The organism is Micromonospora sp. NPDC048947 (assembly GCF_040649495.1).
GTDB classification, from domain to species: domain Bacteria; phylum Actinomycetota; class Actinomycetes; order Mycobacteriales; family Micromonosporaceae; genus Micromonospora; species Micromonospora alfalfae.
In genome coordinates this window covers 52214-108547 of the sequence record NZ_JBEZFO010000023.1, presented here as the reverse complement: position 1 = coordinate 108547, position 56334 = coordinate 52214, and the positions used below count along the sequence as shown (strand labels likewise).

The window sequence follows — 56334 nt, the reverse complement described above, 5'->3', positions numbered from 1 at the left end:
GAGCCGCCGCCGCGACGCAGGAGCACCGGCGGCGACGAGCGCGACGGCGAGCGGGGGCTGCGCGGGTTGGTCGGCTCCGGCTCGTCCCAGGTGGGACTGAGTGCCGCGCTACGGGCCCGGGACGCGGCCCGCCCCACCGACGACGACCTGGCCGAGGCGGAAGCCCGGGTGGTGGTCGTCCGGCGAAACTGGGTGCCCCGCGAGGAGCTGCCCCGCTCGCCGCGCTGAACGCCGCACTGTCAGGGCAGGTCGGGCAGCTTCCGGGTCCGCTCGTACTCGGCGACCTGGGTGATCCGACGAGCGTGCCGCTCGTTGCCGGAGAACGGCGTGTTCAGGAACGCCTCGACGATGCCGGTCGCCTCGTCCAGCGTGTGCTGGCGGGCACCGATGGCGACGACGTTCGCGTCGTTGTGCTGGCGGGCCAGCTGAGCGGTCTCGACGCTCCAGGCCAGCGCGGCGCGTACGCCGGCGACCTTGTTCGCGGCGATCTGCTCACCGTTGCCGGAGCCACCGATGACCACTCCGAGGCCCGTCTCGTCGGCCACCACCTGGTCGCCTGTGTGCAGGCAGAACGTGGGGTAGTCGTCGTCCGGGTCGTAGCTGTGCGGGCCGACGTCGACCACGTCGTAGCCCTGCATGGCCAGGTGGTTGGCCAGGTGCACCTTCAACTCGAAACCGGCGTGATCGGATCCCAGGTAGACGCGCATACCGGGCAGTCTGTCAGGCCGCGCTCGGGGACGTCACAGGGGCGTCCCCGAGCCGGGTTCGTCACACGGTCGTGGGGATGATGCTCAACGCGGCAGCTCGGCGACGACCAGCCCGCCGCGCGCCTTCGGGGTGAACCAGGTGCTCTTGCGGGGCATCTTTTCCCTGGCCAGGTTGACCGCGACGAAATCCGCCACTGTCACCGGCGCGATCAGGATGGCCAGCTCGGCCCGGCCGGCGTCGACCTCACCGGTGAGCCAGCTCGCCGGGTAGTCACCGCCGACGTAGGTGATTCGCTTGTCGCCCGGGTCCAGACCGAGCGCGTCGCGCAGCACCAGCCGCTCGACCAGAGCGTGGTCCAGGTTTTCCAGGCGGGCGGAGGCGGTGGCGGGCAGGCGCACCGCGTACCCCTGGCCGTCGAGGCGGAGGTGCACGGTGCCGCCGGCCGCCGGGACCTCGACCGGGCCGTTGATCGGCTCGACCTCGGCGCCCGCGGCCCGCAGCCGGTCGAGCAGCTCGGCCGGGGTGGTGGTCAGCTCGCTGACCAGCCGGTTGTACGGCTGGATGGCCACCGACGCGGGGGTGGTGACAACGGCCAGGAAGCGCGGCAGCCCTCCGGTCTGGGCGGCCAGGCTGCGGTGGTTGCCGTCCGCGACGACCAGGTCCCCACCACCGGCGAGAGCCGTCAGCGTGGCCTGCTCCGGGCCCGGGCCGAGCAGCCAGATGGCGTGCGTGCGCCCCGCCTGGTCGGTGTCCGTCGCGGCGGGCGCACCTGCCGTGTCGGTCGCCGCCGCGAGCGCGGCGTGCAGCTCGTCGCCACGCCCCGTCTGGAGCAGGAGTACGGGTGAGAGCAGGTGGCCCAGCGCGTCGGCCAGTGCCACCCGCTCGCGCACCTTGGCGATGAAGACGTCCTCGTTGCGGATGACCAGGCCCGGCTCGTCCGCCCGGGTGGAGATCTGGTCGGTGTCCACCATCGCGAACAGCCCGTACGCCGGCTCCTCGCCGGGCGCGCTGATCCGGTAGAGGACCACCACCTGCTCGGCGGGGGTGTAGCTGCCGTCGGCCTTGGCCTCGGCGAGGCGGGCCACCGCGTCCGGCAGCGCGTCGAGGAACGACTTGCCCAGGCTCTGCGGGGCGCGATGCGGCATCTCGATGCCGAGAGCGCTGTGCGGGTTCGACCCGATGATCGCGGTGATCTCCGCGTCGTCGGCGAACTCGTCGTAGTTTTGCGCGCCGGTGCCGCCAGTGGTGACCCAGGCCCGGGTGATCGGATGCACGACCGTCATGCCCACTGACGCTACCGGCGACGGTGTCGCCGCCGACGGGGACCCGCGGGGCGTCCACCAGATGAAAGCGACAGGTGGGGCCCGGCCGGTCAGCCGGCGCGGTCGGAGGCGCCCCGGCGATGCTTACCCGCGCTCACCGGCCCACCGTTGCCACGCCGACCGGTCCCGACAGGCCCGGTGTTCAGGGCGCGGCGGGGCGACGCGGGCGGCCCCGGCACGGGACGGTCGGGAGGAGGCGTCGGCACGGGCCGCGGACTCAGCGGCGGGGTCGGCACCGGCCGCGGAGGAGCCGGTGCCGGCGGCGGAGGCGCCGGTTCGGCCGGCGCCGCCCCCGACGGCACCAGCGTCGACACGTTGGTCGGCACCGCGTCGACGGACGACGGCAGTGGGTCGACCGCCCTGGGCGGGGTGAGCCGGGAGGTCACCGGGACCCGGGCCACGCCCACCACGATGGGCGGCGCGAGTAGATCCACCAGGTGGGCGGGCAGGTCCGGGCGGACCGTCGGCCAGCGGGAGTCGTCAACGGACCAGTAGTCAGCGCCGGGAGTCTCGATCACCCCCTGCCGGGTCAACTGATCGTCACCGGACGCACGGTGCTTGGCCATCGGGATTTGCCTCCACGAACTGCGGCGTGCGGCCCTTCGGGTCGCTGCGGCGGACACCGAGGGAAACGACGCCGCCCGCCTCCCGGTGACGCCACGAGCCTGCGCCGACCTCGGCATCGGACGAGAAACGCCCCCGTCCGCGCCACTGAGGCAGGCACGGACGGGGGCGCGGTGGTCGTCGCTCAGTCGAAGATCGGGCTCTGCTCGCGGGTGCGCTTGAGCTCGTAGAAGCCCGGCGTGCCGGCGACCAGCAGCACGCCGTCCCAGAGCCGGCCGGCGGCCTCCCCCTTCGGAGCCGGAGTGATCACCGGGCCGAAGAACGCGACCGGGGTGCCGTCCGGGCCGGGCGCGTGCACCACCGGAGTGCCGACGTCCTGCCCGACCGGGCGCATGCCCGCCTCGTGGCTGGCCCGCAGCGCCTCGTCGTAGTCGGTGCTGTCGGCAGCCGCGGCCAGTGCCGGGTCGAGGCCGGTCTCGGTGAGCGCGGCCACGTACAGCTCCGGACCCCGCTCCTGCTTCTGGAGGTGGATCCGGGTGCCGAGCGCGGTGTAGAGCGGGCGCAGCACATCATTGCCGTGCAGCTGCTCGGCGGCGATGCAGACCCGCACCGGGCCCCACGCGGTCTTCAGGAACTCCTTGTAGTCCTCGGGCAGCTCGTCCCGGCCGTCGTTGAGCACGGCCAGGCTCATCACGTGGAAGCGGATGTCCACATCCCGGATCTGCTCGACCTCGAGCAGCCAGCGGGAGGTGATCCACGCCCACGGGCAGGCCGGGTCGAACCACATGTCGGCGGTGACACGTTCGGTCACTGTGAGATCCCTTCGCGACGGGTGGCGCCGACAGGTCGGCGTCTCAGGTGAATCTTCACCCCGCAGCGCATTGACCGGCACCCGAATGAGAGCGTGACCTCGGCCACCGCGGGCTGCCCGTACATGGAAGACTCGATTCGGGCCAGCCGTCACGAGCGGTAGGCGAACGGGCGCCGCCGGGCGTACGGCGACATGTGGGATGGAGACGAACAGTGCCGGGAGTGCGCAACCTGACGCAGGTCGAGGCGACCGAGCGGGCACGCCTACTCAACGTGACGGGGTATGACATCAGTCTGGACCTGTCCAGTGCCGTGCTGGCGGCCGACGGCCGCACGTTCAGGTCGACGACCGAGGTCCGGTTCCGCTGCTCCGAACCGGGCGCGAGCACCTTCGTGGAGGTGGCCGCCGAGTCGGTGCGGTCCGCGACGCTGAACGGCACGCCCGTCGACCTCTCCGACTGGTCCGCGGAGAAGGGCCTGACCCTGTCCGGGTTGGACAGCGACAACGTCCTGGTGGTCGACGCCGACTTCGGTTACTCCAGCAGCGGGCAGGGTCTGCACCGGACGGTCGACCCGGTGGACGGCGAGACGTACCTCTACAGCCAGTTCGAGACGGCCGACGCGCAGCGGGTGTACGCCTGCTTCGACCAGCCCGACCTGAAGAGCGTCTACACCTGGCACGTCACAGTGCCGGCGCACTGGCGGGCGGTCTCCAACATGCCGGTGCAGCGGGAGGAGCCGGCGGGTGAGGCGCTCAAGACGCTGCACTTCACCGAGTCGCCCCGGATGAGCACCTACATCACGGCGATGTGCGCCGGGCCGTACCACGAGGTGCGCGACGCGCACGACGGCATCGACCTGGGGGTGTTCTGCCGGGCGTCGATGGCCCAGTACCTGGACTCCGACGAGCTGTTCCTGATCACCAAGCAGGGCTTCGACTTCTTCCACGAGAAGTTCGACGTGCGCTACCCGCTGCCGAAGTACGACCAGCTCTGGGTGCCCGACTTCAACGCCGGCGCGATGGAGAACTTCGGCTGCGTGACGCACGCCGAGTCGCACTACCTGTTCCGCTCGCAGGTCACCGACTTCGAGTACGAGCAGCGGGCCAACACGATCCTGCACGAACTGGCCCACATGTGGTTCGGTGACCTGGTCACCATGCGCTGGTGGAACGACCTGTGGCTGAACGAGTCGTTCGCCGAGTGGGCCAGCCACTGGTGCAACACCAACGCGACCCGGTTCACCGAGGCGTGGACGACCTTCCTGTCCATCCGGAAGAACTGGGGCTACCGGCAGGACCAGCTCTCCTCCACCCACCCGGTCTACACGGAGATGCCGGACATGGAGGCCGTGGAGGTCAACTTCGACGGCATCACCTACGCCAAGGGCGCGAGCGTGCTCAAGCAGCTCGTCGCGTACGTGGGTGAGGAGCCGTTCGTGGCCGGGCTGCGGGCCTACTTCGGCAAGCACGCCTGGGGCAACGCCACCTTCGACGACCTGCTCACCGAGCTGGAGGCCGCATCCGGTCGGGAACTGCGCAAGTTCGCCGCGCAGTGGCTGGAGACCGCGCAGGTCAACACGCTGCGTCCGGAGGTGACCATCGGGGCCGACGGCACGTACGAGCAGGTGCTGGTGCGGCAGGAGGCCCCGGCGGCGTACCCGACGCTGCGGACCCACCGGATCGGCGTGGGCCTGTACGACCTGACCGACGGGCGGCTGGTCCGACGGGAGCGGTACGAGGTGGACGTGACCGGCGAGCACACGGATCTCGCCCCGCTGCGTGGCGTCCGGGCGGCCGACGTGCTGCTGCTCAACGACGACGACCTCAGCTACACCAAGCTGCGCCTCGACGAGCGCTCGATGGCGACGGTGGTGCAGCACATCGGGGGCTTCGACTCGTCGCTGGCCCGCGCGCTCTGCTGGACCGCCGCGTGGGACATGACCCGCGACGCCGAACTGTCCGCCCGCGACTACGTGGCGCTGACGCTGAGCGGGCTGCCCGCGGAGACCGACATCAACCTGGTCACCGCCACCCTGCGGCAGGCGACCACCACGCTCACCCTGTACGCCGACTCGGCGTGGGCGCCGACCGGCTGGGCTGACCTGGCCCGTACCGCCCGCGACGCACTCGCTGCCGCCGAGCCCGGCAGCGGGTTCCAGTTGGCCTGGGCCCGTGCGTTCACCTCGGCGGTCCGCTCCGAGGAGGACCTGGCCACGCTGCGCGGTTGGCTGGACGGCACCGGGATGCCGGCCGGGCTGACCGTCGACACCGAGCTGCGCTGGTCGGTCCTGGCCGCGCTGGTGGCCAACGGCGCCGCCGGGGCCGCCGAGATCGAGGCGGAGCTGAGCAGCGACCGCACCGCCAGCGGCGAGCGGGAAGCCGCGTACGCGCACGCGTTGGTGCCGACGGCCGAGAACAAGGCCGCCGTGTGGGCCCTGCTCACCGGGCCGGACGCGCTGCCCAACTGGCGGCACCGGGCGCTGTTGCAGGGCTTCGCCCACCCGGCGCAGGTGGAGCTGGTCACGCCGTACCGGGAGCGGTACTTCGCGGCGATCGGGCAGGTGTGGGCCACCCGGGACAGCGAGCCGGCGCAGGAGTTCGCCCAGCTGGCGTACCCGACCTACCTGGTGGATGACGACACTGTCGCGGCCACCGACGCGTGGCTGGCCGGTGACGGGCACCCCGCCCCGCTGCGTCGGCTGGTGGCCGAGGGCCGCGACGGTGTGATGCGGGCGCTGAAGGCCCGCGCGAAGGACGCCCAGAGCGCCTGAGCAGCGTTGTCCGGCCCGGGGCCGGCGTGGGTGTGAGCCCGCGCCGGCCCCGGACCGTCGGTGGCGAAGATCGTGCTCGAACATGGAAAGAGGGGCCTCAGCCGCAGCCGAGGCCCCTCTTTCCTGGATCGGGCACGATCTGCATGCCCGTGCGTCGTGTGTCGGTCAGCCCTTGCCGGCGTGACTGGCGAGCTGGTCGAGGCCGTTGATGATGCCACCGGCCAGGTCACCGCCGCTGAACGCGCCGACCATGGAGAGCGCGGCCAGCTTGGCGTACGTGTCAGGGATGCGCTTGCGGGCGTACCGCCCGGTGATGATCTCCAGCTGACGCTGGTTGGGTGACACGGCGATCAGCACCGACTTGTCGGGCTCGGCGAGCTGACGGTGCAGCCGCTGGGCGTGCTCACGGATCGGCTCGTCGAGACCACCGACGAAGACCGAGAAGACCAGACCCGTGCCCTTGTCGGCCAGGCGCAACGCCTCGTCGATGCGCAGCAGCTGGCGGGTCGAGAACGGCCCGTCGAGCACCTCGGGCGGATTTTCCGACCCGGCCTGCTTCTCACCAACGGTCACTTGCGCCTCCGGTTCCACCGGCCGGCGCCTCGACGCTGGCCTGCTCAAGCTTGTGGCTGGTCAGCGCGGGCGCCTGCGCCCCCGCCGTCAGCGCGGTGCCGGCCGAGTCGGCCAGCTGCTCCGGACGGCCCAGGAACCAGACCGGAGTGAAGTCGAAGGGCCGGCCCGGCCGGTAGCGCTTCGCGCCACCGCCGCCACCGGTGGCACCCCCACGGCTACCGGCGTACGACAGGCCGGCGATGACCAGCACCGCGGCCAACGGGATGCCGACGAAGACCAGCAACGTCTCGGTAACAGACAATCCCAACGCCCCCAGGCGGAAGAAGGACGACAGTGAACAACCGGGTCGGATGGACGATCACGCTGCCGACCGCCCGACTCCGTCACCATTCACGTTAGCGGAGTCGACGGCCCGCCAGATTGCGGGGTGCCGATCCCATCCGTCACTGGAGTTCTCCAGTTGCGCAGCGGTAGCGATAAGCCGCGCGTCATCGCCGTACCGACCGGTGAGCAGCACCCCGACGGGCAGGCCGTCGGTGGTGGTACCCAGTGGCAGGGAGACGGAGGGATCGCCGGTGACGTTGAAGATGGCGCAGTAGGGCGAGAACCGGCGTTGCCTGTCGAAGTCGGCGGCCGGGTCCGCGTCGGCGGTGAACCAGCCGACGGGTGCCTGCGGGGTGGCCAGGGTGGGACAGAGGAGCAGGTCGCAGCCGGCGGTGCGGCGGGCACCGAGGCGCACCTGCGCCTGCAACTCCCCGAGCGTGGCGGACAGGGTGCCGGCGGAGAGTTCGGCGCCCCGGGCCCGGAGCAGCCGGGTCAACGGCAGCAGCTCCGCCTCCCGCTGCGGTGGCACCGGGGCGAGCGCCAGCACGTACCAGAGAATCTCGAACAGCGGCCACGCCGCCGGCCCGAGCGGCGGCGGCACCTCGACCACCTCGTGGCCGGCCGCCGTGAGCAGCGCGGCGGCCCGGTCCACGGCGGCCACGCAGTCGGGATGCACCGGTTCGTCGGCGAGCATCGGGGTGGTGAACCGGCCGATCCGCAGCGGGCCGGGCTCGGCCCGGCGCGCGACGGCCAGGTAGCCGCCGGACGGCGCGGGCGGCGGCAGGTAGGGCTCGCCGGGGACCGGAACGGCAATGACGTCCAGCAGTGCGGCGACGTCGGTGACCGTCCGCCCGAGCGGGCCGCTGATGGGCAGGCCGAACGCGCCGGAGCCGACCGGCCCGCCGGAGACGAGGCCCCGACTGGGCTTGTAGCCGACCAGGCCGCAGAGTGACGCCGGGATGCGCAGCGACCCACCGCCGTCGGACCCCTGGGCGACCGGAACCAGCCCGGCCGCGACCGCCGCCGCCGCGCCGCCGCTGGACCCGCCCGCCGTGTACGCCAACTGCCACGGGTTACGGGCCGGCGGCGCGACCCGGCCCTCCGAGTAGAGCGAACAGCCCAGCTCGGAGGTGGTCGTCTTGCCCAGGCTGACCAGACCGGCGGCCTTGATGAACCGGACCACGTCGGCGTCGACCGGCGGGACGAAGTCGAAGAAGGCTGCCGAACCGAAGGTGGTGCGAATCCCGGCGGTGAGCGTCAGGTCCTTGATCGCGGTTGGCACGCCGTGCAGCGGGCCGCGCTCCTCGTTCGGCACCGCGTCGGCGGCGCGCGCGGCCTGCCGGGCGAGATCCGGGGTGACGGTGACGAACGCGCCCACCGTGTCGCCGAGCGCCGCCACCCGGCTCAGGGAATGCTCGACCAGGTCGACGCTGGACAGCTCGCCGCGGGTCATCGCGGCGGCCTGCTCCAACGCGGTCAGGTCGTGCGGCTCGGCCATGCCGTCATCCTGCCGGCAGTCGGCCCTTCGCGCAGCCGACACGCGCTGGCGATCAGAAACGGACCAAGCGGACACCCGCTGCCCGCTTGCCGGGTCGAACGCTGCCCGCTTGCCGGGTCGCGCCGCAGATCTTGGACAGTTTCCGTTCACCGCTGACGGAAACTGTCCAAGATCTCCTCGCGCCGGGGGCGCGGCGCCGCGATCAGCCGTGCAGGAAGCGCAGGGCGTTTGTGGACAGGAGTTTGGTGCGCTGGGCCTCGCTGAGGAAGTCGGCCGCGTGGACCACAGCGCCGGCCGGCCGTTCACCCAGCGGGTACGGGTAGTCGCTGCCGACCAGCACCCGATCCTCCCCCAGGGTGTCGACCAACAGCCGCAGGGCGGGCGGCGCGAAGACCACCGAGTCGACGCTGAACCGGTCGAGGTAGCCGCTGGGCGGGCCGGCGGACGCGCCCCGGACCAGGTCACCACGGCGGTGCCAGGCGTTGTCGGCGCGGCCGAGCCAGAACGGGAAACTGCCGCCGCCGTGCGCGAAACAGATCCGCAGCGTCTCGGGCACCCGGTCGAAGACACCACCGAGAATCATCGCCAGCACCGACAGGTGCGTCTCGGCGGGCATCCCGGTGAGCCAACGGGCCATCCAACGGTCCAGTCGTGGCCCGCCCGGCATGTCCCACGGGTGGACGAAGACGGGTGCGCCCACCTCGGCACAGTGCTGAAGGAAGGTGACCACGCCGGCGTCGTCCAGGTCCCGGTCGCCGACGTGGTTGCCGATCTCCACGCCCACGTGCCCGGCGGCGAGGCTGCGGTCCAGCTCGGCACACGCGGCGTCCGGGTCCTGGAGCGGCACCTGGCAGAAGGGCACCAGTCGGTCACCCCCGGCCGCTGTGACCTCCAGGGTCAGGTCGTTGAAGATCCGGGCGACCTTCACCGCCTGGTCGGCCGGGCGGTCGTAGCTGAAGAAGACCGGGGTGGGCGAGACCACCTGCACTGCCACGCCGTCGGCGTCCATGTCGGCCAGTCGGCGCGACGCGTCCCAGCACTCGGCGCCGACCGGGCGGAACTCCGTCTCCCCCACCATGATCATGGCAGCGCGCTCGGAGTCGACCCGCAACCACGGCCAACCGGACCCACCGCACGCCGCGCCGAGGTCCGGCCAACCCTTCGGTACGACGTGCGTGTGCACGTCGACCACGCCTGCGGGCATCAGCCCTTGCCCGGGTGCAGGGTGCCGCAGTTGGCGCAGGTGCGTGCCGCCTCGTCGGCGTAGAACGCCTGGAACACCGGGGGCAGGTCGGCGGCGATGTCGCGGACCTGCAACTCGACCTCGTGCACCTTGCCGCCGCACTCCGGGCAGTACCACTGGAACGTCTCCAGCGTGCCCTCCTCGCGGACCCGCTCGACGACCACACCGATCGAGCCGGCCTCCGGCCGCTGCGGCGAGTGCGGAGTGTTGCGCGGCAGCATCCACATCTGCCCCTCGCGCACGTGCACAGTGCGCGGCCCCTCCGGGGTGACCAGGTTGATGTGCATGTTGCCCTTGACCTGGTAGAAGAACTCCTCGTACGGGTCCACGTGGAAGTCGGTGCGCTGGTTGGGCCCACCCACCACCATCACGATGAAGTCGTCCCCGCCGGGGAACATCTCCTTGTTGCCCACCGGGGGCTTCAACAGGTGCTGGTTGTCGGCGATCCAGCCCGGAAAGCTGAACGGCTCGGCGATCTCACTCACGACTGACCTCCCGAGGGAAGAAGGGCCACGGCCTGGATTTCGATCAGCAGGTGCGGGTGCGGCAGCTGGTGTACCGCCACCGTCGTACGGGTCGGCCCGGAGGCGTCGAAGAACTCGGCCCACACCTCGTTGTAACCACCGAAGTCGTTCATGTTGACCAGATACGCGGTCACCTGCACCAGGTCGGTGAGGTCCGCGCCGACCGAACGCAGCAGATCCCGCACGTTCTCGATGACGGCCCGTGTCTGCACACGGATGTCGAGGTTGGTGGTGCCGAACACGTCCACCTCGACACCGGCGAAGGTGTTGTCCGGGCGCCGCGACGACGTACCGGAGACGAAGACGAACCCACCGGCGACCTTGACGTGCGGAAAAGCCCCCCGCGGGACGGCCTTCCCGGCCACGACCCGGGCGGTCATGACGACGCCCGCAGCGAGGCGGTGCCGAGCTTCTCGACCACGGCGCGCACGTGCGCGCCGGGACGCAGCGGCACAGCGGCGGTGGCGGCACCGGCCAGGAAGACCCAGCCGGACTCCAGCCGCACACCGTGCCGGCCCGCCAGCCGGATGCCCTCGTCGAGCGCCCGGCGCGGATCACCGAGGATCGCCGCCGTCGAGCCGACCTGCGCCACCCGCCCGTCGACCTCCAGCAGCACGCCCAGGTTGTCCAGCCCCGCCGGCACCGGCGACCACGGCCCGATCACGAAGGCGGCGGCCGAGGTGTTGTCCGCGACCACGTCCGGCAACGAGAACCGGAAGTCCGCGTACCGGGAGTCGATCAACTCGATGGCCGGGGCGACAGCGCGGACCGCAGTGGCGAAGTCGCCGACCGGCTCGCCCGGCTCGGGCAGCCGGTCCAGCAGGAACGCCACCTCCGGCTCGACCCGGGGATGGATGTAAGCGGCCGGATCCACGGTGCCGCCGTCGGGCACCCGCATCGCGTTGGTGAGCCGCCCCCAGATCACCTCGTCCACGCCGACCTGGGCCATCTTCGCCCTGCTGGTCAGCCCCATCTTCAGCCCGACCAACCGCTCACCGGCGTTGAGCCGGCGTTGCAGCAGCGCGGCCTGCACGGCGTACGCGGTGTCCACGTCGAGGCCCGTCTCGGCGGCGAGTTGCGGGATCGCGGTGGCCGTGTCGGCCGCCGTGCCCAACTTCTCGGCGATCCCAACGATGTCCACGCCGATCATGACTGCTGCTCCTTGTCGGCCAGGTCGAGTGCCACGTCCACGATCATGTCCTCCTGGCCGCCGACCATCCGGCGACGGCCCAGCTCGACCAGGATCGACCGGACGTCCACGCCGTACTTCGCCGACGCCCGCTCGGCGTGCCGCAGGAAGCTGGAGTAGACCCCGGCGTACCCGAGGGAGAGCGTCTCCCGGTCCACCTGGACCGGCCGGTCCTGCAACGGGCGGACGATGTCGTCGGCGGCGTCCATCAGCGCGAACACGTCGCAGCCGTGCTTCCAGCCGTGCAACTCGGCCACCGCGACGAAGACCTCGAGCGGGGCGTTGCCGGCGCCCGCGCCCATGCCGGCAAGGGAGGCGTCGACGCGGACCGTCCGGCCGTGCACCACGTCGGGGCCGACCGGCGCGGACCCGGTGACCCGGCCGTGCTCGACGGCGAGCACGCTGTTGGCCACCCCGAGCGACAGGTTGTGGTGCGCGTGGATGCCGATCTGCGTCTCCGGGGCGAGGACCTGCCGGTACGCGTCGACCCGCTGCGCCACGTCGGACATCAGCAGCCGACCGCCGGAGTCGGTGACGTAGACGCAGTGCGCCCCGTACGACTCCATGAGCTTGGCCTGCCCGGCCAGCCCGGCCGCATCGTTCATGTGCGACATCATCAGGAACCCGGCCACGTCCATGCCGTTCTCCCGGGCCCAGGAGATGTGCTGGGCGGAGATGTCCGCCTCCGTGCAGTGGGTGGCGATCCGGACGCTTGTCACCCCGAGCGCCTTGGCGGCCTTCAGGTCGGCGATCGTGCCGATGCCCGGAAGCAGCAGGGTGGTCAGCTTCGCCGTGGTCAGCACCTCGGCCGCCGCGGAGATCCACTCCGCGTCGCTGGCCGCGCCGTGGCCGTAGTTGACGCTGGAGCCGGCGAGGCCGTCGCCGTGCGCCACCTCGATGGCGGCCACCCCGGCGGCGTCCAGGGCGGCGGCGATGGTGCGTACCTGGTCGACTGTGTACTGGTGGGCGATGGCGTGCATGCCGTCGCGCAGCGTCACGTCCTGGATATACAGGTCGGTCATGGCGCGGCCACCTCCGAAGAACGCAGGGCGACCAGCCGCTCCGCGGTGCGCAGCGCGGCGGAGGTCATGATGTCCAGGTTCCCGGCGTACGCGGGCAGGTAGTGCCCGGCGCCGGAGACCTCCAGGAAGACCGACACCTGAAGGGCGACGAGCCGCCGCCCGAGCGTCGGCAGGTACGCCTCGACCCGGTCGAACTGCACGTCCTGCTTGAGCCGGTAGCCGGGGACGTACTCCTGCACCGCCGCCACCATCTCGGCTACCGAGGCGGCGATGGCGTCGGTGTCGGCGTCGGCGTCCGGGCAGAGGCAGTAGACGGTGTCCCGCATCAGCAGCGGCGGGTCCGCCGGGTTCAACACGATGATCGCCTTGCCCCGTTCGGCCCCGCCCACCACCTCGATGGCGCGGGCCGTGGTCTCGGTGAACTCGTCGATGTTGGCCCGGGTGCCCGGCCCGGCGGACTTCGACGCGATCGAGGCGACGATCTCCCCGTACGCCACCGGGGTCACCCGGCGAACTGCGGCGACGATCGGCACTGTCGCCTGCCCGCCACAGGTCACCATGTTGACGTTGGGCTGGTGCAGGTGCTCGTCGAGGTTGACCGGCGGCACCACGTACGGGCCGAGCGCGGCAGGGGTCAGGTCGACCACAGTGCGGCCGAGGGCGCGCAGCACCTCGTCGTGGCGTCGGTGCGCGCCGGCGGAGGTGGCGTCGAACACCAGCTCGACGTCGGCGAACTCGGGCATCGCGACGAGCCCGTCCACTCCTTCGGCGGTGGTGGCGACGCCGAGCCGGCGAGCGCGCGCCAGGCCGTCGGAGGCCGGGTCGATGCCGGCCATCGCCACCATGCGCAGGCTGTCACTGAGTCGCAACACCTTGATCATCAGGTCGGTGCCGATGTTGCCGGAACCGAGCACCGCCACGTTAGTGGTCACTGACCGCCCCTGTCGCTGAAGGATGTCCGTACCGAACCAAGACCGGAGATCCGGGCCTCGTACGCGGCACCCGGGGTGACCGGCACCATCGGACCGAGCGCCCCGGAGAGCACCACGTCCCCGGCGCGCAGCGGGTCACCGGCACGGGCGAGGGTGCCGGCCAACCACTGCAGGGCGTGCAGCGGGTTGCCCAGGCAGGCGGCGCCCGCGCCCACCGAGACCGGCTCGCCGGCGTGCTCCAGCACCATCCCGCACAGCCGCAGGTCCACGTCGGCGAGCCGGCGCGGCGTGGTGCCGAGCACGAAGAGCCCGCTGGAGGCGTTGTCGGCGACGGTGTCCACTATGGAAATGTCCCAGGCGGCGATCCGAGAGTCGACGATCTCGATCGCCGGCAGCACGTGGTCGACAGCGCGGATCAGGTCGACGGTGGTGAGCTGCGGGTTCGGGAGATCCTTGTCGAGCACGAAGGCGATCTCCGCCTCCACGCGGGGCTGGAGCAGCCGGTCGATGGGCACCTCGACCCCGTCACCCACCGCCATGGCGTCGGTCAGCATGCCGAAGTCCGGTTGGAACACCCCGAAGGTCTCCTGCACGGCCCGGGAGGTCAACCCGATCTTTGCGCCGACCCGGCGTTCGCCGCGGCCCTGCCAGGCCCGCGCCTGGAGTTGCTGCACCCGGTACGCGGCCTCGACATCGCCCTCCGGCAACAGCCGGCCCCGAAGCGGCGCGCACGGCTTACCGGTGCTGCGGGCATCGGCCAACTCCCGGTTGGCTGCCTCGATGTCAGCTTCCATGCCCGCTCCCTCGCTACGGCTCACGACAGGTCCACGCAGACGTTAGTGAGTTCGGAGTAGAAGTTCAGCGAGTGCACGCCGCCCTCGCGACCGATCCCGGACGCCTTCACCCCGCCGAACGGGGTCCGCAGGTCACGCAGGAACCACGTGTTGACCCAGACGATGCCGGCGTCGAGCCGAGCGCCGGCCCGGTGCGCGACGCCCACGTCCCGGGTCCACACGGTCGCCGCCAAGCCGTACTCGGTGCCGTTGGCGAGGGCGTACGCCTCGTCCTCGGTGTCGAAGGGCGCGATGTGCACCACCGGGCCGAAGATCTCCTCCCGATTGGTGCGCGCGTCCGGGCCGAGCCCGGTGAGGACCGTCGGCTGCACGTACGACCCGCCGTCGCGGGTGTCGCCGAAGGTGGGCGTGCCGCCGCCGGTGAGCACCTCGGCGCCCTCCGAGCGGGCCAGCTCGTACGCGCCGAGCACCTTCGCCCGGTGCTGGTGGGAGATCAGCGGCATGGTGGCGGTGGCCTCGTCGGTCGGCCAGCCGTACGCCAGCTCGCCGGCCCGCTTCGCCAGCCGGGCGGTGAACTCCTCGAAGACCGGACGCTGCACGTAGATGCGCTCGGTGCAGAGGCACACCTGCCCGCCGTTTGTGAAGCTGGACCGCACCGAGCCGGCCACCGCGGCGTCCAAGTCGGCGTCGGCGAAGACCAGGCCGGCGTTCTTGCCGCCGAGTTCGAAGCTCACCGCCTTCACCCCGTCGGCGGCGGCCCGCATGATCGCGCCGCCGGTGGCCGACTCGCCGGTGAAGGTGATCGCGTCGACGCCCGGGTGACGGGTGAGGAACTCGCCCGCCGAGTCCGGCCCGAAGCCGTGCACCAGGTTGAACACCCCGGCCGGCACGCCAGCGGCGGCCATCACCTCGGCGAGCACCGTCGCCGAGGCGGGAGTCTCCTCGCTGGGCTTGACCACGACGGTGTTGCCGCAGGCCAGCGCCGGAGCCACCTTCCAGGTGAGCAGCAGCAGCGGCAGGTTCCACGGCACGATGACCGCGACCACGCCGACCGGCTTGCGCAGCGCGTAGTTGAGTGCCCGGCCGCCGGTCGGGGTGACAGTCGTGAACGACTCGGTGGGGGCGGTCGCCACGATCTCCGCGAACGCGCGGAAGTTCGCCGCGCCGCGCGGGATGTCCAGGGTGCGGGCCTGGGCGATGGACTTGCCGGTGTCGGCGACCTCGGCGGTGACCAGGTCGTCGAAGCGGCGCTCCAGCTCGTCGGCGACGCGGCGCAGCACCTCGGCGCGCTCGCGCTCCCCCATCCGGCCCCACGGCCCCCGCAGCGCCGCCCGGGCGGCGGCCACCGCGTCATCCACAGTGGACTGCGATGCCTCGTCCACCTCGAAGACCTGCTCCCCGGTGACCGGGCTGGCCTTGGCGAACGTGTCCCCGCCGTCGACGAACTCGCCGCCGACGAAGTTACGCAACCGCTGCGGGCCACTCGGCGCGTGGCCGGCCATCAGTCGCGGATCCCAGTTGCCGGTCATGCCCGCCCCCCTCGGCTCAGTGCCGCACCGACCGCGCCGACCAGCAGCAGCACGGCCCCGCCGACGACAGCCCCGAGCACGCGGTGCTGTCGGCGCACCCGGCGGCGCACCTCCGCGTACGGGGTGGTGGAGAACGACACCAGCTCGTACTGGGAAACGTACCGGCCGGGCAGTGCCCGTTCCAGTGCGTGCTCCACCCGCCGCCGGGTCTGGAAGACCGGGGAGGCGACCTTGTCCCGCATCTCCACGAAGTTCGTCAGCGCCATCGTCGCGATGGCCTCCGCGTTCTCCTGTCGACGCCGCTGGAACAGCGGCAGCGCCGCCAACCAGTCGTCGGCGCTCTCGTCCAGGCAGCGGTCCAGCTCGACCACGTCCTCGAAGGCGCAGTTGGCGCCCTGGCCGTAGAACGGCACTATCGCGTGCGCCGCGTCGCCGAGCAGGCCGACCTTCCCGTTGACCTGCCACGGGGTGCAGCGCACAGTGCCGAGCACGCCCACCGGGTTGTGCTGGTAGTCGTCGACAAGGTTCGGGGCCAGCGGGACCACGTCCGGGTAGTGCTCGGTGAAGTGCCGTTCGATCTCCGCCGGGCTGGTCAGCGAGGCGAAGCTGCCCGCACCGTCGTTGGGCCAGAACAGCGTGCAGGTGAAGGAACGGTCCGGGTTCGGCAGGGCGATCATCATCGAAGTGCCGCGCGGCCAGATGTGCAGCGCGTCCGGGTCCAGCGCGAAGTCCCCGCCCAGCGGTGGAATCGTCAGCTCCTTGTAGCCGTAGTCGAGGAAGTCCACGCTCTCGTCCAGCAGCCCGTACGCCAGCAGTTGCCCGCGCACCGCGGAGCCCGCGCCGTCGGCACCGAGCACTACCGACGCCTTCGCCGCGACCGGGCCCTGCGGGGTCTCGAAGCTCAGGGCGCCGTCGGTCGGGTCGAGCCCGACCAGCCGGTGGTCGAAGACGACCCGCACGCCCGGCAGCGCTGCGGCCTCGTCCAGCAGGGCGTTGTTCAGCGCACCCCGGCTGATCGAGTTGATCGCCCGGTCGCCGGCCGCGCTGTACGACTGGAACTGCTGCTCGCCCTCGACCGGGTGGATCATCCGGCCGCGCATCGGCAGCGCGTCGGTCATCACCTGCTCGGCCAGCCCGATGCGGCGCAACGCGTCCAGGCCGCGCTCGGAGAGCGCCAGGTTGATCGAGCGACCGCGTTCGGCGGTGCCGACGCGCGGGTCGGAGCGGCGCTCGTAGAGGGCCACCGGGTAGCCACGCCGGGCCAGGAAGCAGGCGGCCAGACAGCCGGCCAGCCCGGCACCGATGATCGCGATCTCGTCGCGCCGCGCGGTCATGAGGTCGCCCCCACCGTCGCGGCGAGCGCGGCAGCCGCACGCCAACAGTCGAGGTACGTGGAGTAGAGCGGCACCGGAGCGAACCGCACGACGTCGGGTTCGCGGGCGTCGGCGATGACCCCGTGTTCGTACCGTAGGCGTTTGGTCAGCTCGGCGGCGCTGCCCGAACCGATGCGCACGGAGAGTTGGCAGCCTCGGCGGGCCGGGTCGCGCGGGGTGACCACCCGCAGCGGCCGGCCGACTGTCACCTCGTCGAGCAGTGACTCCAGCCAGCCGGTGAGGCGCTGACTGCGCGCGCGCAGCGCCGTCATCCCCACCGCGTCGAACAGCTCCAGCGAGGTACGCACCGGGCCCATCGCGAAGATCGGCGGGTTGGAGATCTGCCAGGCCTCCACAGTGGCCGGTGGCCGGGACACCGGCGTCATCTCGAACCGGGTCGCCGCCGCGGTGCTCCACCACCCCTCGAACCGGGGCAGGTTCTCGTCGCCGAGGTGCCGCTCGTGCACGAAGACGCCAGCGAGGGCACCAGGGCCGGAGTTCAGGTACTTGTAGGAGCACCACGCGGCGAAATCGACGTCCCAGTCGTGCAGGGCCAGCGGCACGTTGCCCACCGCGTGGGCCAGGTCCCAACCGACCACCGCGCCGGCGGCCCGGCCGGCAGCCGTGATCGCCGGGATGTCCAGCAGCTCACCGGTGAGGTAGTTGACCCCGCCGAGCAGCAGCAACGCCACCCGGTCCCCCTCAGCGGCCAGGTAGTCGGTCACGTCCTCGGTACGCAGGGCGTCCTCACCCGCGCGCGGACGCAACCGGACCACTGCGTCGTCCGGGTCCAGGCCGTGGAACCGGGCCTGGCTGCGCACGGCGTAACTGTCCGAGGGGAACGCGGCGTCCTCGATGACGATGCGGGTGCGCGCGCCGGCCGGTCGGTAGAAACTCACCATCAGCAGGTGCAGGTTGACGGTGAGCGAGTTCATCACCACGGCCTCCGCGGGCCGGGCGCCGACCAGTCGCGCCGCCGGCCCGGTCAACAACTCGTGGTACGGCAGCCAGGGGCGCTCCGCCTCCAGGTGACCCTCCACGCCGAGCCGCCCCCACGCGTCCAGGTCGGCCAGGAGTTCGTCGCGGGTGGCCCGAGGTTGCAGGCCGAGCGAGTTGCCGGCCAGGTACGCCGACTCGCTGTGGTCGCCGCCGTCGGCCGGCGGAACGTGGAACAGGTGCCGGTGACCGGGGTCGGCCTCGTCACGGCGGTGCGCTTCTTGTTCTGGGGTTTGCATGTCTCGCTCTCCGGTCACATCGCGGTGCGGGCCGACCACAGCTCCGGGAAGACCACCCGGGCCATGCTGCGCTGCAACCACGCCAGGCCCGCGGAGCCTCCGCTGCCGACCTTGGCGCCCATCGTCCGCTGCACCGCCTTGACGTGGTTCCAGCGCCAGTCGCCGAACTCCTCGGCGACAGCGCTCAGCGCCTCGCCGAGCAGCCGCAGGTGATTGTCCGGGCTGGCGTCGTCGTAGATCCGTACCCAGGCCGCCTCGACCAACGGATGCGGGTCGTGTTCGACGGCCACGTCCCGGTCGAGCAGGTCGGCGGGGAGGTCGAAGCCGCGCCGGGCGAGCAGCGCGAGCACGTCGTCCCAGAGGCTCGGGGTGGACAGCGCGGCGCTCAGCTCGGCATGCACCTCGGCCTGCCGGCGGAACGGACGGATCAACGTCGGGTCACGCAGGCCGAGCAGGAACTCCAACTGCCGGTACATCGCCGACTGGAAGCCGGAGGCTTCACCGAGCAGGTTGCGGAACCGGTTGAAGTCGGCCGGGCTCATCCAGCGCAGGCCCTGCCAGGCGGCGTTGAGCCCCTCCAGGTGCAGCTTGGCTCGGCCCAGCGGGGCCAACGCCTCCCAGATCTGATCGGCGCGGATCAGCCGCTGGGTCTCCCGCAGCTCGTGGCAGGTCAACCCGAAGTACAGCTCCATGATCTGGCTGACCATCAGGAAGGACATCTCGCCCGGGTCGCTGCTGAGCGGGTGCTGCATCTTGTGCAGGGCGCTGGCCTGCACGTACGCGTCGTACGGCACCATGTCGGCGAACTCCAGGGTCGGCTCACCGCCGGTGCGCTCCGCCTGCGCGACGCGCTGTCCGGGGGTCACCGGCTGCACCGTGGCACGGCGGTTCGGCGCCCGCCGCTCCGTCTGATCCACCATCTCGTCTCCCTCCCCCGGACTAGCCGACGTCATGATCTCGCGGTCGGATCGGCCTGCGGAATGCCGAATCAACGGCTCTCGCCGCCTTCTCCTGGCAAACCAAAGGCAACTAGGCGAAGTCGGTTCACGAAAGTAAGGTCTGAGCGTGGACGACATGGACTGGGCGCTGCTGCGCGAGTTGCAGGCCGACGCGCGGCTCTCCTTCAGCGAGTTGTCCCGCCGGGTGCACCTGTCGCCACCGTCCGTCGCGGAGCGGGTCCGCCGGCTGGAGGAGGCCGGAATCATCACCGGCTACCACGCCCACGTCGACCTGGCCCGCGCCGGCCGTACCGTTGTCGCGCTGATCCGAATGTCCTGCTACGGCGCGCGGTGCATCCTGCACGACCCGGCGGTGGCCGACTGGCCGGAGATCCTGGAGATCCACCGGATCACCGGGGACGCATGCAGCGTGCTGAAGGTGGCGGCCGGCTCGATCGGCGCGTTCGAGGGAGTCATCGACCGCCTGGCCCCGTACGGCCAACCGTCGAGCACGATGGTCCTCTCCTCCCCACTGAACTGGCATCCCGTCACCCCCCTGCCCACCACCGGACCAATCCCCCGCCCCCGCTAACCCCCACCCCGCCCACGCCCCCGCGATCTTGCAGTTTCTGTTGGCGAAATGTCGTCTAAGAGACGATTTGTCGGCGCAGAAAGTGCAAGATCGCGAGGGTGGTTGGGGCGAGGGGCGAGGGGTGGGGCGGGTTTGCCTCCGGGCCAGCGGGAAAGCAGCGCGCGTGCCCAGGGGAGGGTTCCGGCGGTCGTCGCCGGTTGGGGGGAAATCATGCAGGCAATCCGCACGATCAACCGCGCGCTCTCGTCCGCACTGACACTGGTGGGGCTGGTCGGGGCGTTCGTCCTGTTGTCGGTCGCGCCGGCGCGAGCCGGCGAGAACGTCTTCGTCGAGGTGACACCGAACAGCGCCCAGGCCGGCAGCCGGGTCAACATCAAGGCGAGCTGCGACAACGACAACAACAACCGGCAGTCCAACGTGCACTCCGACGCGTTCGGGCACGTGATGCTCAAACCCGACAAGGGCTTCCTGACCGGGCAGGTAACAATTCCGAGGGACAAGGCGGCCGGTGACTACCCGGTCGACCTGCAATGCGAGAACGGCCAGACGGCCTCGACCACGTTGACAGTGTTGAACATGGCCTCACCCAGCAAGGGCCCGGCGACCGGCGGCGGTGGGATGGCCGGCGGGCGTGGCACCGGCTCGCTGCTGGTGCTCGGTGGCGTGGCGTTGGTGGCCACCGCGATAGTGCTCGGGATGGCCGGCGGCCGACGTCGACCGGGAGCCGGCTCCTGAGCCGGATCACCAATGACCCGCAGATCCGCGCGTGCGCGGCGGGACCGCCGCGCACGCCTCCGGGCCGGGCCGGCGCTACGCGCGTCCGGCCGGCTGGTGGCCCGCGTCTCCGGGCGGCTGCGCCGGGTCGCCGGGCAGGCCGTGTCGGCCAGCGTCACCACCACCGATCCGGCCGCCGGCCCGCTGCCGCCGCGGCGTCCGGCCGGGCCGTCGTCGGCCCGACACCGGTTCGGTACGAGCCCTGGTTTCCCGGTGCTAGCCATCGCCGCGCTGATGGTGCTGATCGTGGCGATGCTCGGCGTCGAGCAGGTGACCGGAATGAGCCTGCTGCCGGACCGGCTCAGCGCCGGCCTGCGACCGCCTCCGAAGAAGTTCCCGGTACTGCCGGCCAGCCATCCCACCAGCCTCACCATCGAGAAGATCGACGTGCGGGCGCCCGTACACGACGTGGGCATCGCCCCGGACGGCACGATCGCCGTGCCGGACGCGGCCCGCGCCCAGGAGGCCGGCTGGTACGACCAGGGGCCCACCCCGGGCCAGTACGGCCCAGCCGTGATCGTCGGGCACGTCGACACCACCAGCGGGCCGGCGGTCTTCCACAAACTCCGCGAGCTGCGCTCCGGTGACGAGATCGAGGTCACCCGCACCGATCAGCGCGTGGCGGTCTTCGAGGTCAACTCGGTGGAGAAGTTCGACAAGGGCGGGCTGCCGGTGGACGAGGTGTACGGCGACTTCAGCCGCCCGAGCCTCCGACTGATCACCTGCGGCGGCCAGTGGGTAGGCGGCGAGACCGGCTACGCGGACAACGTGGTGGTCTTCGCCTCGCTGGTCAAGGCGCGTGGTGGTTGAGGCAGTCAGATCGGGACTGCGAGTCAGTTCTGGCCAGGACTGGCCACAGGCAACCCGACGGCCTTGGCACAGTCGAGCAGTCGCCGGTCGTAGCTGACGAAGGCGACAAGTGCCACCCCGGACTCGTTTGTCAGGACCTGGGCAGTGGCAAGGTGGATGGCGTCGAGGCTGCGTAGCGTCGGCTCGGCGAACGCGGCGGCGGTCGCGCGGATAGTGCCGTCGATCTCCAGCCGGAAGAGGCGCCCGACAGCTGCCGGCACTCCGATCAACGCTTGCGGGGCTGGTCGGCGCAACGCTCTGGGCACCTCAACCTCGACGAGAGCTGAGGAGACCAGCGGAACGTCGCCCTGAGCGTTGATCCAGGAAACAAGGTCAGCGCTGCACGCCTCCTGCCGAACCAACTTCACGACGGCGGCGGAGTCGAGGTAGATCACCAGCGCTCCTCGTCCCGCATCTCGGCGAGCGCGGCAGCCACGTCCACGTCCTCGGCACCGAGTGTTGGCGGAAGCGGGACCGGACCGCTCCCGGTTGGCGGAACGGCCCGCCCTGCCACTACGAGCTTGGCCAGCATCGACCTGTCGTCACTGACCGGAACCAGTCGGGCGATGGGACGCCCACGATCGGTGATCTCGACGGTCTCGCCACCACTCACCCGAGCCAGGACCTGACTCGTGTTCTGGTTCAGCTCCCGGACCCCGATACGCTCCATGAGACAGAGTGTAGAACTAAATGTTCTACAGTGCGATCCAGCTCGGCATGTATCGAAAAGACGGCGGCGAGACCGGCTACGCGGACAACGTGGTGGTCTTCGCCTCGCTGGTCAAGGCGCGTTCAGGCGGCTGACCGGCGTCGACGTACTCGGCGAGCCGGGCGGCCCCGGTGAGCATGGCTCGGCCTCGCTCGGTGAGCCGTTGCCGCCACTGGCGCAGCGACGCGGCGAGCGGTTCGGCACCGCCAGCCTCGCGCACTCGACGCAGCACACCGGCGATGTGGTCGAGCCGGTACCCACCGCGGCGCAACAGGTGCGCCAGTTCGGCGTCCCGGACGTCGTCGGGACGGTAGAGCCGGTAGTGGGTCATCGGATCACGTACCGGTCGCAGCACCCCGGCCCGCTCCCATTTGCGCAGCGTGGCCGGCTGGAGACCGAGCCGGTGGGCCAGCACGCTGATCGGCACGGCTTTCTGGCTCTGCGGCTGCGGTCTCGTTCCGGTGAGCGTCGCCACCGCCGTCTCGACCGCGTCCAGGGTTTCCCGATCGCGCTGGAGCAGGGCATGGCCCTCGTCGATGACGCGCAACGCCGTGTCGATCTCACCCCGGTTGACGGCCCGCATGATCTCGCCACTGGCCGCGTAGCCGTGGCCCGTGATCAACGCGAGGTAGGCACGCAACGCCTTGGCGTGCGGCTCGGTGAAGCGACGGTAGCCGTTCGGGGTGCGCTGGGCCGGCGGCAGGACGCCGTCTCGTTCGTAGTTGCGTACTGCCTGCGCGGAGAGACCGTGGGTGCGCGCGAGGTCGACCGGTCGGCGTACCCCCGTGTTTGAAGGTTTTGTGGCTGTCACCGCGCTCCAAGGCTCGTGAGTTTCAACCGCTGGTTCAACGATACGGTTCATGGAATGCCACAATTTCTCGACCTGCTGGCGGTATCCCCGGACCTGCTCGCGCTCGGCGAACCGACGCACGGTGAGTCCGCCTTCCTCCAGCTCCGCAACGAGGCCTTTCTGTCACTGGCGGAGCACGGTTACCGCTCGATCGCCGTGGAGAGCGACCGGGCGGCCGGGCTGATCGCCGACGACTTCGTGCAGGGCGTCGCCGCCGTGACGCTCGACCGGGCGCTCGCCGAAGGGTTCAGCCACGGATTCGGTGCGGCCCCGGCCAACCGCGACCTCCTGCTGCGGATGCGGGGGTGGAACGCCGGACGGCCGGTCGCCGAGCGCCTGACGTTCCACGGCTTCGACGCCCCGGTGGAGTTGGAGAGCGCCCCGAGCCCGCGCCGCCTCCTCTCCCAGGTCTGCCAGTTCCTGGACCTGGACCGGGCTGCCGAGATCGACGACCTGATCGGGGACGACGCGCGGTGGAGCGACCCGGCCGCGATCTGGGAACCGGGCCGATCGGTCGGGCGCTCGACCGACGCCCAGCGACTGCGGGTGCTCGCCGACGACCTGCTGACCGAGCTGTACCTGCGGGCGCCGTGGAGGTCAGCGGGCTGGCCGGCGGCGTTCGTGCACGCCACGGCCGCTGTCGCGTTGCTGCGTTACCACGCCGCAGCCGCCGCACCACTGGCCCAGGAGGAACGCTTCGCCCGCCTGGCCGCGGTCCGGGACGCGCTGATGGCCGAGAACCTGCTCGCGATCCGATCGGCCGAGGCACACCGCGGGCCCACGCTTGTCTTCGCGCACAACACGCACCTGCAGCGACACCCGACCACGATGACGCTCGCCGACACCCAGGTGTCCTGGGCCGGCGCCGGCGCGATCGTCGCGTCGCTGCTGGGCGACCGGTACGCGGTGATCGCCGGCAGCCTCGGCGCGAGCCCGGCACTCGGCATCGGACCACCCGCCGCCTCGACCTACGAGGGCCAACTTCAGCAGGAGACCAATTTTCCCCGGTACCTGCCGACATCCGACATCGCAGCGGCCGAGCAGCGGACGCACGACTACCGCTACTTCCCGCTGGACCAGGCCGCCATCGAGCACGCCGACGTGGTCCTGCACGTGCCGACCGGTGTCGACCCGGCAGTGCTCGCCGATCGGATCGTCGCGCTGCCCGGCGTCGAGCAGTTGGTGGCGAGCGAGGAGAACGGATCACCCGAGCCGGCCTGGGGCGACCGGTTCTTCTTCGTCGGCCCGGACCGCCGCCAGCCGTTCGCCACGATCGTCGAGCATGACGTGCCCGGCTTCGACGAGGCCGCACAGCTTGACCGCCCCGGCGTCTTCCGCCTCAACCTGGACGTGGGCCGGGCCGAGTTCGAGCGGCTGTTCGGCTTCCCGCCCAAGGCATTCGATGAGCACCGGCACGAGTTCGACTTCGCCCGACTGGACACCCTCGTACCGCACCCGGGCTACGCACAGTACGGCTTCGCCAGCATCGTCATGCCCGGTCCGCAACTGCTCCCCGAGATCGACCGGCTACTCGCTATCGCGTACCGCCGAGCGGTCGACCGCCACGAACGCGCAGCGCGCCGGGCGATCCGCCCCCAATCCGGAACCTGACGAAGCAGTGCGGGGTCAGGCGGCTGCCTCGGGCTCCCGCAGGTCCAGCCAGTCGGCCCAGCGGGGGTCGGGGGCCCGGTGGCCCAGCACCCGCCAGGCGGTGCCCTTCGGAGCGGTCGGCAAGGCGTGTAACCGCCACCCCATCTCGGCAGGGGTCTTGTCGCCCTTCGTGTGGTTGCACCTGGCACACGCAGCGACCACGTTCTCCCAGGCGTGCCGGCCACCCCGGCTGCGCGGAAAGACGTGGTCGATGGTCTCGGCCGGGCCTCGGCAGTAGGCGCACCGCCACCCGTCCCGCGCGAAGATCGCCCGGCGGGACAGCCCGACATGCGTTCGGTACGGCACCCGGACAAAGCGCGTCAGCCGGACCACCGATGGCACCGGGAGCGCGTCCCGGGCGCTGTGCAGGATGCCGTCACCGTCGGCGACGCAGACCGCCTTGGCGGAGAGGACGAGAATCGCGGCGCGACGCACCGACACGACACACAGCGGCTCGTAGGTGGCGTTGAGGACCAACGCGCCGGAGCCCACAGTGGGTCGTATGTCAGGCATCGCGCTCACCCTCCCGGTTCAGCGGCTGCTGGGGACCGCCGCCGACCGGGGCCGGGCACAAGGGCCCACACGGTCGACGCCGGGCCGATCACCGACGTCCGTTGCGCCAATAGTCCCTGATCGGACCCCGGATTGCACGTACTAATCTCTCTTCTGGTAAGCGGATCACCCACGCCGGGACGGGCAACTGCTCCAGCCTGGGCGGACGCTGACGTGTGACACCCCCGCCGCCGGTCCCACCGGTGCCGGGCCTGCGCCGGCCGCCTGATCGCCACCGGTCTCACCAGCCACCTCGGTACGACGCTCCAGCGCTCAGCCTCGACCGATCGGCCGACAGGTCCAGCAGCCATCCACCCCTATGGTCAGCGGCATGATCGACAAGCTTGCCGACGCGATCGTGCGCCACCGGCACGTCGTCCTGGCACTTGGGCTTCTCCTGGTCGGCGTGAACGCCGTAGCCCCGGGGGCCGCCTCCGTCGTGGGGCAGCGCTTGTTGATCCTCATCTCCCTGGCGGCGCTGATCCTGGCGATCGTCATCATGGGGGTCCGTCCGGCCTACTTCGTGGTGTGGCCGCAGATCCCGGCCTTCGCCACACCCGGGCCCGCCTGGACGGTGCTCTTCGCCCTGGGTTACCTCGGGCCCGCGTCCACCCGCGTCGACGCGATGCTGCGCTCGTCCAGACAGGGCACCCTGTCGACGTTCGACGTGGTTCTCGATGTTCTCTGGATCGTCCTGGCCGCGCTGCTGGTGACGTGGGCGTGGCGGGGTCACGGGGTGCGGCTGCATCCGTCCGGGGTACGGCAGACCTGGCCGCTGGGCTCGCTCACCGTGCCGTGGGAGGCCCTCCTGGCCCCGCAGATCCCCCCGGCTGCTGACCGCCGCCAGTGGCTCCCGATGAGGATCACAGAACCCCGGCTGGTTCGGCGACGCGGCATTCCGCGGAGCCGGGGGGCGTTGCGGACGGACATCGTCGACGCGGGGTTCCTCGCCGCGGTCATCGGGCACTACGTCGCGCACCCCGAACACCGGGCGGCGATCGGTAGTCAGGCCGAGTACGAACGGCTGCGCGCCGCGTTGCCCGGGAGAGGGTGAGCAACAGTCGGCGGACATCCTGCCCTCGGCGGTAGGTCTCACCCGGCCGGTGGGTCGGCGGCGGGCGCTCGGGCCCCTTGCGGTACGAAGACAGGGTGAGTGCCCCCAGCGTGACGCCCCTAGCCCTGTCCGACGCCGTCTCGGTGAGCTGCCAGGGCAGCACCTCCTGCGAGTGGATCTACCGGATCACCGGGTCGGCCTGGTTCGCCGAGGGAAGCTACTGGATCCTGCTCAAACCGCTTCGGGTGCTGCTGATCCTGGCACTCGCGATGGTGGCCCGCTGGGCGCTGCACCGGACGATCGACCGGTTGGTTCGAACGACCACCGACGGTGCGGTGCCGACGATGCTGCGGCCGCTGCGCGAGCGGGTACCCACCGCCGCTGTCGACCCGGCCGAGTTCGTGCCCGAGCGACGGAGGCAGCGGGCCGAGGCGATCGGGTCGGTGCTGCGCAGCCTGACCACCGCGTTCGTCTTCGGCATCGCGCTGCTGATGATCCTGCGGGAGTTCAGCTTCGACCTGGCTCCGCTGCTGGCCAGCGCGGGGATCGCCGGCGTCGCGCTGGGCTTCGGCGCGCAGAGCCTGGTGAAGGACCTGATCGCCGGCCTGTTCATGCTGATCGAGGACCAGTACGGCGTAGGTGACAACGTCGACCTGGGTGAGGCGATGGGCGTGGTCGAGTCGGTCGGCCTGCGGGTCACCACTGTGCGCGACGGCCGCGGCGTGCTCTGGTACATCCGCAACGGCGAGATCATCCGGGTGGGTAACAAGAGCCAGGGTTGGGCCCTCGTGGTGGTGGACCTGCCCATCGGTTTCAACAGCACCGAGGAGGCCACGGCGGTACTACGGACAGCGGCCGCCTCGGTCGCAATGGACCCGGAGCTGTCACCGGAGATCGTGGAGGCGCCCGAGGTGCTGGGTGTCGAGCAGGTGACGGTGGACGGCGCGGTCATCCGCACGGTGGTGAAGACGACAGCGGACGGGCAGTTCGCGGTGGGCCGGGAACTGCGTCGGCGTCTCGCCGAGGCGCTGGAAAATTCGGGGATCACCGCGCAGATCGCTGCGGCCCGCATCTATCCCGGTCTGTCGACCCGGCCGTTGTCCGAGGGCGAGACCGGTCAGGGCGGCGCCACCTGACACCGTCGACATTGTCCGGCAATTCAGGGGTCGCGGGCCGGCCGGCCCCTCGGGTATCGTCCGTTCGTTCAGTCGGGGAGGCGACGAACGGCCCGTTCGACCTAGCTAGTTGTCAGACGATCGGGCAGAATCCGGAGCACGCGTTCCCACCAAAGCGTGATCACATCCTCGCTGATCCGTAGATCTGACGAGCGCTTCCGGCCGGGCTGCCACGAGCGGCTGAGCCGGGGCCGATGGAGGCGACGGTGCCTGACGAGCGACCTTCTGCGGAAGGCCCCGCCACATTCCGCGAAGTCTTCGCCCAGCACGAGTTTCGTGCTGTGTTCGTGGCTGGCGCTCTCTCCTGGATCGGCGACTATGTCGCGAAGGCCGCCGTCACCCTGCTCGTCTATCAGCAGACCCGGTCCGTCGCGCTGTCCGCGGCTGCCTTCGCGGTCAGCTTCCTGCCCTGGCTGCTCGGCGGTCCCGTGCTCGCCGCACTCGCGGAGCGGTACCCGTTCCGACGGGTGATGGTGGCGTGCGATCTCATCCGGATGGCGCTGATGCTGCTCATCGCCATTCCGGGCCTGCCGTACCAGGCGGTGCTGGTGCTCATCTTCGCCGCCACGCTCGCGAACCCGCCAAGCCAGGCGGCGAAGTCCGCGCTGATCCCGCAGCTGCTCACCGGGGACCGACTGGTGCTGGGGCTGTCGCTGAACAGCAGCGTCGGGCAGGCCGCCCAGGTCGTGGGGTACGTCTTCGGCGCCGCTGTCGCCGCTGTCGACCCGGAGGCGGCGCTGCTGTTCAACGCGGTCACGTTCGGTCTCTCGGCTCTGCTGGTTCGCCTCGGTGTGCGCCACCGCCCGCCGGTGATGCACCCGGAGCACCGCAGCCACCTGCTGCAGGAGACTCGGCAGGGGTTCGGCATCGTGTTCCGCACACCGGTGCTGCGGGCCATCGCGGTGCTGGTGTTCAGTTCGATGCTCTTCTCGATCGTTCCCGAGGGCCTGGCCGCAGCCTGGGCCAACGAGGAGGGCCGTGGCGCGGTGAGCGCGGGCACCGCACAAGCGGCGATCATGGTGGCCAATCCGATCGGCTTCATCCTCGGTGGGTTGCTGGTGAGTCGGCTGTTCGGGCCGGCTCGCCGACTGAAGCTGATGCGGCCGCTCGCGGTGCTCGCCCCGCTGGTGCTCGTGCCGGTGCTACTCGACCCCCCGCCGCTGGTGGTCGCGCTGCTCGCCGCGCTCTGCGGGTTCGCGGTCGCCGGCATGATGCCGATGGCCAACGGATTGTTCGTCCAGGCGCTGCCCAACGGCTTCCGCGCTCGCGCCTTCGGGGTGATGGCCACTGGCATACAGGTCATCCAGGGCCTCTCGGTGCTGGTCACCGGGCTGCTCGCCGAACGGTTCCCCATTCCGATCGTGGTGGGGGTCTGGAGCGCAGCCGGGGTGGTGCTGATGGCGGTGGCCACGCTGCGTTGGCCGGATCGGCAGACGGTGGACGACGCGATCACTGCCGCCGCGTTGGCCAACGCCGACCCGCCGCCTTCCGGGCTCGGCGACCCGGCCGGCGACCGCCCGGTGGCGGGCGCGTCCGATCCGCGTGCCGGTGACGGCCACCGCCGGCACGCTGTCACCTGAGCGTCGAACCGACCGCCAGCCGTACGGGCCGGGTGACCGATATTCGGGGTCGTCGACGCGGCGTGATCCGACGCACGTCGTGCGGGTCGGGTCGGCACCTGACGCACCTGGCAGGATGGAACTGTGACTTCCGCAGGTGAATCCGACCGTCCCGGTGCGTCGATGACCCTCTTCGAAGCGGTCGGGGGCGAACCCACCTTCCGCAAGCTGGTCGACGAGTTCTACGCCGGCATCGCGAACGACCCCCTGCTGCGACCCATGTACCCGGAGGAGGACCTGGGCCCGGCCGCGGACCGGATGACCCTGTTCCTGATGCAGTACTGGGGCGGGCCGAACACGTACTCCGCTCAGCGCGGGCATCCACGGCTGCGGATGCGCCACGCGCCGTTCCGGATCGGCGCGGCCGAACGGGACGCCTGGCTGCGGAACATGCGCCGCGCCGTGGACCGGCTCGACCTTGAGCCGGAGATCGCAGGCACCCTCTGGGACTACCTGGAGCGGGCCGCGTACTTCATGGTCAACGTCGAGGACGACCCGGCCAACGGCGGCTGACCCAGCCCACCCGGAGCGGCGTCAGAGCAGCGCGCCCTCGTCGTGCAGCCAGTCCACGAAGCTGGTGGCTACCGCCGCGCCGCAGTCGAGCATCTCGACCAGGAGCGCGTCGTGGGTGCCGGCGCCCAGGGGCACCTGAAGCTCGGCGTAGATCGGTAGCTGACCGCGCTCGGTCGGGTCACCGATGTACGCCTTGCAGAACCGGCGGGTGTGGTTCCACTCGTTGACCACCCGGTACGCCCGGTCGGCCCAGTCCGGCGGGACCGTGGCGTGCGGGCGTGCCCGCATGACCAGGATCTCGTCCTCCGGCCCTTCGAGGGTGACCAGCACCGCGTGCCGCTCCCACATCGCCAGCAGGTTGCCGTCGCCGTCGGCCAGGTAACGCACGTCGAGCAGATCGAGCGCGTCACAGACCCGGCGCAGACTCACCGGCTCGACGGTGGCGGGCATCTCGGTCAGCACGGGCCGCTCGTTGGACGGGCAGTCGTCCCCCGGCTGACGAGGGCTGGGCGGCCCGATCCGGACCGCGCTATCGACTGTGACCCCGCTTCGGGTTTCCGGATCGCCGCCGTCGGCGGGACCGGGGCGCCATGACCACCACGGCATCGCTCGCGCACCTCACTCCCCAGCGGATCCAGTCGCCTACGGTGCGTTGGATCCGAGGATGGACGGTACCCGGACAGCCGGGTTGAAGCACCCCCCCAACGACCGCCCCTGACCAGAAGAATGAACCGGGGTCATCCGTTCGGACGAGCGCTCAGGGGTGTCACGGCAAGATCCGTGGCCTTCTGCAACCACGCCGCTCCGTGCGGTCCCACCAGGCCGACCCAACGACCGGCCACCCGCACCTGAACGGCGTTTCCGCCCTCGTCAGCCGGCGAGCCGTGGGGGGCACCGAGGAAGCCCATCCGGACCACCCCCTGCACGAGCCGCTGCGGCACCTCGACCGGCGCGGCGGGCGTCCCGTCCGGGGTGATCAGCACCGCCACGTGGTCGAGCAGCGCGTCGCGCAAGACCCGCTGGCCCACGGCACGGCCGGCCACACCCTGCTCGCTCGCCGTCCGCAGGGTGCCCGCCGCCGCGTCGGCGATCCGCCGCAACTCGGCGACGGGCAGCGCCTCCACCTGGCGGCTCCCCGTCGGCGGCAGCGGCCACCGCCACTGGGCGTCCCGGCGGGTCGGCAGGCTCGCGCCGCCCCGCTCCAGCTCGCCGAGCAGCTCCGCGGCGGCCACCGTGACGTCCTCAGCGACGCCGTCGGTCGGCCCACCGGCAACAGTGCGGACCACCAGGACCTGCCACGGCAGCCGGGCCCACAGGGCGACCCGGCCCGGTGCGCCGGCCGGCCGCAGCCGAACCAGCGCGACCGGATCCAACCGGACCAGCCGGGCCAGGAAGGCGCCCGCGTCCGCCACCCCGGCGACACCGTGGGTGGACGCCGCCGTCCGGCCCGGCTCGGCGGTGCCCGGCCGGGTCACCCCACACCGCCCTGCGGCGCGTACGTGAGCAGGAAGTCCCGTTCCTCGGTGGTGATCCGCCGGGGCACCTGGCGGGTCAGGTCGAACGGCACCAGCACCGAGCGGGCCCGGCTGGCCAGCACCTCACCGTCGTACAACTCGTAGGCGACGGTGAACCGGGAGGCCCGGATCTCCTCCACCCACAGCTCGATCCGCACTGTGGGTGCCGCCTCCGCGGTGGCGCGCCCGAGCGCGTAGTCGACCGGGCGCAGGTAGTCGACCTCGTGCCGGCGGATCACCACCCCGTCGGCGAACGAGCCGACGCCCCAGGCCCGGCCACCGGCGAACATCAACGCCACCCGCGCCTCCTCGTACAGGGTGAGGAAGCGCGAGTTGTTGACGTGGCCGTACGCGTCCAGGTCGGACCAGCGCAGGGTGCAGTGGTAGACGAAGCGGTCAGACACCTTCTCGGCCGGTCAGTCGCGGGTCAGCTTGCGGTAGGTCACCCGGTGCGGCCGGGCAGCCTCCGCGCCGAGGCGGTCGATCTTGTTCTTCTCGTACGCCTCGAAGTTGCCCTCGAACCAGAACCACCGGGACGGGTCCTGGTCGTCGCCCTCCCAGGCCAGGATGTGCGTGGCGACCCGGTCCAGGAACATCCGGTCGTGCGAGATGACAACGGCGCAGCCGGGGAACTCCAGCAGCGCGTTCTCCAGGCTGGACAGCGTCTCCACGTCCAGGTCGTTCGTCGGCTCGTCGAGCAGGATGACGTTGCCGCCGATCTTCAGGGTCAACGCCAGGTTGAGCCGGTTGCGCTCACCGCCGGAGAGCACCTTCGTCGGCTTCTGCTGGTCCGGTCCCTTGAAGCCGAACGCGGCGATGTACGCCCGCGACGGCATCTCGACCTTGCCCACCATCAGGTAGTCCAGCCCGTCGGAGACGACCTCCCAGACGGTCTTGTCGCCGTTGAGGCCTTCGCGGTTCTGGTCGACGTACGACAGCGAGACGGTGGGGCCGACCCGGACCTGGCCGCCGGTCGGCTCCTCCAGCCCGACGATGGTCTTGAACAGGGTGGTCTTGCCGACGCCGTTGGGGCCGATGATGCCGACGATGCCGTTGCGCGGCAGCGAGAACGACAGGTTGTCGATCAACAGCCGGTCGCCGAAGCCTTTGCTGAGGTTGACCGCCTCGATCACAGTGCTGCCCAGGCGCGGGCCCGGCGGGATCTGGATCTCCTCGAAGTCGAGCTTGCGGGTCTTCTCCGCCTCGTTGGCCATCTCGTCGTACCGGTCCAGGCGGGCCTTGGACTTGGTCTGCCGGGCCTTGGCGTTGGAGCGGACCCACTCCAGTTCCTCGGTGAGGCGCTTCTTCATCTTGGCGTCGCGGCGACCCTCGACGGCCAGCCGAGCGGCCTTCTTCTCCAGGTAGGTGGAGTAGTTGCCCTCGTAGCCGATGGCCCGGCCGCGGTCGAGCTCCAGGATCCAGCCGGCCACGTTGTCGAGGAAGTACCGGTCGTGGGTGATCGCCATGACGGTGCCGGCGTACTTCGCCAGGTGCTGCTCCAGCCAGGAGACGCTCTCCGCGTCCAGGTGGTTGGTCGGCTCGTCGAGCAGCAGCAGGTCGGGCGCCTCCAGCAGCAGCTTGCAGAGCGCGACCCGGCGACGCTCACCGCCGGAGAGCTGGGTCACGTCGGCGTCCGGAGGCGGGCAGCGCAGCGCGTCCATGGCCAGTTCGAGCTTGGAGTCGACGTCCCAGGCGTCGAGGTGGTCGAGCTCCTCCTGGAGCTTGCCCATCTCCTCCATCAGCTCGTCGGAGTAGTCGGTGGCCATCTGCTCGGCGATCTTGTTGAACCGCTCCAGCTTGGCCTTGGTCTCGGCGACCGCCTCCTCGACGTTGCCGAGCACGGTCTTGGCCTCGTTGAGCGGGGGCTCCTGGGCGAGCATGCCGACGGTGTAGCCGGGCATGAGTCGGGCCTCGCCGTTGCTCGGCTTGTCCAGCCCTGCCATGATCTTGAGCAGGCTGGACTTACCGGCGCCGTTCGGACCGAGCACACCGATCTTGGCTCCCGGCAGGAAGCTCAACGTGACGTTGTCGAGCACGACCTTGTCGCCGTGCGCTTTGCGCGCCTTTTCCAGAACGTAGATGTACTGGGCCACGGTGCGGGCTACCTCCGTCGGTTGCTGTCGCTGATCGGCGGCGCGGCGCGGGCTGCGAGAACCGCCCGCCGCCGCCGGCCGGGAGCCGGCCGCGCGCACGCCATCGTCAATCCTGACAGGTACGGCGCGCTTCGCCCACATCACCCCGCCCCAGGAGTACGTCGGCGAGCCGCTTTGCCGAGGCCGGTATAACTCGCTAGCGTTTTCGTATGACCAAGAAAATCGCTGTCAGCCTGCCGGACGACGTCGCCGACCGCCTGTCGCTGGAGCCGAACGTCTCCGCATTCGTGGCGCGGGCGGTGCGGCGCCAGATGGCGGGCGAGAAGACACGGGAGATGCTCGCCAGCGCGGGCTTCGTGATCACCGATGAGGACATCGCCGAGGCCCACGCGGAGATGGAGCAACTCAGGGCCCGGATCACCCCGGAGCTGCGTGAGCAGGCCGCCCGGCTGCAGGCCGAGGTGCTGGCGGCACGCGCCGGGGGGCGCGTCACACGCGCCAGGGTGCTCGGGTGATCCCCTTCGGTCTGGCGCTGGACACTGCTGCCCTGCTGTCCTTCGCCTCCGGCACCAAGAATGTCGGCAAGAAGATCGCCGAGACCGCCGACTACAGCCAAGAGGTGCTCGTGCCCGCCTTGTGTCTCGCGCACGCACAAGAGCGCGTCGCACCCGCTCAGTGGGAGATGCTCGAACTGCTCGTCGCACTGCCGCACGTGCAGGTCACCTCCGTCGAGGCGAACATGTGCGGCTACCTTGGGGGCTGGTCACGCCGCATGGAGGGTCGGATGGACCTAGCCCAGCTGGCGATGGAGGCCGCCGCCCACCCCCTCGTACCGATCATGACGGATCGGCGGGAGCTGCTCGGCGAGGTACTGCCGAAGGAATGGCCGATCATCGACCTCTGACCGGCGAGCTGTCGACAAGATCACCTTTAGGATTCGGTCGCGCCGAGGCGGGTAGGAGACTCCGGCACGGGGCACAAGACGCCGCAGCTACGCTCAGTACGCTCATCGCGGTGGACCCGTCAGTACCCGGAGGTAGCCGATCGTGACCGTCCGTAGCTCCTTTGTCGTAGTGGCGAACCGTCTGCCGGTCGACGAGGTGAGCACACCCGAGGGTCGGCAGTGGCGACGCAGCCCTGGCGGGCTGGTCACCGCGCTGCATCCCGTACTCGCCGAACACAAGGGCACCTGGGTCGGCTGGGCCGGTGGCACCGGCGCGGCCCCCGAGCCGTTCGACCTGGAGGGGATCCGGCTGCACCCGGTCCCGCTCAGCGCCGAGGAGTTGGAGCGCTACTACGAGGGCCAGTCCAACGCCACGATCTGGCCGCTCTACCACGACGCGGTGGAGACGCCGGCCTACAAGCGCCGGTGGCGGGAGGCGTACCGCCTGGTCAACGCCCGGTTCGCGGAGGCCGCAGCCGACGTGGCGGCCGAGGGCGCGACGGTCTGGGTGCAGGACTACCAGCTCCAGTTGGTGCCGGCGATGCTCCGCGAGCTTCGTCCGGACCTGCGGATCGGGTTCTTCCTGCACATCCCGTTCCCGCCGATCGAGCTGTTCATGCAGATGCCGTTCCGTACCGAGATCCTGCGCGGCCTGCTCGGCGCCGACCTTGTCGGTTTCCAGCAGCGGCTGGCCGCGCAGAACTTCGTCCGGCTGGCCCGGCACCTGCTCGGGCTGCGCTACGAGGGGCAGATGATCCAGGTCGACGGTCGGCAGGTGAAGGCGGGCGCCTTCCCCATCTCGATCGACACCCAGGAGATGGAACGGATGGCCGCCGATCCGGCGATCCAGGCCCGGGCCAAGCAGATTCGCGCCGAGTTGGGCGACCCGAAGACGATAATCCTGGGCGTGGACCGGCTGGACTACACAAAGGGCATCGAGTTGCGGCTCAAGGCCTTCCGGGAGCTGCTGGCTGACGGAAAGTTGACAGTTCCCGACGCGGTCATGGTTCAGGTCGCCACACCCAGCCGCGAGCGCGTGGAGCACTACCAGGCACTACGGGTGAAGGTGGAGCGCGAGGTCGGTCGGATCAACGGCGAGTTCGGCAGGGTCGGCGTGCCGGCGGTCCATTACCTCCATCAGTCGTACAGTCGCAGTGAGCTGGCGGCGATGTACGTTGCTGCCGACGTGATGATGGTGACCCCGCTGCGAGACGGAATGAACCTCGTGGCGAAGGAATACGTAGCATCACGTGCCGACCAGGGTGGCGCGCTCGTACTCAGTGAGTTCGCCGGTGCCGCCACCGAGCTTCGCCAGGCATTTTTGTGTAACCCGCACGACCCGGACGCGGTCAAGGACGCCCTCCTCCGGGCAGTGCACGTGGAGAAAACCGAGGCACGCCGCCGGATGCGGACAATGCAACGTCACCTGCGTACCCACGACGTGGGCCACTGGGCCAAGTCTTTCCTCTCGGAGCTCGGAGTTCCCGAGGCGGAGGCCGAGTGAACACGTCCGTCAATGATGGGGCGGCAAACGCCACCGGGGTCATGGACCCTGAGTTGCGTTCCGCCATCGGCCGGATCGCCCGGGTCCCCCAGCTCCTGGTCGCCTGCGACTATGACGGCACCCTGGCGCCGATCGTGGAGGACCCGAGCACTGCCGTCCCGCTACCCGAGTCGGTGGCAGCGGTCCGCGCGCTCGCCGCGCTGCCGCAGACCACAGTGGCTGTGGTTTCCGGTCGGGCGCTGCGCGACCTGGCCGCGCTCTCGCGGCTGCCCAGCGAGGTGCACCTCGTCGGCAGCCACGGCTCCGAGTTCGACATCGGCTTCGTCGAGCGACTCTCCCCCGAGCTGGTCGCCGTACGGACCCAGGTCCGCAACGCGCTGCGTGAGATCGCCGCCCAGCACCCGGGCATCAGGCTGGAACGCAAACCGGCGAGCGTCGCGATGCACACCCGTGGGGTCGACCCGCAGATCGCCGCCGCCGCCATCGAGGCGGTCCGCAACGGTCCGGCCACCTTCGACGGCGTCACGGTGACCCAGGGCAAGGAGGTCATCGAACTCTCCGTGGTGGCCACCCACAAGGGCACCGCGCTCGACCAGTTGCGGACCCAGCTCGCCTCCAGCGCGGTGCTGTTCATCGGCGACGACATCACCGACGAGAACGGGTTCGCTCACCTGCACGGCCCCGACCTCGGCATCAAGATCGGCCCCGGCGACACCCAGGCCAGCTACCGGGTGGCCGACCCGCTGGAGGCCGCCCGCGCACTGGCGCTGCTGCTGGAGACCCGGCGGCACTGGCTGTTCGGTGAGCGGGCGGTGCCGATCGAACGGCACTCCATGCTGGCCAACGGTCGTACCGTTGCGCTGCTCACCCCCGAGGCCAAGGTGAGCTGGCTCTGCCACCCCAAGCCGGACTCGGCGGCGATCTTCGCCGACCTGGTCGGTGGCAGCCCGGCCGGCCACTTCAGCGTCGCACCGGAACGTGGCGGCATCCCGCTGGGCCAGCGCTACCGCTCCGGCACGATGACAGTGGAGACCCGCTGGTCCGGGCTCACCGTCACCGACTGGCTGGACAAGCCCGCCCGGGAGACCACCCCGGACGACAGCCCGGCGGTCATCACCGGCGACTCGACACTGGTCCGGGTGCTCACCGGCAGCGGCAAGGCCAAGGTGGAGTTCGCGCCGAGGCCCGAGTTCGGCCAGGTGGCCGTCCAGTTGCAGCCGCTCGGCGACGGTCTGCTGGTGCTGGGCTCCAACGAACCGGTGGCGCTCTACGCCCCCGGTGTGCAGTGGGAGGTCGGCAACGACGGAGGGTACGAGACCGCCAAGGCGATCGTCGACCTCTCCGCCGCCGGTGGGCAGGTCGTGCTGGAGCTGCGCTTCGGCACGCACAGCCTGGAGCACCACCGGGTGCCGATCCACGAGCGGCAGGCCGCCGCCGAGCAGCCGTGGAAGGACTGGGTCGCCTCGCTGCGGCTGCCGTCCACCGCCCGTGACCTGGTCGCGCGCAGCGCCCTCACCCTGCGCGGGCTCTGCCACGAAGCCACCGGCTCGATCCTGGCCGCAGCGACCACCTCGCTCCCCGAGGAGCTGGGCGGCGTCCGCAACTGGGACTACCGCTACTGCTGGCTGCGCGACGCGGCGCTGACCGCCCGCGCACTTGTCGACCTGGGTTCCGTCGAGGAGGCCGAGGCGCTGCTGCGCTGGGTGGACGGCTGTATCGAGCGCACCGGCGGGCACCCGGAGCGACTGCACCCGCTCTACACCATCGACGGCTACGAGCTGGGCGCCGAGGCGGTCATCGACACGCTGCCCGGGTACGCCGGCTCCCGGCCGGTCCGGGTCGGCAACCTCGCCAACCACCAGTTGCAGCTGGACGTCTTCGGCCCGATCGCCGACCTGATCGCGGCCGTCGCCGACGCTCGCGGTTCGGTGCGCGACGACGAGTGGCGGGTCCTGGAGAACATGGTCGAGGCGGTCCGCCGCCGCTGGCACGAGCCCGACCACGGCATCTGGGAGGCCCGGCTGCCACCTCGGCACCACGTCTTCTCCAAGGTGATGTGCTGGATGACGGTCGACCGCGCGCTGCACGTGATGCGCGAGCACGGCGGCGAGGACCGGCCCGAGTGGAAGGACCTGCGCGACCGGATCGGCGCCAACGTGCTGGAGCACGGCTGGCACTCCGACGTCGAGGCGTACAGCGTCGCGTACGGGGACGAGGACATGGACGCCTCGTCGCTCTGGATCGGCCTCTCCGGCCTGCTCCCGGGCGACGACCCGCGCTTCCTGTCCACCGTCCTGCGGATCGAGGCGGACCTGCGCAGCGGCCCGGTCGTCTACCGCTACCACTGGGACGACGGCCTGCCCGGCCGCGAGGGCGGTTTCCACATCTGCACGGCGTGGCTGATCGAGGCGTACCTGCGCACCGGCCGCCGCACCGACGCCGAGGAACTGTTCGCGCAGATGGTGCTGACCGCCGGCCCAACCGGGCTGCTCCCCGAGCAGTACGACCCGCTCGCGGAGCGCGGCCTCGGCAACCACCCGCAGGCGTACAGCCACCTCGGGCTGATCCGCTGTGCCCTGCTGCTGGACAACATGCTCAAGCAGTAGTCGACCGACAGACCACGACGGGCCGGAGCAGCGCTGCTCCGGCCCGTCGTCTGTGCCGGCACCTCGACGCGGTTTCGGGGACACCGACCCGCTTCCTCGGGCCACACCGCCAATGTTCTGACCGGCGCGTCGCCGGAGTTCACCGCCGCGCTCCGTCGCCTCAGCCGTCGAGCGCGCCCACCACGTCGCCCACCACCACGACGGCGGGCGGGCGCAGGTCGGCCGTGAGCGCGTCGGCGGCCACCTCGCCCAGCGTGGAGCGCAGCACCCGCTGAGTGCCCGTCGTGGCTTCCTGGACGACGGCGGCCGGTGTCTGCGGCGACCGACCGTGGGCGATCAGGGTGGCAGTGATGGCGGCTAGGTTCTTCAACCCCATCAGGATCACCAGGGTGCCGTGCAGACCGGCGAGGGCGTCCCAGCGCACCAGCGAAGCTGCAGCGTCGGGTGCCAGGTGCCCGGAGACCACAGTGAACTCGTGCGCCACCCCCCGATGGGTGACCGGGATGCCGGCCGCGGCCGGCGCGGCGATCGAGCTGGTCACGCCGGGCACCACCGTCACCGGCACACCGGCGGCGGCGCAGGCCAGCAACTCCTCACCGCCGCGCCCGAAGACGTACGGGTCACCGCCCTTGAGCCGCACCACGAAGGCGCCGGCGAGGGCCCGGTCGACAAGGATCTGGTTGATCTCCTCCTGAGCCCGGGACGGGCCGTAGGGAATCTTCGAGGCGTCCACCAGCTCGACGTCCGGGCGCAGCTCGTCGAGGAGCAGCCCGGGTACCAGCCGGTCGGCGACCACCACGTCGGCCTCGGTGAGCAGCCGCCAGCCCTTCACCGTGATCAGTTCCGGGTCCCCCGGCCCCGCCCCGACCAGCGCCACCCGCCCGGTCTGCCGTCCGCCGGTCGTCCCGGTGGAAGCGTCGGGCCGGCCAGCGATCCCGTCCGGTGCCACGCGCACGGCGAGGAGGTCGCGGATGGCGTCGCGGACCGTCATCGCCCGGCGCGGGTCGCCGCCGCCGAGCACCGCCACGGTGACCGGGCCGTGCCGGGTCACGGCCGGGGTCCAGGCGGTGGCGGCCGTCCGGTCGTCGGCCCGGACACAGAAGATCCGCCGCTCGGCGGCGACGGCGCTGACCGAGGCCGCCGCCATCGGGTCGTCGACAGCGACCTGGACCAGCCAGGCGCCGTCCAGGTCCTCGGGCACGAACCGGCGCGGCACCCAGTGCAGCCGACCCGCGTCGGCCCGGGCGCGCAACGCCGGAGTCAGCTCCGGGGCCACCAGCAGGACATCCGCACCGGCGTCCAGCAGCGCGGGTACGCGCCGGGTGGCGACCGCGCCGCCACCCACCACGACCACCCGCCGCCCGTGCAGCCGCAAACCAAGGGGGTACGGGTTGGAGCTCACGCCGCACCACCGGGGCGCACGGCTCGTTCGCTGCACGTGCTCACTTCTCGACCACCCCGGCCGAGTCGAAGGTGGCCACCTCGTGCAGCACCCGGACCGCGCCGGTGACCACTGGCAACGCCAGCAGCGCGCCGGTGCCCTCGCCGAGGCGCAGCCCCAGGTCGATCAGCGGGTCGAGGCCGAGGTGGCGCAGCGCGACGGTGGCACCGGGCTCGGCCGAGCGGTGGCCGGCGACCATGGCGCAGACCGCTGCCGGGGCGAACGCGGCGGCGGCGAGCGCTGCCGAGACCGCGATCACGCCGTCCAGCAGCACCGGCGTGCGGCGTGCGGCAGCCCCCAGGATCAGCCCGGCCAGGGCGGCGTGCTCCAGACCACCGACGGCGGCCAGCACGCCCAGCGGGTCGGCCGGGTCGGGGGTGTGCCGGGCCAGCGCGGCCCGCACCACGGCCACCTTGCGCGCGTACGTCGGGTCGTCGACCCCGGTGCCCCGACCGGTGGTGTCGAGCGGGTCGGCGCCGGTGAACGCGGCGATCAGCACGGCGGCCGGGGTGGTGTTGCCGATGCCCATGTCCCCGGTGAGCAGGATGCCGGCGCCGGCGTCGATCAGCTCGTCGGCGATCCGGATGCCGGTCTGCACCGCCGCCAGCGCCTCGTCCCGGGTCAGCGCGGCGGTCGCGGTGAGGTCGCGGGTGCCCCGGCGGACGGTCGCGGCAACCAGCCGAGGCACGGCCGGGTCGCGCACCGCCGGCTCGGCGGCAGGTTCGGTGGGCAGCGGGGTGGCCACGCCGACGTCGACCACTGTGACCGAGGCGCCGGCCTGTCGGGCGAACGCGTTGACCACCGCTCCACCGGCCAGGAAGTTGCCGATCATCTGCGCGGTGACCTCCTGCGGCCAGGGGCTCACCCCCTGGGCGTGCACACCATGGTCGCCGGCGAAGATCGCCACCGCGGCCGGTTCGGGCAGCGGTGGTGGGCAGACCCCGGCCAGGCCGGCGAGGCGTACCGAAAGCTCCTCCAGCGCGCCCAGCGATCCCGCCGGCTTGGTCAGCCGGCCGTGCAGCTCCCGGGCGGCGGCCATGGCCGCTTCGTCCGCCGGGCGGATCGCCGCGACAGTGGTCTCCAGCATCATGCCTCCATGGTCTCGCGCAGCACGTCGATGAACGCGTCGGTGGTGTTTCGGTCGCGTACCGCCACCCGCAGCCAGTCCGGGCCGAGGCCGGGGAATGTGTCGCCGCGGCGCACCGCCCAGCCGCGCTCGCGCAGGGCGGCCCGGATCGCTGTCGCGCCCGGCAGGTGCAGCAGGACGAACGCGCTGGCGGGCCGACCGACGACGCGTACACCGGGCAGTTCGGCGAGGCGCGCGACCAGGTGCTCGCGGTCGGCGGCGAGGTCGGCGGCGATCGCGCGTTCGGCCTGGACCGCGACGGCGCTGGCGCAGGCCGACGCTGCCGCCAGCGCGGGCGTGGAAACGGCCCAGAGGGGTTGGACGGCGGCCAGCCGGGACAGCAGCTCCGCGTCGCCGAGCAGGTAGCCGATCCGCAGCCCGGCCAGGCCCCACGTCTTGGTGAGGCTGCGCACCACGAGCAGCCCGGGCAGGTCGCGGCGTTCGGCCAGCGACTCCGGTTCGCCGGGTTGCCCGGAGGCGATTGTGGTATCGGCGAACGCCTCGTCGACCACCAGCACCCGGCCGGGGCGGGCCAGCGCGGCCACCGTCTGGGCGGGGTGCAGCACCGACGTCGGATTCGTCGGGTTGCCGATCATCACGAGGTCGGCGTCGGCGGGCACCCGGGACGGGTCGAGCCGGAAGTCGTCGGCGGCGTCGAGCAGGACCCGCTCGACCGGGTGTCCGGCGGCCCGCAGCGCCGCCTCCGGCTCGGTGAACTGGGGGTGCACCACAACGGGGCGACGAACGCCGCGCAGCGCCTGGGCGATCAGCACGAACCCCTCGGCGGCGCCGGCGGTGAGCAGCACCTCGTTCGGGTGACGGCGGTGCCGGGCGGCGACCGCCGCCCGGGCCGGCGCCGGGTCCGGATAGCGGGCCAGGTCGGTCAGGGTCGCGGCGATCGGGTCGGCCAGCCAGGCGGGCGGTCGCGCCCGACGGACATTGACGGCGAGGTCGATCAGACCGGCTGTCGCCTCGGCGTCGCCGTGGTGGGCGAGGTCCGGATCGCCCTCAGCGGGTGGGGCGACAGCGCTCGGCTGATCAGACATGTCCGCGATCCTGCCGGGAAGGTGGCCGGCGGGACAGTCCATCCCAGCGTAAGCCGCGTCACCACTCGCCGGTTTAAGAGTTCTTCTCATGTACGAATCGGAAATGTCATAACTTGACCAGGTGAGCAACCGACCCCTTGCTGCCGCTGGTCGACTCGTCCCTCTCCTCCGCGCCGGACTGATCGCCGGAATCGTGATCGCCGCCGCCGCCTATCCACTGGTCGCCCTCACCGGGCTCGGCGCGAAGGCCACCGCGCACGCCGTGGACCAGAAGACCCGGGTGCTGAAGACCGCCCTGCCCGCCGAGACCTCGTACGTCTACGGCCCGGACGGCAAGACCGTGCTGACCATGTTCTACGAGGAGTACCGGCAGTACACCAAGCTGTCGGACATGTCGCCGAACATCCAGCAGGCGATCGTCGCCGCCGAGGACTCCCGCTTCTACCAGCACCACGGCGTCGACCCGAAGGGCGTGGCCCGGGCCTTCGTCTCCAACGCCCGCTCCGGCGGCTCCCAGGGTGCCTCGACGCTGACCATGCAGTACGTCCGGATGGCACTGCGGGACAGCGCGACCACGCCCAAGGAGGTCCAGGAAGCCACCCAGCAGACCAGCCTGCGCAAGGTCAAGGAGATGCGGATGGCGCTGGACCTGGAGAAGGAGATCAGCAAGGAACAGATCATGGAGCGCTACCTGAACTCGGCGTACTTCGGGCACCGGGCGTACGGCATCTACGCCGCCAGCGAGATCTTCTTCTCCAAGACCCCGAAGGACCTCACCCCGGTCGAGGCAGCCACCCTCGCCGGACTGGTCAAGTCCCCCTCGGAGTACGACCCGGCCGACTCCGACCAGAAGGAGGCCACCGGGCGGCGCAACTACGTGCTGGACCGGATGAGCCAACTCGGCTACCTCTCCCCCGACTCGGCCGCCGCCGCCAAGTCCGAACCGATCCGGCTCAAGCTGACCACCCCACCGCACGACTGCGCCGCAGTGGCGGAAAAGTACAACAGCTGGGGCTTCGCCTGCGACTACCTGAAGAACTGGTGGAGCGCCCAGCCCGCGTTCGGGGCGAACCGGCTGGAACGGATGGACAACCTGCGCCGGGGCGGCTACCGCATCGTGCTCAGCCTCGACCCGAAGATCCAGGAGGCCGCGGAGAAGAGCGTGGGCGCCAAGGAGGCCACCGGCAGCCCGTTCGCCAACGGCATCGTGGTGTCCGAGCCGGGCACCGGGCGGGTGAAGGCCATGGCGGTGAACCGGACGTACTCGCTGGACCTGGCCGAGAACCCGCAGAGCTCCAACCCGGAGGCCGGGCCGAAGGTGAAGGCCAACTACCCGAACACCGTGGCACCACTGCTCGGCGGCGGTGACCTGGCCGGCTACCAGGCCGGGTCGACGTTCAAGATGTTCCCGATGCTGGCCGCGCTGGACTCGGGGATGACCCTCTCCACCTCGTTCAACGCCCCATACCGCTACCGCTCCGAGGTCTACGACGGCTGGGCGCCCTCCAACGCCAGCGGCGCCATGACCGGTCAGCAGACCATGTGGTCCGGCTTCGGCAAATCGGTGAACACGTACTTCGTCTGGCTGGAGGAGAAGGTCGGCGCGGACCGGGCGGTCCGGTTGGCCGAACAGCTCGGGCTGCGGTGGCGCACCGACGTCGACCGGGACCACGCCTCCCCGGACAAGGCGAAGAAGTGGGGTGCCTTCACCCTGGGCGTCTCCGACGCCACCCCACTGGAGATGGCGAACGCGTACGCCGCCATCGCCGCCGACGGCCGCTACTGCGAGTCCATCCCCGTACAAGCGATCATGAACCGGGACGGCACGCCCGCCACCTACGCCACCCCGGGCGGCCTGCACCGTGAGGTGGCCAAGCCCCGCTGCCGGCAGGTGGTGAGCGCGGACGCAGCACGGGCGGCCACCGACGCGGCCCGCTGCCCGACCGGAGACACCCCGGCGCGCGGCAGCTGCGGCGGCTGGTCCACCGCCGACAGCGTGCGGGGCACCGTCGGACGCCCGGTGGCCGGCAAGACCGGTACGACCGACAGCACCCGGTCGGCCTGGTTCGTGGGCTACACCCCGGAGTTGGCTGCGGCGAGCTTCATCTCCGACCCGGACAACCCGTTCAACGCTGTCGGTGACGGGCAGTCCCAGATCCCGATCAAGGCGGTTTCGGAGACCCTGCGCGACGGCCTGAAAGGCACCCCGACCCGCCAGTTCACCCCACCGTCGGACGCCATCGTCGGCTGACCGGCGCAGGGCTCAGCGCAGGTCGGCCGCGACGAACGACCACAGCTCCAGATCCACCCGACCGCCGCTGACGAACCCGGCGTTGCGCAGCAGACCCTCGTAGCTGAACCCGGCCTTCTCGGCGACCCTGCGCGAGGCCAGGTTGCCGGGAGCCACCCGCAACTCGACCCGCTGGAAGCCGTGCTCCAGGATCAGCGCGATGGCCACCGCGTCGACCGCCTCGGCGGCGAAGCCGAAGCCCCGCGCGTGCGCCGCCATCGCGTAGGAGATCTCGGTGAGGCGGGCGCCCCAGTCGGTGCGCCGGGTCCACAGCGAGCCCACCACCTGGTCGTCCTCCCGCCGGAGCACCGCGTAGTGGTCACCCTCCCCACTGTCGCGCCGCTGCCGGGCCAGATCGGTGCACCAGGCCAGCCCGTCGATCGGGCCGGAGTCGTCGGGCAGCGGCAGCCACCGCCGGGTCAGCTTGTCGGCGAAGATCTCCCCGGCCGCCGCCGCGTCAGCCGCCGTGAGCTGACGCACCTCGGTACGCGGAGTGGAGACGGTCAACGCCGGGAATCGGCGCACCGCCACCTGACCGATCACACCGACACCTCGCCCGACTGCGCGGGTACCACCTCGCTCGTCGGGTCGGCCGCCGCCGCGGCGACCAACCGGGCCGCCGTCTCCGGATGGCTCGCCCAGTGCAGTGTGAGCTGCGAGGCGTGCACGTTGCGCCAGACGAAGCCCTCCGGCGCGCCGCCGTCCCAGCTCCACGCCGGGCGCTGACCGGCGCGGGGAGTGAGCACCGCACGGTGTGCCTTGTGCCCGACCAGCACCGTGCCGGTGGCGGCGACCACGCTGTCGGTCTGGGCGGTCGCCTCCCGGTAGCCGGCCACCACACCGTCGCGGCTGACGCCGACAGCGTCCAGGACACCGCACATCGGCAGCCCGTCCAACTCCCGGGCCAGCCAGAGCAACCCGGCGCCCTCGGCGATCACCGGACGCCCGGTCCGCGCCAACTCGGCCACCGCGATGCAGAGCCGCCGGTTGGCAGACAACTGCTCGGCGTACGCCTCGGGCAGCGCGCCGCCGACGACCAGCGCGCGGGTCCCGACCGGCAGCGCCTCGTCGCGCAGCGGGTCGACGACGACGACCTCGGCGCCGGCGGCCCGGAGCAACTCGGTGGTCTCCGGGTGGCTGAAGCTGCCGCCCGGCCCACCGGCCACCGCCACCAGTGGGCGGTTCGCCGGGGGTGTGAACGTGCCGAGGGCCTCCTCGGGAGACCAGGCCGGCGCCGGCAGCGGCGGGGCGGAGCGGGCCAGCCCGAGCAGCCGTTCCAGATCGACAGTGGCGGCGACGGCCTCGCCCAGCCGGCGGACCGCGCGGACCGCGTCGGCCGAGTCGTCGACCACAGGTGCCACCCCGTGCCGCCGCGACGGCAGCACAGCCGGCAGGTCCTGTCGACGCAGCGCGCCGTAGACCGGCACCCCCACGTCGTCCAGCGCCTCGCGCAGCATCCCCTCGTGCCGCGACGAGGCCACCCGGTTGAGGATCACCCCGCCGAGCCACAACTGCTCGTCGTACGAGCGGAAACCGTGCACCAGGGCCGCCACCGACTGACCCATCGCGGCCACGTCGACAACGAGCACGACAGGGCTGCGCAGCGCGGCGGCCGCAGCGGCGGTGGACTCCTGCTCGGGGCGGCCACCGACCGAGTCGTACAACCCCATGCTGCCCTGCACCACTGCCAGCCCGGCACCGGCGGCACCGTGCGCCACCAGCGGGGCGAGCCGGTCGAGGCCGACCAGTCGGGGGTCGATCACCCGACCCGGCCGACCGGAGGCGAGGCCGAGGTAGGCGGCGTCGACGTGGTCCGGCCCGAGCTTGAACCCGGCGACGTCGACCCCTCGCTCGGCCAGGGCGGCGAGCAGCCCGATCGCCAGCGCGTTCTTACCGTGCCCGGAGGACGGCGCGCTGAGCACCAGGCGCGGCACGACGGTCATCATCGACTCCTCGCGAGCGGCGGCGGGTACGCGACGGGACGGCCAAGGCCGATCCGTCGGCGTGACGATACCCGCCCGGCTGAAGGCGCGAGCACCGCCAACCGGGGTGGGCGGCCCGGCCCTGGCAGCGCCCCGGAGCATCCGCCCGGCCCGGTCCGGCCCGGTCCAGGTCAGTGGCGCCGGTCATACGAGTAGCCTCGGTCCCGTGTACCGGTTCCTGCTGAGCCCACGCTGGCTGGGCGCCCTCGCGCTGACCCTGGTCGCGGCCGCCGTCATGGTGTTCCTCGGCAACTGGCAGCTGGACCGCTACCGGGGGCGCACCGAGGTCAACGAACGGATCGACGCGGGCCAGCGGATGGCTCCCGTGCCGATCGCCGACGCGCTGCGCGCCCCCAGCAGCGGCGGGGGGACGGCCGGTCCGGCCCCCGCCGAGGACAAGGTCTGGACCCGGGTCACAGTCACCGGCCGGTACGACCCCACGAACACAGTGCTGGTCCGTGGCCGGACGGTGGACAGCCGGGTCGGTTTCGAGGTGCTCACCCCGCTGGTGCTCGCCGACGGCACGGCGCTGCTGGTGGACCGGGGCTGGATCCCGCCGGCACCCGGTGGGGCGACCGCTAAGCCGTCGGTCCCGGCCGCGCCGACCGGCGACGTGACTGTGGTCGGCCGGGTGCATGAGACCGAGAGCGGCGCCGGCGCGGTGACCCGACGCGACGGGCTGTTGGAGATCCGGCGGATCGGGGTGTCGCGGCTGGCCGGCGAGCTTCCCTACCCGGTCTACGGTGCGTATCTGCTGCTCGACGAGCAGACCCCGGCGGCAGATCCGGTGTTCAAGGCGGTCCCGGTCGGGCACGCCAACAACTGGCAGAACTTCGGCTACGTCGTGCAGTGGTGGCTGTTCGCGGTGATGGCCCTCTTCGGTTATGGCTGGGTGGCCCGTCGGGAGGCCCGCCGGGCCGCCGGCATCGGCACCACCCCGGCTTCCCTGGACCGGGCCGCCGAGCCGACGCCGACCGCTTCCGCCTGACCCCGCTCGGTCAGCCGGTCACGCGGCCGGCGTGGATGGCGCGGACCGCGTCGATGGTGTCCGCCTCCGCTGCGGACTTGTCGTCGCGATAGCGCACCACCCGGGCGAACCGCAGCGCCATCCCACCGGGATAGCGCGAACTCGTCTGCACCCCGTCGAAGGCGATCTCCACCACCTGCTCGGGCCGGACCCGGACCACCCAGTCGCCGCGTTCCACGGCGAGGCCGAGGAACCGTTCGGTCTGCCACCGCAGCAGCTCGTCGGTGAGCCCCTTGAACGTCTTGCCGAGCATCACGAAGTCACCGGTGCGCGCGTCACGCGCACCCAGGTGCAGGTTGGACAGCCAGCCCTTGCGTCGGCCGCTGCCCCACTCGACGGCGAGCACCACCAGGTCGAGGGTGTGCCGCGGTTTCACCTTGACCCAGGCGGCACCGCGCCGGCCGGCGTCGTAGGGGGCGTCCGGCGCCTTGATCACCACGCCCTCCTGCCCGGCGTCGAGCGCTGCGGCGAACGCGGCGGCGGCCTGCTCCGGGCCGTCGACCTCCATCCGACCGACAAGCAGCGACGAATCCACCGAACCGGCGAGGGCGGCCCACCGCTCCCGGCCGGGGCTGTCGATCAGATCCTGGCCGTCGAGGTGCAGCAGGTCGAAGAAGTACGGGGTGAGCACCGTCGCGCCGGTGCTGGCAGCCGCCGCGAGCACCGCCGGAGCGACAGGTGTGCGCCCGGTGGTGCTGGGGGTGGTGCGTCGGGCTGCCCGGCTCGACGTCTGCTGGAACGGCAGTGGGCGGCCGGTCTCGTCCAGGCCGATGGCCTCGCCGTCGAGGACCAACTCCCGGCCCGGCAGGGCACGGACCGCGGCGACCACCTCGGGCACCCGGGTGGTGATCTCGTCGAGGCTGCGGGTGAACACGGCGATGTCGGTGCCGGAGCGGTGCACCTGGATGCGGATGCCGTCGAGCTTCACGTCGACCACCGCCGGCGTGCCGGTAGCGGCCAGCGCCTCGTCGACCGAGGGGGCGCTCTGCGCGAGCATCGGCGCCAGCGGGCGGCCGACCTGGAGACCGAACCCGGCCAACGCGGCGGCCCCTCCGGCCAGCGCGGCCACCGCCACGGCCCGGAGATCACCGGCGAGCAGCAGCGCCCGGCGGACCGCCGCCACCGGCACCTCGGCGGCCCGGGCCACCGCGTCCGCGAGGAGACCGGCCTGGGCGCCCTGCCGTAGCTCGCCACTGAACAGGCCGGTGAGCAGCCGCTGCTCGTCGGCCGTCGCCGCCGCGTAGAGGGCGCCGAGCAGCGCCCGACGCCGAGCCTGTGAACCCGAGCCGTGCACCGCGGCGATCTGCGCGATTGCCGCGTCGACGGCGGCCACCGTCAACGTTGGCTCGGCGGCCGGTGGCGGCAGGTCACGCAGGCTCGCGTAGCCGACCCCGGTCTGCCGTTGGCGCAGCTCACCGGCGAGATAGCCGGCACCGGGCTCGACCTCGCCGGGGTCGAGCCGACGCAGCGCGTCAGCGAGCAGCTCCACCTTGGCCCGTCGGCCGCTGGTGGCGCCGACGGCGGCGGAGGTGGCTGCCAGATCGAGGAACCGCACGCAGCTCATCCTGCCAGTCACCTCCGACACCGCCCGGGCATTGCCGTGCCCGGGCGGTGTCGGCAGGGTGCCGCCCACTCACGCGGACGACGGTTCAGGCGGAGACGGGTTCCTCGATGCGCAGACCTCGGGCGCGGACCTCACCGGCGACCCGGGAGAGCACCGAGTCGAGGGCGACCAGTGCGGCGGAGAGCTCACCGAGCTGTTCGTTGAGCGTGTCCTCGGACCACGCGGAGACATCGACATCTCCCAGCGCGCTGACAGCGGCCCCCAACCGGGCCATCACCTCGTTCGTACTCATGTACGAAAGGCTATAACAGCCGACCATCCGACACGCCGTAAACTCCTAGATCAGGCCCAAAGTTGCCGTTCTGACACCTAACTGCTCACCGCCGCCACGTTGCGCAGAAGCAGCGCCTCGGCGAGGCAGACCCGGGCGAACTCACCAAGGTGCAGGCTCTCGTTCGGGCCGTGCGCACGGGCGTGCGGGTCCTCCACGCCGGTCACCAGGATCGCCGCCTTCGGGAACATCTCCTGGAAGGTGGCGATGAACGGAATCGAACCGCCGATGCCGACGTCCACCGGGTCGGTGCCGTCCCAGGCGGTCCGGAAGGCCGAACGGGCGGCGTCGAACATCGGCCCGGACGTGTCGATCACGCACGGGTCACCGTCGTGTTCGATGGTGACAGTCACCTGCGCGCCCCACGGCGCGTGCTGCTCCAGGTGCGCACGCACCGCCGCGTACGCCCGCTTGGGGTCGTCGCCCGGAGCGAGGCGGACGCTGAGCTTCGCCTTCGCGGCCGGGACCAGGGCGTTCGGCGCCTCGCCGGTGGACGGCGCGTCGACACCGAGAATGGCCAGCGCCGGCTTGGTCCAGAGTCGGTCGGTGATCCGGCCGGTGCCGATGAACTGCACGCCGTCGGCGAGCCCGGCCTCGGCCCGGAATCGGTCCTCCGGATAGTCGACGGTGGCGCCCTCCCGGCCGACCAGGCCGTCCACCGCCACGTCACCGGCGTCGTCGTGCAGCGTCGCCAACAGCCGGACCAGCGCGGTGAGCGCGTCCGGCACGGCGCCACCGAACATGCCGCTGTGCACCGCGTGGTCCAGCGTGCGCACCTCGACGAAGCAGTTGACGATGCCCCGCAGCGAGGTGGTCAACGCCGGTACGCCGATGTCCCAGTTGGCGGAGTCGGCGATCACGATGACGTCAGAGGTGATCTCGTCGCGGTGCTCGACCAGCAGTTGCTCCAGCGAGTCGGAGCCATACTCCTCCTCGCCCTCGATGAAGAGGACCACGCCGACCGGCAGCGCGTCACCGTACGCGCGCAGCGCCGCCACGTGCGCCATGACGCCGGCCTTGTCGTCGGCCGCGCCCCGGGCGTAGAGCCGGCCGTCGCGTTCCACCGGCTCGAACGGGTCGGACTCCCACAGCGATCGGTCGCCGACCGGCTGGACGTCGTGGTGGGCGTAGAGCAGCACGGTGGGCGCGCCGGGCGGGGCGGCCCGACGGCCGATCACCGCCGGCTGGCCGCCGGATCGCACGATGTCGACGTCCAGGCCACAGCCGCGCAGCAGCTCGGCGACCGCCTCGGCCGAGCGTTCCACGTGCGAGTGGTCGAAGCCGTCGAAGGCGATGCCGGGGATGCGGACGAGGCGCTCCAGGTCGGCTCGGACGCCGGGCATCTCCCGCTCGACGGCGGCCCGCACCTCGGACTCGGACATGATCGGTGAGGTCATGACCGGCATCGTATGCCGGCCTTACCGGGGCGTGTCGGCGGAGCCCGTGCCGTCACCGCTGTCAGCGGGGCCGGTGCCGGCCCGCGCGCCCGGGGCGGCCCGCCCGGCGCGGTGTGCGCGGCCCGCCGCCTCGGTGGCGGCGTCCATCCAGGAACGGGCCCGACCGGCGGTGCCGCCCACCCACTCGCCGACGTCACTCGCGCCGTCGCCGAGCCGGCGCAGCAACCCGACCAGCGGGTCGGTCGACCGGCTGAACTCCTCCCGGTACGACTCGGCAGCCGCCTTGATCTCCTCCGACACGCTTGTCGAGCTGTCATCCGCGCGGCGCGGGTAGTCCCCCGCCAGCACCCGCCCGTACTCCCCGGAGTCGATCCACTGGCGCAGCGACGCCGCCCGCGCAACCGGCACCGGGTGGGTGCTCCACGCTGTCATCCTGATCTTGTGCAGGCTGTCGCGCAGGTCGCCGCCACCGGCGTACTCGGCGGCCTGCTCCAGGAAGGCGGTGGTGTCGACCTGGGACAGGTCACCGCCGCCGGCGAGCTTCATCAGCAGCCGCAGCGCGGCGCCCGGGTCCTGCCCGGCGAGCAGCCCGGCCCGGTCGGCGGAGAGTTCCGCCTTGCGCCACCACTCCAGCATCGCCGCGATGATGGCGCGCAGCGCGATCGCGCCGACCGGCAACCAGCTCAGGTTGGCCGCCCACCGGGTGAGAATCATGAGCATGGTCTTGTAGACCGCGTGCCCGCTGCCCACGTGCCCCAACTCGTGGCCGAGCAGGCAGCGCAGCTCGTCCTCGTCGAGTTGCTGCACGCAGGCGGAGTTCAGCACGATGAACGGCCGCTCCAACCCGACCGCCTCGGCGCCCAACCAGGGCGACTGCGTCACGTACAGCTCGGGCAGTTCGGCGACGTCGAGCGCCGCCGCGGCCTCGGTGTAGCGCTGCCACACCGCCGGGTACTGCCTGTGGTCGACCCGGATGCCGGAGGCGAGCACGGACAGCCGGAAACCCCGCTCGTTCCACATCCCGAAGAACGCCCGCAGCACGTCGTCGAAACCGCGCAGTTCCCGCAGCGCGACCAGGGCACCCCGGTCGGCCGGATGCTCCCAGGCCCGCGAGCTGATGCCGGTGAGGGTGATCCGACGCCGCGCTGGCGCGTCCGCTGCCGTCATTGTGGCTCCCCGTTCGCCGTGGCTCTCCGCATCGTGCCGCAGTCGGTGGCCCACGTCCATGCCCCGCTCATCGGAGCCGCACGTAGTACCGATCCGCGTCGTACGGCAGTGTCGGCGCGCCATCCACTACCAGGTCGGCGTGGACAGCGGTCTCGTCGACGGCGAAGTGCGCCCGCTCCCCGTCATGCCAGCGGCGCAGCTCGGGCAGGATCTCCGGGCCGTCCCGGGCGACAGCGCGAGCCAGCCGCAGCGACGCGGGCGCGGTGACGAACACGGCCAGCGTCAGCTCCGGCCGGACGACCGCCCGGGCGGCGCTGACCCCCTCGACCACCAGCACCGGAGCCACCGGCACCGGAACCGGCCGGGGCAGGAAGCACCGCCGGACCCAGCTGTACCGCCGGTAGGCGCCCGGCTCCCCGTTACGCAGCGGGCCGAGCACCCCCTCGTCGAGCCGGGGCCAGAAGGTGACCTGGTCGTCCCACCCGTCGAGCAGGTCGTCGGTGTGCACCACCGGCGGTCGGCCGCCGAGCGGCCCCGCCAGGGCATCCGCGAGCTGCGCGGCGAACCGGCTCTTACCAGCGCCACTCGGCCCGTCCACAGCGACGAGCCGGGTCCGCCCCAACCGCGCCGGGCCCGCGAGCACCCGACGAGCCAGTTCGGCGTACGCCTCGACAACCGCCACCGTCGGTCCGACAGTTCCCGGGTTCAGCGCAGCCTCCCGTGGTGCATGACCGAAGTATGCCGCCACCGCTGGTGGCAGGGTGATCGACTCGGCTTCGTCGACGCCCCTGTCGGCGGGACCACAGTTGTCGGCGACCGTGTCGATCATGCCGATTGGTGGGCCGGTGTTGGTCAGCCTGACACGTCCGGCTGACCGCCCCGGCCGGCCACCGTCACGTCCGGGGGAATTGGGGCGGCGACGGGTGACGGGCGGCCCGTTCGCCGCCCGGGGTGCCAGCGAATCGGCATGATCGGGTGGTGCTCCGAGACGTGATGAGCCCCGGTATAGACGCCCTACTCGAACAGGCCCGCGCCGGGCTGCACCGACTGACTCCGCAGCAGACCGTCGAGGCGGTCCGCAGCGGCGCGTTGCTGGTCGACACCCGTACCGAACTGCAGCGCCGCGAACAGGGCGACCTGCCCGGGGCGGTCGTCATCGACCGGACCGTACTCGAGTGGCGCCTCGATCCGGCCAGCGCCTGGCGGATCCCGGAAGCCACCGGGTACGACCGGGAGATCATCCTGGTGTGCCGACAGGGCTACAGCTCCAGCCTGGCCGCAGCCAGCCTGCAGACCCTCGGGCTGCGCCGGGCCACCGACATGATCGGCGGCGTGGACGCCTGGCTCGCCGCCGGCCTGCCCACCACCGACCGTCCCGCCGACATCCGCCCCTGACTCCCCCGACCTCGCCCCGCAGGTTCCATTCCGGGGCGGTCGGACTGCGCAAGATCGTGCTCGAACCAGGAAACAGGCCTCTCCTCGCGCGGACAAGGCCCCTGAAACAAGGATCGAGCACGATCATGCGGAAGTGGTGGCCCCGGCGGACCCCAACAGGCGGCCCGACAGGCGGCCCGACAGGCGCGCGGTAGAGAGCATTCTCCCTGCCCGTGGCGCGGCCTCCGCCCCACGCTCCGCATGGGACGGTGGACCGGCCAAGAGGGTCAGGTCGGGGCGCCGGGTGGGATGAAGGGGAGGTCGGCGGGTGGACCGGCTTCGATGAGACGCCAGAGGGCATCGGTGTCCAGGTGTTCCTCGACCAGGTCGCCGAGCAGGTCGAGTGAGCGTTCCCGGGCGGCGGCGAAGCTGGTGGCCGGTGCCACCCGGAACCCACTGCGACCGGCCAGGCGAGCAGCCTCGGTGAGGAACCAGCGGCGGAACTCGTCGGACTCGAACGCCCCGTGCCAGTGCGTGCCGTGCACCACGCCGAGCACGGCACCCTCTCCGACACCGTCGTCGCTGGTCAGCAGCGAGGTCAGGCTCGGGTCGGCCTGTGAGACGTACCCGTGGTGGATCTCGTAGCCGCGCACCGGGAGGCCACCGTGGCCGGTGCCCACCGACTGGCGGACGGTCTTGCGCGGGTCGAAGGTGATGTCCATGGGCAGCAGACCGAGCCCCGGCACGCTGCCCTGCCGGCTCTCCACCGGATCGTGGATGGCGCGGCCGAGCATCTGGAAGCCGCCGCAGAGACCGAGCAGGGGCTTGCCGGCCGCCACATGGGTGGCTACCGCGTCGGCGAGACCCGTTTCGCGCAGCCACCCGAGGTCGGCGACCGTGGATTTGGAGCCGGGTAGGACGACCAGGTCGGCGGCGGCCAGTTCGGCCGGTTCGATGGTGAGGCGTACCCGGACGCCCGGCTCGGTGGCGAGCGCCTCCACGTCGGTGGCGTTGCTGATCCGGGGTAGCCGGACGACCGCCACGTCCAGCCATTCACTGCCGTGCGGGGCGGCGGGCCGGCCGAGCACCCGACCGTAGGCGAGTGAGTCCTCCGCGTCGAGCCACAGGTCCAGTGCCCAGGGCAGCACCCCGTACGTGGGGCGGCCGGTGACCTGACGCAACATGTCCAGACCCGGCTGGAGCAGCCCAAGGTCGCCCCGGAACTTGTTGATCACGAATCCGGCGATCAGCGCCTGGTCGGCCGGGTCGAGCAGGGCCACGGTGCCGAACATCGAGGCGAAGACACCGCCCCGGTCGATGTCGCCGACGACGATGGTGGGCAGGTTGGCGTGCCGGGCCAACCCCATGTTGACGTAGTCACCGGCCCGAAGGTTGATCTCCGCGGGGCTGCCGGCACCCTCGCAGATCACCACGTCGTACGCCTCGCGTAGCTCGGCCAGTGCGGCGTACGCCGTCTCGGCGAGCCGGGGACGTAGCTGCCGGAAGGTGCCCGCGGTGATGGTGTCGACCGCCTCGCCCAGCAGTACCACCTGACTGGCCAGGTCGCTGCTCGGCTTGAGCAGCACCGGGTTGAACCGCAGGTCGGGTGCGATCCCGCACGCCGCGGCCTGCATGGCCTGGGCGCGTCCGATCTCGCCGCCGCGCCCGTCCGGCCCGACGACCACCGCCGAGTTGTTCGACATGTTCTGCGCCTTGTACGGCGCCACCTTCACGCCCTGCCGGTGCAGCCAACGACAGATGCCGGCGGTGAGCACGCTCTTGCCGGCATCGGACGTCGTACCGGCCACCAGCAGCCCGCCGCTCACCTCCCACTCCCCCGCCGCACCCCGAAGCCCCCGGCCACCCCGGCAGCCCTGCCCATACCGACGCCCCGCAGCCCATGCTCACCGGCACTGCCCAGCCGCTGGGCCCCGGCCACGCCGCCCAGCCCGCGCCCGCCGGCCGCACCTGCCGGCCCTCGCCGGCCCACGGCACCGATCAGCGCACGCCTGCTCACCGCGCCAACCAGCCGGCCGAGTGTCACGGGGTACGCGGCGGCCAACCCGACGGCGGCCAGCCCCACCGCGCCGGAGATCCGGGCGGCCCGCTTCAGGTGCCGCGCCTCCGGGCGGGGACCGTCGCCGAGGAACGGCCGCACCTCGGAGCGCCCGAAGTAGACGTTGCGACCACCGAGGCGGACCCCGAGCGCACCGGCCATCGCCGCCTCGCACTGACCGGCGTTGGGGCTGGGGTGGTCGTTGCGGTCCCGCCGCCACACCTGCCAGGCGCGCCGCCGGTCCCCGTGCGCGACCGGCGCGACGGCGATGGTGAGCAGCCCGGTCAGCCGGGACGGCACGAGGTTGAGCGCGTCGTCCAGCCGAGCGGCCGGCGTGCCGAACCGCGCGTAGCGCGTCGACCGGTGCCCGACCATCGCGTCGAGCGTGTTCGCCGCTCGGTAGCCCAGCAGCCCGGGCAGACCAGCGACCGCACCCCAGAGCAGCGGTGCGACCACCGCGTCGGAGGTGTTCTCCGCGACCGACTCGACTGTGGCACGGGCCAGCTCCGACTCGCCCAACGTCGACGGGTCCCGCCCGCAGAGGTGACCGAGGCGTCGCCGGGCTGCGGGCAGGTCGCCGTCACGCAACGTACGACCCATGACTGTCGCCTCGTGTCGTAGCGTGCGGCCACCCAACACGGCCCACGTGCCGGCCGCCACCAGCACCGCCCGGGTCACCGGCCGGTGCCGGGTAGCCACCGCGGCGACCGCCCCGAGCAACACCGGCCCGCCCACGGCCAGCGCGGTGAATGCCGTGCCCGCCGTTCGGTCCGGGCGGTAGAGGCGGCGCTCCAGCGCGCCCGCTGCCTGCCCGAAACCGGCCACCGGGTGCCACCGGCGGGGGTCGCCGAGCGCCCTGTCCAGCGCATACCCGGCCAACAGCCCCACCGCGTTCGCCATCGGCGCTGTCCGTCGCACCCGCACCACCTCCGGCCGGCCAGCCTAGACGAGCACTCCGTGAACCGGCCCAATCCACTGTCGCGCACCAGCAACGAGAATCCGTGGAGTGGACAGGTAGGCCAACCTGCTGACGCCCGTCACGCGGGGTGACGACGCTTACCGCGCCGCCACCCCGCCCCCGTCGTGCCGCACCGCACCACGCCGCACCGCACCACGCCGCACCGCACCACGCCGGGCGGTGCCGGGCCAAGCGGTGCCGGGCCAAGCGGTGCCGGGCCAAGCGGTG

General features: G+C 71.7%; 54 protein-coding genes and 1 pseudogene (1 of these 55 running past the window's edge). 17 read left to right on the top strand and 38 right to left on the bottom strand.

Going from position 1 to position 56334, the window contains the following annotated elements; genetic code table 11:
* Positions 1-228, top strand: partial view of a hypothetical protein gene (locus AB0B98_RS28085; protein WP_357366515.1) — the 3' portion only. Its footprint begins 114 nt before the window's first position; only the last 228 of its 342 coding nucleotides appear in the window; its start codon lies off the left edge, out of view; the stop codon is at positions 226-228.
* An 11-nt stretch (positions 229-239) separates the two neighbouring features.
* On the opposite strand, the gene AB0B98_RS28080 is transcribed toward AB0B98_RS28085, so the two are convergent.
* From AB0B98_RS28080 to AB0B98_RS28065, 4 genes are all read right to left on the bottom strand, one after another.
* Entirely contained in the window at positions 240-707 is a 468-nt protein-coding gene (locus AB0B98_RS28080) for a ribose-5-phosphate isomerase (RefSeq protein WP_238669040.1), read from the bottom strand.
* 84 nt (positions 708-791) lie between these two features.
* Positions 792-1991, bottom strand: a complete 1200-nt coding sequence (locus tag AB0B98_RS28075; protein ID WP_357366513.1) for a DUF1015 family protein — start codon at positions 1989-1991, stop codon at positions 792-794.
* Positions 1992-2080: 89 nt separating this feature from the next.
* The gene (locus tag AB0B98_RS28070) at positions 2081-2596 is read right to left on the bottom strand and encodes a hypothetical protein (RefSeq protein WP_357366511.1); all 516 of its coding nucleotides are present in this window, start codon (positions 2594-2596) and stop codon (positions 2081-2083) included.
* A 182-nt stretch (positions 2597-2778) separates the two neighbouring features.
* The gene (locus AB0B98_RS28065; RefSeq protein WP_357366509.1) at positions 2779-3405 is read right to left on the bottom strand and encodes a disulfide bond formation protein DsbA; all 627 of its coding nucleotides are present in this window, start codon (positions 3403-3405) and stop codon (positions 2779-2781) included.
* A 221-nt stretch (positions 3406-3626) separates the two neighbouring features.
* Here AB0B98_RS28065 and pepN point away from each other — a divergent pair, with 221 nt between their 5' ends.
* Positions 3627-6176: an aminopeptidase N gene (pepN, locus tag AB0B98_RS28060; RefSeq protein ID WP_238669043.1), complete on the top strand. Its 2550-nt coding sequence runs from the start codon at positions 3627-3629 to the stop codon at positions 6174-6176.
* Positions 6177-6341: 165 nt separating this feature from the next.
* Here the strand turns inward: pepN and AB0B98_RS28055 are convergent, their stop codons facing one another.
* The 14 genes from AB0B98_RS28055 to AB0B98_RS27990 all read right to left on the bottom strand — a co-directional run bounded on the left by AB0B98_RS28055 (position 6342) and on the right by AB0B98_RS27990 (position 19329).
* Positions 6342-6749, bottom strand: a complete 408-nt coding sequence (locus AB0B98_RS28055; protein ID WP_124856680.1) for a DUF5130 family protein — start codon at positions 6747-6749, stop codon at positions 6342-6344.
* Entirely contained in the window at positions 6736-7032 is a 297-nt protein-coding gene (locus AB0B98_RS28050) for a hypothetical protein (protein ID WP_112584149.1), read from the bottom strand. The genes AB0B98_RS28055 and AB0B98_RS28050 overlap by 14 nt, the downstream gene beginning before the upstream one ends.
* A gap of 75 nt (positions 7033-7107) precedes the next feature.
* On the bottom strand, positions 7108-8571 hold the full coding sequence (locus tag AB0B98_RS28045) for an amidase (RefSeq protein ID WP_357366506.1): 1464 nt from the start codon (positions 8569-8571) through the stop codon (positions 7108-7110).
* Between the two features lie 202 nt (positions 8572-8773).
* Positions 8774-9775 carry an amidohydrolase family protein gene (locus AB0B98_RS28040; protein ID WP_357366504.1) on the bottom strand — a complete coding sequence of 334 codons (1002 nt, stop codon included), beginning with the start codon at positions 9773-9775 and terminating at the stop codon, positions 8774-8776.
* On the bottom strand, positions 9775-10299 hold the full coding sequence (locus tag AB0B98_RS28035) for a 3-hydroxyanthranilate 3,4-dioxygenase (RefSeq protein ID WP_357366502.1): 525 nt from the start codon (positions 10297-10299) through the stop codon (positions 9775-9777). Before AB0B98_RS28035 ends, AB0B98_RS28040 begins: the two co-directional genes overlap by 1 nt.
* A complete protein-coding gene (locus tag AB0B98_RS28030) occupies positions 10296-10718 on the bottom strand; it encodes a RidA family protein (RefSeq protein WP_357366500.1) in 423 nt (140 codons plus the stop codon). The genes AB0B98_RS28035 and AB0B98_RS28030 overlap by 4 nt, the downstream gene beginning before the upstream one ends.
* Positions 10715-11488 carry a fumarylacetoacetate hydrolase family protein gene (locus AB0B98_RS28025; RefSeq protein ID WP_357366498.1) on the bottom strand — a complete coding sequence of 258 codons (774 nt, stop codon included), beginning with the start codon at positions 11486-11488 and terminating at the stop codon, positions 10715-10717. The genes AB0B98_RS28030 and AB0B98_RS28025 overlap by 4 nt, the downstream gene beginning before the upstream one ends.
* Positions 11485-12549 carry a 4-hydroxy-2-oxovalerate aldolase gene (dmpG, locus tag AB0B98_RS28020; protein ID WP_357366496.1) on the bottom strand — a complete coding sequence of 355 codons (1065 nt, stop codon included), beginning with the start codon at positions 12547-12549 and terminating at the stop codon, positions 11485-11487. The genes AB0B98_RS28025 and dmpG overlap by 4 nt, the downstream gene beginning before the upstream one ends.
* The gene (locus tag AB0B98_RS28015; RefSeq protein WP_238669050.1) at positions 12546-13481 is read right to left on the bottom strand and encodes an acetaldehyde dehydrogenase (acetylating); all 936 of its coding nucleotides are present in this window, start codon (positions 13479-13481) and stop codon (positions 12546-12548) included. Before AB0B98_RS28015 ends, dmpG begins: the two co-directional genes overlap by 4 nt.
* Entirely contained in the window at positions 13478-14275 is a 798-nt protein-coding gene (locus tag AB0B98_RS28010; RefSeq protein ID WP_112584140.1) for a fumarylacetoacetate hydrolase family protein, read from the bottom strand. The genes AB0B98_RS28015 and AB0B98_RS28010 overlap by 4 nt, the downstream gene beginning before the upstream one ends.
* 20 nt (positions 14276-14295) lie before the next feature.
* Complete coding sequence (locus AB0B98_RS28005; protein WP_357366543.1) at positions 14296-15777, bottom strand: 2-hydroxymuconic semialdehyde dehydrogenase; 1482 nt, start codon at positions 15775-15777, stop codon at positions 14296-14298.
* Positions 15778-15800: 23 nt separating this feature from the next.
* Positions 15801-17138, bottom strand: coding sequence for an NAD(P)/FAD-dependent oxidoreductase (locus AB0B98_RS28000; RefSeq protein WP_357366493.1), 1338 nt, complete (start codon positions 17136-17138; stop codon positions 15801-15803).
* Entirely contained in the window at positions 17135-18412 is a 1278-nt protein-coding gene (kynU, locus tag AB0B98_RS27995; protein ID WP_357366492.1) for a kynureninase, read from the bottom strand. The genes AB0B98_RS28000 and kynU overlap by 4 nt, the downstream gene beginning before the upstream one ends.
* 14 nt (positions 18413-18426) lie before the next feature.
* Positions 18427-19329: a tryptophan 2,3-dioxygenase family protein gene (locus AB0B98_RS27990; protein ID WP_238669080.1), complete on the bottom strand. Its 903-nt coding sequence runs from the start codon at positions 19327-19329 to the stop codon at positions 18427-18429.
* A 148-nt stretch (positions 19330-19477) separates the two neighbouring features.
* Here AB0B98_RS27990 and AB0B98_RS27985 point away from each other — a divergent pair, with 148 nt between their 5' ends.
* The 3 genes from AB0B98_RS27985 (at position 19478) to AB0B98_RS27975 (ending at position 21526) form a co-directional block, all read left to right on the top strand.
* Positions 19478-19942, top strand: coding sequence for an Lrp/AsnC family transcriptional regulator (locus AB0B98_RS27985; RefSeq protein ID WP_238669054.1), 465 nt, complete (start codon positions 19478-19480; stop codon positions 19940-19942).
* A 210-nt stretch (positions 19943-20152) separates the two neighbouring features.
* A complete protein-coding gene (locus AB0B98_RS27980; protein ID WP_238669055.1) occupies positions 20153-20677 on the top strand; it encodes a hypothetical protein in 525 nt (174 codons plus the stop codon).
* 12 nt (positions 20678-20689) lie between these two features.
* Positions 20690-21526, top strand: a complete 837-nt coding sequence (locus AB0B98_RS27975) for a class F sortase (RefSeq protein ID WP_357366490.1) — start codon at positions 20690-20692, stop codon at positions 21524-21526.
* A gap of 23 nt (positions 21527-21549) precedes the next feature.
* On the opposite strand, the gene AB0B98_RS27970 is transcribed toward AB0B98_RS27975, so the two are convergent.
* The 3 genes from AB0B98_RS27970 to AB0B98_RS27960 form a co-directional block, all read right to left on the bottom strand.
* Entirely contained in the window at positions 21550-21960 is a 411-nt protein-coding gene (locus AB0B98_RS27970; protein WP_357366488.1) for a type II toxin-antitoxin system VapC family toxin, read from the bottom strand.
* Positions 21957-22235: a type II toxin-antitoxin system prevent-host-death family antitoxin gene (locus AB0B98_RS27965; RefSeq protein WP_238669058.1), complete on the bottom strand. Its 279-nt coding sequence runs from the start codon at positions 22233-22235 to the stop codon at positions 21957-21959. Before AB0B98_RS27965 ends, AB0B98_RS27970 begins: the two co-directional genes overlap by 4 nt.
* Before the next feature lie 76 nt (positions 22236-22311).
* Complete coding sequence (locus AB0B98_RS27960) at positions 22312-23085, bottom strand: MerR family transcriptional regulator (RefSeq protein ID WP_357366486.1); 774 nt, start codon at positions 23083-23085, stop codon at positions 22312-22314.
* 54 nt (positions 23086-23139) lie between these two features.
* On the opposite strand from AB0B98_RS27960, the gene AB0B98_RS27955 reads away from it, so the two are divergent.
* Positions 23140-24735, top strand: coding sequence for a DUF6194 family protein (locus AB0B98_RS27955; protein ID WP_357366484.1), 1596 nt, complete (start codon positions 23140-23142; stop codon positions 24733-24735).
* A 15-nt stretch (positions 24736-24750) separates the two neighbouring features.
* Here the strand turns inward: AB0B98_RS27955 and AB0B98_RS27950 are convergent, their stop codons facing one another.
* Positions 24751-25287 (bottom strand): HNH endonuclease, encoded by a 537-nt coding sequence (locus AB0B98_RS27950; protein WP_238685452.1) that lies wholly within the window; start codon positions 25285-25287, stop codon positions 24751-24753.
* A 370-nt stretch (positions 25288-25657) separates the two neighbouring features.
* Here AB0B98_RS27950 and AB0B98_RS27945 point away from each other — a divergent pair, with 370 nt between their 5' ends.
* From AB0B98_RS27945 to AB0B98_RS27930, 4 genes are all read left to right on the top strand, one after another.
* A complete protein-coding gene (locus tag AB0B98_RS27945) occupies positions 25658-26380 on the top strand; it encodes a hypothetical protein (protein ID WP_357366483.1) in 723 nt (240 codons plus the stop codon).
* 125 nt (positions 26381-26505) lie between these two features.
* Positions 26506-27516 carry a mechanosensitive ion channel family protein gene (locus AB0B98_RS27940; protein ID WP_238669081.1) on the top strand — a complete coding sequence of 337 codons (1011 nt, stop codon included), beginning with the start codon at positions 26506-26508 and terminating at the stop codon, positions 27514-27516.
* Positions 27517-27749: 233 nt separating this feature from the next.
* Entirely contained in the window at positions 27750-29135 is a 1386-nt protein-coding gene (locus AB0B98_RS27935) for an MFS transporter (protein WP_238669063.1), read from the top strand.
* 162 nt (positions 29136-29297) lie between these two features.
* Complete coding sequence (locus AB0B98_RS27930; protein WP_357282046.1) at positions 29298-29687, top strand: globin; 390 nt, start codon at positions 29298-29300, stop codon at positions 29685-29687.
* 21 nt (positions 29688-29708) lie between these two features.
* On the opposite strand, the gene AB0B98_RS27925 is transcribed toward AB0B98_RS27930, so the two are convergent.
* From AB0B98_RS27925 to ettA, 4 genes are all read right to left on the bottom strand, one after another.
* Positions 29709-30293: a YbjN domain-containing protein gene (locus AB0B98_RS27925; RefSeq protein ID WP_238669065.1), complete on the bottom strand. Its 585-nt coding sequence runs from the start codon at positions 30291-30293 to the stop codon at positions 29709-29711.
* Positions 30294-30424: 131 nt separating this feature from the next.
* Positions 30425-31162: a hypothetical protein gene (locus tag AB0B98_RS27920; RefSeq protein ID WP_357366481.1), complete on the bottom strand. Its 738-nt coding sequence runs from the start codon at positions 31160-31162 to the stop codon at positions 30425-30427.
* Positions 31159-31605, bottom strand: a complete 447-nt coding sequence (locus AB0B98_RS27915; protein ID WP_357366480.1) for a thioesterase family protein — start codon at positions 31603-31605, stop codon at positions 31159-31161. The genes AB0B98_RS27920 and AB0B98_RS27915 overlap by 4 nt, the downstream gene beginning before the upstream one ends.
* Before the next feature lie 12 nt (positions 31606-31617).
* Positions 31618-33294: an energy-dependent translational throttle protein EttA gene (gene ettA / locus AB0B98_RS27910; RefSeq protein ID WP_179783536.1), complete on the bottom strand. Its 1677-nt coding sequence runs from the start codon at positions 33292-33294 to the stop codon at positions 31618-31620.
* Positions 33295-33503: 209 nt separating this feature from the next.
* Between ettA and AB0B98_RS27905 the strand changes: the two genes are divergently transcribed.
* The 4 genes from AB0B98_RS27905 (at position 33504) to otsB (ending at position 38347) form a co-directional block, all read left to right on the top strand.
* On the top strand, positions 33504-33809 hold the full coding sequence (locus tag AB0B98_RS27905; RefSeq protein ID WP_282257038.1) for a hypothetical protein: 306 nt from the start codon (positions 33504-33506) through the stop codon (positions 33807-33809).
* Entirely contained in the window at positions 33806-34198 is a 393-nt protein-coding gene (locus AB0B98_RS27900) for a hypothetical protein (protein WP_357366477.1), read from the top strand. The genes AB0B98_RS27905 and AB0B98_RS27900 overlap by 4 nt, the downstream gene beginning before the upstream one ends.
* Before the next feature lie 142 nt (positions 34199-34340).
* Positions 34341-35741 carry a trehalose-6-phosphate synthase gene (locus tag AB0B98_RS27895; RefSeq protein WP_030333449.1) on the top strand — a complete coding sequence of 467 codons (1401 nt, stop codon included), beginning with the start codon at positions 34341-34343 and terminating at the stop codon, positions 35739-35741.
* 41 nt (positions 35742-35782) lie between these two features.
* A complete protein-coding gene (gene otsB, locus AB0B98_RS27890) occupies positions 35783-38347 on the top strand; it encodes a trehalose-phosphatase (protein ID WP_238669082.1) in 2565 nt (854 codons plus the stop codon).
* Positions 38348-38507: 160 nt separating this feature from the next.
* On the opposite strand, the gene cobA is transcribed toward otsB, so the two are convergent.
* From cobA to cobC, 3 genes are read right to left on the bottom strand one after another with little or no spacing between them, the layout of a single operon-like run.
* Positions 38508-39749: a uroporphyrinogen-III C-methyltransferase gene (gene cobA, locus AB0B98_RS27885; protein ID WP_357366475.1), complete on the bottom strand. Its 1242-nt coding sequence runs from the start codon at positions 39747-39749 to the stop codon at positions 38508-38510.
* Positions 39750-39789: 40 nt separating this feature from the next.
* A complete protein-coding gene (gene cobT, locus AB0B98_RS27880; protein ID WP_357366541.1) occupies positions 39790-40875 on the bottom strand; it encodes a nicotinate-nucleotide--dimethylbenzimidazole phosphoribosyltransferase in 1086 nt (361 codons plus the stop codon).
* Positions 40875-41960: an Rv2231c family pyridoxal phosphate-dependent protein CobC gene (gene cobC, locus AB0B98_RS27875; RefSeq protein WP_238669070.1), complete on the bottom strand. Its 1086-nt coding sequence runs from the start codon at positions 41958-41960 to the stop codon at positions 40875-40877. The genes cobT and cobC overlap by 1 nt, the downstream gene beginning before the upstream one ends.
* Before the next feature lie 121 nt (positions 41961-42081).
* Here cobC and AB0B98_RS27870 point away from each other — a divergent pair, with 121 nt between their 5' ends.
* Complete coding sequence (locus AB0B98_RS27870; protein ID WP_238669071.1) at positions 42082-44211, top strand: transglycosylase domain-containing protein; 2130 nt, start codon at positions 42082-42084, stop codon at positions 44209-44211.
* 12 nt (positions 44212-44223) lie between these two features.
* Here AB0B98_RS27870 and AB0B98_RS27865 read toward each other — a convergent pair whose 3' ends face one another.
* The gene (locus tag AB0B98_RS27865) at positions 44224-44793 is read right to left on the bottom strand and encodes a GNAT family protein (RefSeq protein WP_091405515.1); all 570 of its coding nucleotides are present in this window, start codon (positions 44791-44793) and stop codon (positions 44224-44226) included.
* Entirely contained in the window at positions 44790-46193 is a 1404-nt protein-coding gene (locus tag AB0B98_RS27860) for a cobyrinate a,c-diamide synthase (protein WP_357366473.1), read from the bottom strand. The genes AB0B98_RS27865 and AB0B98_RS27860 overlap by 4 nt, the downstream gene beginning before the upstream one ends.
* Positions 46194-46398: 205 nt before the next feature.
* Between AB0B98_RS27860 and AB0B98_RS27855 the strand changes: the two genes are divergently transcribed.
* Positions 46399-47220 (top strand): SURF1 family protein, encoded by an 822-nt coding sequence (locus AB0B98_RS27855; RefSeq protein ID WP_357366471.1) that lies wholly within the window; start codon positions 46399-46401, stop codon positions 47218-47220.
* Between the two features lie 10 nt (positions 47221-47230).
* Here the strand turns inward: AB0B98_RS27855 and AB0B98_RS27850 are convergent, their stop codons facing one another.
* The 5 genes from AB0B98_RS27850 to AB0B98_RS27830 all read right to left on the bottom strand — a co-directional run bounded on the left by AB0B98_RS27850 (position 47231) and on the right by AB0B98_RS27830 (position 52547).
* Positions 47231-48823: an ATP-dependent DNA ligase gene (locus AB0B98_RS27850; RefSeq protein WP_357366469.1), complete on the bottom strand. Its 1593-nt coding sequence runs from the start codon at positions 48821-48823 to the stop codon at positions 47231-47233.
* An 85-nt stretch (positions 48824-48908) separates the two neighbouring features.
* Complete coding sequence (locus AB0B98_RS27845) at positions 48909-49115, bottom strand: hypothetical protein (protein ID WP_030333429.1); 207 nt, start codon at positions 49113-49115, stop codon at positions 48909-48911.
* A gap of 77 nt (positions 49116-49192) precedes the next feature.
* Positions 49193-50536, bottom strand: coding sequence for a dipeptidase (locus AB0B98_RS27840; RefSeq protein ID WP_357366539.1), 1344 nt, complete (start codon positions 50534-50536; stop codon positions 49193-49195).
* 36 nt (positions 50537-50572) lie between these two features.
* Complete coding sequence (locus AB0B98_RS27835) at positions 50573-51718, bottom strand: M48 family metallopeptidase (protein WP_357366466.1); 1146 nt, start codon at positions 51716-51718, stop codon at positions 50573-50575.
* A gap of 67 nt (positions 51719-51785) precedes the next feature.
* Complete coding sequence (locus tag AB0B98_RS27830) at positions 51786-52547, bottom strand: hypothetical protein (protein ID WP_357366465.1); 762 nt, start codon at positions 52545-52547, stop codon at positions 51786-51788.
* Positions 52548-52711: 164 nt separating this feature from the next.
* Between AB0B98_RS27830 and AB0B98_RS27825 the strand changes: the two genes are divergently transcribed.
* A complete protein-coding gene (locus AB0B98_RS27825; RefSeq protein WP_357366538.1) occupies positions 52712-53113 on the top strand; it encodes a rhodanese-like domain-containing protein in 402 nt (133 codons plus the stop codon).
* Between the two features lie 266 nt (positions 53114-53379).
* Here AB0B98_RS27825 and AB0B98_RS27820 read toward each other — a convergent pair whose 3' ends face one another.
* Entirely contained in the window at positions 53380-54918 is a 1539-nt protein-coding gene (locus tag AB0B98_RS27820; protein WP_357366463.1) for a cobyric acid synthase, read from the bottom strand.
* A gap of 191 nt (positions 54919-55109) precedes the next feature.
* Positions 55110-56048 (bottom strand): annotated as a pseudogene (locus AB0B98_RS27815) (cobalamin biosynthesis protein); the annotation flags it as partial.
* Between the last annotated feature and the right edge of the window lie 286 nt (positions 56049-56334).

Bases quoted from the DNA above. Each gene is read 5' to 3' on its own strand.
- AB0B98_RS27950 (WP_238685452.1), bottom strand. From the start codon at position 25,287: ATGCCTGACATACGACCCACTGTGGGCTCCGGCGCGTTGGTCCTCAAC.
- AB0B98_RS27905 (WP_282257038.1), top strand. From the start codon at position 33,504: ATGACCAAGAAAATCGCTGTCAGCCTGCCGGACGACGTCGCCGACCGC.
- AB0B98_RS27945 (WP_357366483.1), top strand. From the start codon at position 25,658: ATGATCGACAAGCTTGCCGACGCGATCGTGCGCCACCGGCACGTCGTC.
- AB0B98_RS28025 (WP_357366498.1), bottom strand. From the start codon at position 11,488: ATGATCGGCGTGGACATCGTTGGGATCGCCGAGAAGTTGGGCACGGCG.
- AB0B98_RS28075 (WP_357366513.1), bottom strand. From the start codon at position 1,991: ATGACGGTCGTGCATCCGATCACCCGGGCCTGGGTCACCACTGGCGGC.
- AB0B98_RS28000 (WP_357366493.1), bottom strand. From the start codon at position 17,138: ATGACCGCGCGGCGCGACGAGATCGCGATCATCGGTGCCGGGCTGGCC.
- AB0B98_RS27965 (WP_238669058.1), bottom strand. From the start codon at position 22,235: ATGGAGCGTATCGGGGTCCGGGAGCTGAACCAGAACACGAGTCAGGTC.
- AB0B98_RS28080 (WP_238669040.1), bottom strand. From the start codon at position 707: ATGCGCGTCTACCTGGGATCCGATCACGCCGGTTTCGAGTTGAAGGTG.
- AB0B98_RS27850 (WP_357366469.1), bottom strand. From the start codon at position 48,823: ATGAGCTGCGTGCGGTTCCTCGATCTGGCAGCCACCTCCGCCGCCGTC.
- AB0B98_RS28040 (WP_357366504.1), bottom strand. From the start codon at position 9,775: ATGCCCGCAGGCGTGGTCGACGTGCACACGCACGTCGTACCGAAGGGT.
- AB0B98_RS27825 (WP_357366538.1), top strand. From the start codon at position 52,712: ATGAGCCCCGGTATAGACGCCCTACTCGAACAGGCCCGCGCCGGGCTG.
- AB0B98_RS27930 (WP_357282046.1), top strand. From the start codon at position 29,298: ATGACCCTCTTCGAAGCGGTCGGGGGCGAACCCACCTTCCGCAAGCTG.
- AB0B98_RS27975 (WP_357366490.1), top strand. From the start codon at position 20,690: ATGACCCGCAGATCCGCGCGTGCGCGGCGGGACCGCCGCGCACGCCTC.
- AB0B98_RS27835 (WP_357366466.1), bottom strand. From the start codon at position 51,718: ATGACGGCAGCGGACGCGCCAGCGCGGCGTCGGATCACCCTCACCGGC.
- AB0B98_RS28070 (WP_357366511.1), bottom strand. From the start codon at position 2,596: ATGGCCAAGCACCGTGCGTCCGGTGACGATCAGTTGACCCGGCAGGGG.
- AB0B98_RS27925 (WP_238669065.1), bottom strand. From the start codon at position 30,293: ATGCCGTGGTGGTCATGGCGCCCCGGTCCCGCCGACGGCGGCGATCCG.
- AB0B98_RS28045 (WP_357366506.1), bottom strand. From the start codon at position 8,571: ATGGCCGAGCCGCACGACCTGACCGCGTTGGAGCAGGCCGCCGCGATG.
- AB0B98_RS27980 (WP_238669055.1), top strand. From the start codon at position 20,153: ATGCAGGCAATCCGCACGATCAACCGCGCGCTCTCGTCCGCACTGACA.
- AB0B98_RS28030 (WP_357366500.1), bottom strand. From the start codon at position 10,718: ATGACCGCCCGGGTCGTGGCCGGGAAGGCCGTCCCGCGGGGGGCTTTT.
- dmpG (WP_357366496.1), bottom strand. From the start codon at position 12,549: ATGACCGACCTGTATATCCAGGACGTGACGCTGCGCGACGGCATGCAC.
- AB0B98_RS27860 (WP_357366473.1), bottom strand. From the start codon at position 46,193: ATGACCGTCGTGCCGCGCCTGGTGCTCAGCGCGCCGTCCTCCGGGCAC.
- cobC (WP_238669070.1), bottom strand. From the start codon at position 41,960: ATGTCTGATCAGCCGAGCGCTGTCGCCCCACCCGCTGAGGGCGATCCG.
- otsB (WP_238669082.1), top strand. From the start codon at position 35,783: ATGGACCCTGAGTTGCGTTCCGCCATCGGCCGGATCGCCCGGGTCCCC.
- AB0B98_RS27845 (WP_030333429.1), bottom strand. From the start codon at position 49,115: ATGAGTACGAACGAGGTGATGGCCCGGTTGGGGGCCGCTGTCAGCGCG.
- kynU (WP_357366492.1), bottom strand. From the start codon at position 18,412: ATGCAAACCCCAGAACAAGAAGCGCACCGCCGTGACGAGGCCGACCCC.
- cobT (WP_357366541.1), bottom strand. From the start codon at position 40,875: ATGCTGGAGACCACTGTCGCGGCGATCCGCCCGGCGGACGAAGCGGCC.
- AB0B98_RS27840 (WP_357366539.1), bottom strand. From the start codon at position 50,536: ATGTCCGAGTCCGAGGTGCGGGCCGCCGTCGAGCGGGAGATGCCCGGC.
- AB0B98_RS27935 (WP_238669063.1), top strand. From the start codon at position 27,750: ATGGAGGCGACGGTGCCTGACGAGCGACCTTCTGCGGAAGGCCCCGCC.
- AB0B98_RS28005 (WP_357366543.1), bottom strand. From the start codon at position 15,777: ATGGCCGGCCACGCGCCGAGTGGCCCGCAGCGGTTGCGTAACTTCGTC.
- AB0B98_RS27830 (WP_357366465.1), bottom strand. From the start codon at position 52,547: ATGATCGACACGGTCGCCGACAACTGTGGTCCCGCCGACAGGGGCGTC.
- AB0B98_RS28010 (WP_112584140.1), bottom strand. From the start codon at position 14,275: ATGGAAGCTGACATCGAGGCAGCCAACCGGGAGTTGGCCGATGCCCGC.
- AB0B98_RS27955 (WP_357366484.1), top strand. From the start codon at position 23,140: ATGCCACAATTTCTCGACCTGCTGGCGGTATCCCCGGACCTGCTCGCG.